Consider the following 57,671-nt stretch of genomic DNA (forward strand, 5'->3'; position numbering starts at 1 on the left):
TAGAACAGATATAGATTTACCATGGGAAAGAACAGATAAAGCAGAGCTATTAAGAAAAGAAGCATTAGGACAATAATAAATAAAGAGGTAATCTTTTAAAAGATTACCTCTTTATTTATTATTGATTCCAATGATTTCATCATAAAAATAGGCTAAATAATATAAACCTTAATATTATTTAGACAAGTAGTTAATATTTATATAGTAAACAAGCATATATATGTAATGAGATTTAATATCTATAAGGAGGAATTACTATGGGAAGTAAAAGTAGTATTAGTGAGATAATTAAATTTGCAGGAACATATATATCTGTATGTATAGGGTCTGGATTTGCTACCGGACAAGAAATAATGCAATTTTTTTCAGCACATGGGATAGTTAGTATATTGTCAAATTTAATATGTATGGGTTTACTAGCATATTGTGGATCTAGTTTATTAGAAATCGGGAAAACTCAAAAACTAAGAAGTAGCAATGATATATTTACATATTTATGTGGAAATTATATAGGTGGATTTTTTAAATTATTTATGCCTATATTTTTCTTTTGTAGCTTTATGGTTATGATATCAGGGGCAGGAGCATCTATAAATCAATATTATGGGATAGATAAACAAATAGGTTCCATAATAATAGGATCACTAGCATTAGTATCTGTACTTATGGGAATGAATAAGGTTATAGATATCTTGGGTAATATAGGTCCAATTATAGCTATAATGTCAGTAGGAGTTGGAGTAGTAACTATTGCAAGAAATTATGAATCTCTTTGTGCTGTTAATCAAATATTAACAACGATAGATGTTACTAAACCAGTAGATCACTGGTTAACTACAAGCATAATATACACAGGGCTAAACCTAATAATAGCTACACCATTTTTAGTTGGAGTAGGTTCTACAGCAAAAAAGAAAAGTAGTTGTATATGGGGAGGCATTATTGGTGGAGTATTATTTATGGCAGCTGCTATAGCTCTTAATTTAGGGATAATGTCTGATATAGAAAATATATACATAACTGAAATACCTACTTTATATATGGCTGATAAAATTGGCCCAATCGTAGGGGCTATGTTCTCACTTATGTTAATTGCGGGAATATATACAACTGCAGTTCCGTTACTATGGACTGTATGCACAAGTTATTTTAAGGAAAAGAGTAGTAAGTTCACAGGCATAGCAATATTTTGTACTGTATTAGGAATAATCGGAGGAAGATTACCTTTTGCAACACTAGTAAAACTTATATATCCACTATCAGGTATGTTTGGAGTTATAATACTAATATCCATATTTGTAAATAAGATAAAAAATAATGTATTTGGTATTAATATTAAATATAAAGGTTTATAATATTTGATATAATAAATACATAACTAAAATACTAAGGAGAAAAATATGACAAAACAGCTAGAAATAGATTATGCATTTGGATATGTTTACGACAAAAGCAAGTTAGTAGTAATGTATCCAGTAGGAAGTAATATAATAGATGAAAATGAATATGAGATGGAAGTTGAAGTTGCTTTCTTAGAAGATGGAATAGAGGTTGCATTTGAAGAAAGTGACATAAAAGAAGCAAATGATACTATAAAACCATTAGAAATGTTCTTAATGAAACCAAGCAAAATAATACCATTTGTAACAAGTATAAAAGACTATGAAAGTAAAGAAGAAAATAAAAAATTATTAAAAGAATTTGATGAAGAATATAAAGTAAAGGAAAGTTACATAAATAAAGGATATGAGATAAGAGATGTATATCATGTATTTGAGAATGTGGTAAAATATATACCTCAAGAAAATTTAGATACTTTAAACATATTAAAAATAGAAAAAGAAAAATTTGATATGGACAAATTCATAGAAACTACTAAAAATAATTTAGATGAGGCTATAAACAGTGAATTAATACCTGTTAATATGGAAAAAAGTAACCTAACAAATAGATTATTCCTTAAAACATCAAAAGATACAAGTGCTAAATATGTAGTATTTGGAACAGATATAAGCACATATTCAGAAGGAATACTTTGTGCAAATAAAGAAATAATAAAAGATATGGATGTAGATATGGGAGATCTTGAATTATCAAATACAAAAGATGTTGGATATCTTATTGAAGAAGTTGATGGATACCTAACATTTAAAATATCAAATTATAATAGTCAAACACCTAATGGGAATCAATTAGCACAAATAGTAGATTATAGCGGCGTATTTAAGAAAATGATGATTGATTTTATAGGTCAATTTATAAAATAAAGAATATATTTACATAAATAAAAAATAGAAAAAGTGTCTAGATTTATAGATACTTTTTCTATTTTTAATAAAAAAATTAAACATTATTAAAATATAAAGTAAGTTAAATAATAATTTTTCAAAAGTTTATCTATTATCATGTATTAATAATAAATAAGCTCCACCAGCTAGTTGATTATTGCAATCTATTCTTCCAACTAAATCATTTCCTTTAGATATATAACCATCAGAGTTAACTTTACCAATAGGCGAATTATTTATATGGTGAGAATGAATAGTACCATCTTCTTCTACTCTCCCAATTGGATTATCACTAAGATCATACATAACATTATCACAAACTTTGCCAATAGGACAGTCATGATATAAATGATTATGGACAATGTTATTAGCATCTAATCTTGCAACAGGTCTAGCATTATAAGGAAATTTAACCATTTCAAACATACTTATCACACCTCTCAAAATAAATGTAAAAATTTTGAAAATTAATACAATAATAAAATTCTATATTTATTAACTTACACCTTTTAAATAAAACAAAAATATATAATACATGAATTGAGGTATAAACAACAATATATATAAAATATATTTCTTAAAAAGTATTTTAATACATATATTTTTATGTAAATTATTTTTATAAAGGAGACTTTATGTATACTGAAAATATTAAAAGAAAGGTAGAAGATATAGAGAATTGGTTAATAGAGGTGAGAAGAGAGTTTCACAAGTACCCAGAATTATCATTAAATGAATACAACACTAAAAATAGAATATTAAATTACTTAAAGGAAATGAACATAGAGTATACAGAATTTGAAAAACACAACGGAGTTATGGCTTACATTATAAAACCAAAAAATAATATAACTATAGGAATTAGAGCTGACATGGATGCATTGCCCATAAATGAAGAAAACGAAATTAATTATAAATCAAAAAATAAAGGTGTAATGCATGCTTGCGGACATGATGCTCATATAGCTATGCTACTTGGAGCATGTAAGATTTTAAATGATATGAAAGATAAGTTACATGTAAATGTAAAATTTCTATTTCAACCAGCAGAGGAAACAGTAGGAGGAGCAAAATTTTTAGTAGAAGATAGATGTATGAAAAATCCAGATGTAAATTATATGTTTGGATTACATGTAATGCCATATTTAGAGACTGGATATATAGAGACAAAATATAATATATTAAATGCAAGCACTGATAGTTTAAAAATTATTATAAAAGGTAAAAAATCTCATGGAGCATACCCAGAATCAGGAAAGGATGCTATACTAGTAGCTTCTAGTATAATTTTAGCCCTACAAAGCATAGTAAGTAGAAATATATCACCATTAGATAGTGCAGTTTTGACAATTGGCAAAATTATGGGAGGAGAAGCTCAAAATATTATATGTGAAGAGGTTTCAATGAATGGAATATTAAGAACAATAAACAAAAATACAAGAAAAGAAATGATAAAAAGGATAGAAAATATAGTATCAGATATATGTAGAGCATTTGATTGTAAAGGAGAAGTATTATGGGGAAGCGATGGGTATCCTCCTGTAGTAAATGATGATTATCTAGTAGATATAGTAGCTGAAAGTACAGAAAAATTATTTGGAAAAGATAGATTTATACTAAAGGAGAAGCCATCTTTAGGAGGAGAAGATTTTTCTTATTATTTAGAAGAATGTAAAGGTGTTTTTTATCATATCGGTTGCAGGAATAGTAATCAAGAGGTTACTCAGCTTCATACTTCTACATTTAATATAGATGAAAGATGCTTAGCAGTAGGAACTCTAATGCATATAGCAAATGTTTTATATTTTAATAAAAATTAATTATAAAATTTTGTATATAGAAAAATTAAATAGTTAAACTTAAAAAATAAAATTTAAATTTATTTGTTGTTTTATATATTGACAACTATGTATAAAAATGTAATAATAAATAAAAATGAAAACAAAATAATACTAAATCAGCTTTAAAATAGTCCAGAGAGACTAAAAAGATATTAATGTTTACACTAGTAGTATAGAAATTACTATCCTTTTATCATGCTGATAAAAGGATTTTTTTATGAAATAAAAAAGTTTTATCTTTGGACAACTTAAAAAGGCGGGGTTTTGAATAAAACTAGGAGGATTTATCATGACATTTAAAAAGTTAGTATCATTAGCAACTGTAACTGCATTATCAGCATCATTATTAGTAGGATGTTCAGGCGGAGAAAGTGAAAAGAAAGATGATGGTAAATTAAAAATAGCTATGGTAACAGATGTAGCAGGAGTAAATGATCAATCATTTAATCAATCTGCATGGGAAGGTCTAGAGAAGGCAAAAAAAGATTTAGGAGTAGATGTTACATACTTAGAATCAAAGCAAGATTCAGACTATGCAAGTAACATAGAAACTTTAGTAGACCAAGATACAGATTTAATACTAGGGGTAGGTATGAAATTAGCACCAGCTATAGAAGAAGCAGCTAAAATGTATCCAGACCAAAAGTTTGCTTTAATAGATGAAACATATAAAGAAGTACCTAAAAATGTAGAAGCAGTGCAATTTAACTCAGAACAATCTGCATATTTAGCAGGTATAGTTGCTGGTAAAATGACTAAGACTAATAATGTAGGATTTATAGGTGGTATGGAGTTACCAGTTATAGAAGCATTCCAATATGGATATATGGCAGGGGTAAAAGCCACAAATCCAGAAGCTAAAATACAAGTTCAATATGCAAACTCATTTACAGACCAAGCAAAAGGTAAGGCTATAGCTAAGCAAATGTATTCTCAAGGTGCTGATATAATATTCACTGCAGGTGGAGATGTTGGTACTGGGGCTATAGAAGCTGCCAAGGAAGAAGGTAAATATGCTATAGGTGTTGATAGAGATCAAAGTTCTCTAGCGCCTAAAAATGTATTAACTTCAGCTATAAAAAGGGTTGACGTTGGTGTATATGATGTAGTCGAGAAGTTAAAAGAAGATAAGTTTGAAGGTGGAACAACAACAATATATGGCCTAAAAGAAGGTGCTGTTGGATTACCTGAAAGTACTAAAAACTTAGTACCACAAGATGTAATGGATTATGTAAATCAACAAATTGAAAAGTTTGAAAAAGGTGAATTAAAAGCACCTAAAAATGAAAAAGAATATAATGAAATGGTAAATCAATAGAATAATTTTTAATCTACTATAACTATAAAAATAGAGCTATCTTATAAGATAGCTCTATTTTTTATTTATTAATATTAAGCTAAGCCTAAAATGTTAAATAAGCAAGTTGTCATAAAGCAAATTGTAAATGCTATTACAGTAGGTAGTAAAAATCCGATTAAAGTCCATTTAGCACTACCTGTTTCCTTTTTTATAGTGATTAAGGTAGTAGCACAAGGCCAATGAAGTAAGCTAAATAACATAACATTAAGTGCTGTTAGATAAGTCCATCCATTATCTCTTAAAACTGTTCCTAAAGCTGAAAGTTCATCTAATTCAATCATTGAACCTGTAGCCAAATAAGACATTAGTAAAACTGGTATGACTATTTCATTTGCAGGTAAACCAAGTATAAAGGCCAAAAGAATAAATCCATCAAGACCTATAAATTTAGCTATTGGATCAAGGAAATTTGCTACATGAACTAGAATACTCATGTCTCCTATATAAATATTAGCAAATACCCATGTCACAATACCAGCAGGTATGGCAACTATAATTGCCCTGTATAAGACAAATAAAGTTCTATCAATAATAGATGTATATAAAACTCTTCCTACTTGAGGAGTTCTGTATGGTGGAAGCTCTAGTGTAAAAGTAGAAGGAACTCCTTTTAATAGTGTCTTTGACAACCCATAAGAGACTAAAAGTGTTATTAATACACCAAATACTACTATCAAAGCAATGCAAAGAGCAGTTACTATACTTGTAGAAGTGGAACTTGCAATGGCTGAAGAGAAAAATATTGTAGCTACAGCAATCAAAGTTGGAAATCTACCATTACAAGGAACAAAGTTATTGGTAAGTATTGCAATTAGTCTTTCTCTTGGAGAATCAATTATTCTACAACCTATAACACCAGCAGCATTACAACCAAATCCCATACACATAGTAAGACATTGTTTACCATGACAACATGCTTTTTTAAATAAATGATCTAAGTTAAATGCAACTCTAGGAAGATACCCAAAATCCTCAAGTAAAGTAAATAGTGGGAAAAATATTGCCATAGGTGGCAACATTACAGAAACAACCCAAGCCAGAGTTCTATACATACCAAAAGTAAGCATTTCATTTAACCAAACAGGTAGATGTATAGTTTCTAAAAAATTATATATATGTGGTTCTATACCAAAAAGTACATTAGATATCATCTGTGAAGGATAGTTTGCACCTTGTATAGTTAACCAAAGTATAAAAGCAAGACACAATAGCATTAAAGGAATTCCAAATACTTTAGATGTAATAATCTTATCTATTTTATCATCTCTCTTGTACTTTATATCACTTTTTATATTTATAGATAAATTATATAGTTCAGAAGCATATTCATAATTAGTCTTACTTATACTATCTCTTATTGATTTTTTATCTATATTTAGTGGAAGTTTTGATTTAATTAAATCAATTGATTTGTTACAGTCACCATCTACATAGTCATTCATAGATTTATAAATACTATTATCTCCATCAATAAGCCTTAAAGCAAGCCATCTAGATTTTATAAAAGGAATATATTCTTTTAAGTCTTTTTCTATAATACTTACATAACTCTCAATTTCTTTATTATATTTTATAATTTTATTATTATACTCGTATTGATTTAATACTACTTTATCTAAAGTACATAAAAGTTCATCAATTCCTTTTTTATTTCTAGCTGATGTCAAAACAACAGGTATTCCTAGATATTTTTCTATTTTGTCCTTATTAATAGAAATACCTTTTTTCTCAGCTTCATCAATTAGATTTATGCAAAGTATAACTTTATCAGTTAATTCCATAATTTGAAAAACTAGATTGAAATTTCTTTCTAAAGATGTAGCATCAGCAACAACAATAACTGCGTCTGGATTTCCAAAACAAGCAAAATCCCTAGCCACCATTTCTTCCTGTGATGCAGCAAATAGAGAGTAAGTACCTGGTAAATCTACTAAAGCATATTCTTTATTATTGTATTTAAAATCCCCACGAGCAGTGCAAACTGTTTTACCAGGCCAATTGCCAGTATGTTGCTTTAAGCCGGTTAAAGTATTAAAAACAGTACTTTTACCAGTGTTAGGGTTACCAGCTAAGGCAATGACATACTGGTTGGGCTTTCTTTCAATGTCAAACATATCTTTTAAGGATTTTGCTTTTGTAGAGTCATGAGTTAAACCCATAATAAATCCCCCCTTTATAAAACTAAAAATTAAATTCTAGAAACAATAATGTTATCTCCCTCTTCTTTTCTAAGGGCTATTTTTGCTCCTCTTATATCGTATACTGTTAAATTATTTTTAGGTCCTTTTCTTATAACATGAACTAATGCACCATCTGTAAGACCTAGAGCAAGCATTCTTTCTCTTATATATCCATCAGTTAAAAGTTGTTTAACTATAACTGTAGAGTTTATATCTATATCACTGAGCTTAGTCATAATGCACCTCCATAAAATTCAAACTTAGTCTAAGCTAACTTTCACACTAAATACTATGAAAAAATTATAAGAAATGTTACATAAAAGTACTATTAAAAATAGGCATTTAATATATTTAATATAAGACACATAGGAGGTTAAAACAATGAATAATGAGTATTACACATTTAATGAATATATAAAAAATAATAAACTTAGTCCTAGCGAAGAAGACTATATTGAGATGATATATAGATTATATCTAGAAAATAAGAAAATTAAAGTTGCTGAAGTTGCATTAGCGCTAAATGTAAAAATACCATCAGCAAGTAAAATGGTAAAAAGGCTGAGCGGTAAAAATTTATTGGAACATGAAAGATATGGATGTATAAATTTAAGTCGTGAAGGCAAGAAAATTGGAGAAAAATTATTAAAAAGGCATGACACTATAGAATCGTTTTTAAAAATTATAGGTGTTCAAAATAATCTTCATGAAGAAACTGAAAAAATTGAACATACTATTAGGGAAGAAACATTAGAAAAAATAAGTTTATTAGTAGGATTTTTAGGTGAAAATAAATCTATATTGAAAGAGTTTAAAGACTATATATTAGAAAAAGGCGATGCATATTAATAAAAATAACTAATAATTAAATATATATTGTTAAAAATAACTTATAGAATGATTGAATACAAAATATTAAATTTAACATAAATTGAACAAAAGAAAAGGAGACATACTTTATGAATAAGGATAGCATAAAAGTTATTCCACTTGGAGGTCTTGGAGAAATAGGAAAAAATATAACTGCGATAGAGTATAATAATGAAATAATCATTATTGATTGTGGGATATCTTTTCCGGATGAAGATATGTATGGAGTAGATTTAGTTATACCAGATATACGATATCTGTTAGATAAAAAAGATAAAGTAAAGGGAATGTTTTTAACACATGGACACGAAGACCATATAGGAGCTATACCATATATATTAAAACAGTTAAATATACCAGTATACGGAACGAAACTTACAATAGGACTAGTAGAGAATAAGTTAAAGGAACATGATTTGTTAAATCATGTAGATTTAAACCCTGTAAAAGCTGGTCAAAGTATAAAATTAGAAAATATGAAAATAGAATTTATCAGGGTGACTCATAGTATAGCCGATGCGTGTGGATTAGCCATACACACACCTTTAGGTATAATACTTCATACAGGAGACTTTAAGATAGATTACACTCCTATAGATGGGCGAATGACAGATTTAAACAGAATAGCTACACTGGGCAAAAAAGGTGTACTACTTTTAATGGCAGATAGCACAAATGTTGAAAGAAGTGGACATTCTATATCTGAAAAAACTATAGGAGAAACATTAAATAGAATTTTTACAAATGCTAAAGGAAGAATAATTGTAGCTACATTTGCTTCTAATATTCATAGAATGCAACAGATAGTAAATGCATCTGTAATGCAAAATCGTAAAGTAGTATTTAGTGGGAGAAGTATGGAAAATATATCTCAAGTAGCTATGGAACTAGGATATTTGCATATACCTACAGAATACATAGTAGATATAGATGATATAAGTAAGTATCCAAATAATGAAATAACTATAATAACAACAGGAAGCCAGGGAGAATCAATGGCGGGTCTTTCTAGAATAGCTTATGGATCACATAGAAAGATAATTATAGAACCAGACGACTTTTTTATAATATCTGCATCACCTATACCTGGTAATGATAAGTTAGTTTCTAGGGTTATAAACCAATTATTTAAAAAAGGTGTAGATGTTATATATGAGGATTTAGAAGAAATCCATGTGTCAGGACATGCCTATCAAGAGGAGTTAAAGCTTATTCATAGCTTAGTTAAGCCTAAGTACTTTATGCCAGTACACGGAGAATATAGACACTTAAAACATCATAAAGATTTGGCTATAAAGTTAGGAATGAAGCCTCAAAATGTATTTACCTTAGAAACTGGACAAGTGTTAGAAATAACTAATGAAGGGGTAAATGCAAATAAAAGAGTTCATACAGGGGTTATATTTGTAGATGGTTTAGGAGTTGGTGATGTAGGAAATATTGTACTTAGAGATAGAAGAGATTTAGCTAAAGATGGAATGGTAACTATTGTAGTTGCTATAAATAGAGATAGTTATAGTATAGTAGCAGGTCCAGACGTAATAACTAGAGGATTTATATACGCTAGAGAAGCAGAGGATTTAATAAATAAAATAAAGGAGGTATCAAAAGAAGAGATAGAAAAATGCCTAGAACAAGAAATATTGGAGTGGCAAATACTAAAAACAAATATTAAAAGATCCATAGAACAATTGCTATACCATAAAACTAAAAGAAGACCTATTGTTTTCCCTATAATAATGGAAGTATAGTATATAAAGATATATTAAATAATATAACAAAAAATTAAAAAGCCTTCTATTTGTTTATTTTAAACTAATAGAAGACTTTTTAATTTTTTACTACTTATTAGAGTTAGAAAGTGCTTTTGAGTACCACTTTAAAGATTTAGTATAGTCTTTTTCAATACCAAGTCCATCTTTATACATATTAGCTACTTTTATCTGTGCATATCCGTTCCCACCTTCAGCTAATTTAAGGTATATATCAAATGCTTTAGTATAGTCGATTTTACCTAAAGTCCCATTATAGTAGTTATCAGCATCTATTAGTCTTTTATCCTCAATATCATCGCTAAAATTAGAATTTTCAATAACTAACTCTTCAAAGTTGCCAAAATCTTCAATAGTGTAAGGAATATTAATATCATTATTCATATTTATATTAGAAAAATCTAAGATATCATTATTAATCCAATAATTTAATGCTTTATTATAGTCTTTATTTTCTCCATAGCCATTATAGTATAAATAGTCCAAAACATCTTTGGCTAATATATAGCCTAAATCGACAAGTTTCTCTAAATAGGCATGAGCTTTACAATAGTCTTTTTTATCTTCAGAGAAAACATAGATTAATGCTAGGTTAAACATAGCAGTTAAATTTCCTAAATCCTTAGCCTTTTCAAAGTAATATACACTATCTTCTAAATTTTTATTTACCCCTTCTCCATTAAAAGATAAAACACCGAGCATGTTAAAAGCTTCAGCTATATTAAAAGTGGAAGCTTTTAAATATAAACCAAATGCTTTTTTAAAATTTTTTTCTACATCTAGACCATAATAGTATATATTTCCTAAATTAAAAAATCGAATCCCATTATTTATATATTTATTTTCTGTATTTATAAAACTCAAATATATCTCCTCCAATAAAGTTACATAAGACTTTAACACTTATTATATTACTAAATATAATATGAATGAAATTTATAAAGGGTGAATTAAAATATACTATATGTAGGACTATAGTGGAATTGTTTACGATATAGAAATTACCATATAAAATGAAAAAGGTTAAGGTTATAGGCATAGCTGAGAATTATGTATCTCATTATGTTTAGATGTTTAACAAATACTATATAAAGTTTAAATTATGTAGTTATTATAATGACAGTATCAATAGGAGCTTTAGCCTTTATGCTTCTTTATAAACTGGCAAATGTAAATATTTCAGAAATAATGAGAAAAGTAATTACGATAAAAGTCTTGGGATTTTATGATAATGAGGTAAGTATTTATATACAGAGAAAGTATAATGTTTGGTAGAATAGCAGGTTACAAAAGTTATATAATTGCATTTATATTTAAAATAGTATTATGATTAATTATCAATATATCCATGTATCATAATTAAAAAATGTAGAAATAGTGGAATTTCTCAAATCTGTCGATTAATGATGTAAATTGCAAATATAAAATTATATCAAAAATAAACCGTCCTACATAATATATCTTAAGAGTATAAAAACTCTAGAATATAAATGACAACAGGAGGTAAATATATGAGTAATATGTTAGACAGATTCTTTGGAGGCTGTGAAGGTGGATTTGGAGCATGGTGGATAATAGTACTATTTTTCTTATTCCTAGCATTTGGAGATGTATGGTGTGAAATAGATATATGTTCATGGATACCATTTTTAATATTATTATTAATAATATGTGGACAAGAAGGATTCTTTGATTGTTAAATTAAACTAAATATAATTAAATTAAAAGCTAAGAGTAAAATCTTAGCTTTTTAAATTATTTTAAAACAAAACTTAAAAAAATAAGTATTTTTGCTGATTTACTTGTATATTTTAATATATTTGTGAATACTTAATATATATAAATATATATATTAAAAATACAAAAAATAATCTTGAAATATTGAAAAGTTGAATGTATAATATAACCTTAAAGTGAAAATAAGAGAAAAAATATTACATTTTTAAACAAATTTCACTAATACGAATAAAAATATATATAAAAATACGGTTATCAAAAATTAAATAATTTAGTGAGGTGCAAAGATGAAGATAGGATTCGATCACAAGAAATATCTAGAAGAGCAATCAAAATATATCTTAGAAAGAGTTAATAATTTTGACAAACTTTATTTAGAATTTGGTGGTAAGCTAATAGGAGATTTACATGCTAAAAGAGTATTACCAGGTTTTGATGAAAATGCCAAAATAAAAGTACTTCAACACATAAAAGAAAAAGTAGAAGTTGTGATATGTGTTTATGCAGGAGATATAGAAAGAAATAAGATAAGAGGAGACTTCGGTATAACTTATGATATGGAAGTTCTAAGACTTATCGATGATTTAAGAAGTTACGAATTAGATGTAAACAGCGTTGTTATAACAAGATATGAAGGACAACCTGCTACAACAGTTTTCATAAATAAATTAGAGCGTAGAGGAATAAAAGTATATAAGCATGCCCCAACAAAAGGTTACCCAACAGATGTTGATACAATAGTAAGTGATGAAGGATATGGAGCAAATCCATACATAGAAACTACTAAGCCTATAGTTGTTGTTACAGCTCCAGGTCCAAATAGTGGTAAGCTTGGTACTTGTTTAAGTCAGTTATACCATGAAAATAAAAGAGGAAATGCTGTTGGATATTCTAAATTTGAAACATTCCCAGTATGGAATGTACCTTTAAAGCATCCTTTAAATATAGCTTATGAAGCAGCTACAGTAGATTTAAAAGACGTAAATATGATAGACTCGTTCCATCTTGAAAAATACGGTGAAATGTCTGTAAACTACAATAGAGATTTAGAATTATTCCCAGTTCTTAAAAAAATAATCGAAAAAATAACAGGAAAAGAATCTATATATCAATCACCAACAGACATGGGTGTTAATAGAGTTGGATTTGGTATAGTAGATGATGAAGTTGTACAAGAAGCATCTAGACAAGAAATAATAAGAAGATATTTCAAGACTGCTTGTGAATACAAAAAAGGACAAGTTGATAAAGGTGCTTTTGAAAGAATACAAGTTATAATGCAAGGACTTAACTTAAAGCCAGAAGATAGAACAGTTGTTATGCCAGCAAGAGAGTACAGCAACAAATTAAAAGAAGCTGCAAATAAAAATGATATGTGCCCAGTTGTTGCAATAGAATTAAATGATGGGGTAATACTTACAGGTAAAGGTTCAGAATTAATGGATGCAACTGCAGCAGCAACATTAAATGCTATAAAACATTTAGCAAATATAGATGATGAATTACATCTAATATCACCAGCTATACTTGAGCCAATTGTAAACTTAAAAACTAAAACTTTAGGAAGTAGAAATCCAGAGTTAAGTTGTGAAGAAGTTTTAACTGCACTTAGCATATGCGCTGTTACAAACCCAACTGCACAAGTTGTACTTGACAAATTACCTTTATTAAAAGGAGCTCAAGCACACTCAACAACTATATTAAGTAAAAGTGATGAACAAACATTTAGAGAACTTGGAATAGATGTAACATCTGATCCAGAGTATCCATCGCAAAATCTTTACTACGCAAATTAGAAATTGATATAAAAAATCAGACCATATTACAAATAGTAGTATGGTCTTTTTGTATACAATTACAAAATAAAAATAAATATAAAAATACGGTCATCAAGAACTAAAAATAACTTAGTTCCTTGGAATAACTATTTTAAAGGTTTTTTCAAAAATTTGCAAGTTATTTTTTAAAAAACTTTAAATAATATATAAAAAGCAGAATTGAGGCAAATAAAATATAAAAATAAACCAAAATTAATGTAAGATATATATATAAATCAAGATTTAAAAGGTGATTAAATTGGTAGATAATAGAAAAATAATTCATATAGATATGGATGCCTTTTATGCATCTATAGAGCAAAGAGATAACCCAAGTTTAAGAGGGAAACCTGTGATAGTTGGAGGGAGACCAGAAAGTAGAGGAGTTGTAGCTACTTGTTCATATGAAGCTAGAAAATATGGGATTCACTCAGCTATGCCATCAAAAACTGCATATAAGAGGTGCCCATATGCATATTTCATAAGGCCTAGATTTGAAGAATATCATAAAGTATCACAAAAGATAAGAAATATATTTTATAGATATACAGATTTAGTAGAGCCTTTATCTTTAGATGAGGCATACTTAGATGTTACTAAAAATAAAAAAGGAATAAAATATGCAACACAAATAGCTAAGATGATAAAGAAAGATATTTTAAGAGAAGTTGGATTAACTTCTTCTGCAGGGGTATCTTATAATAAATTTTTGGCTAAGCTAGCATCAGACTACAAAAAGCCTAATGGATTAACGGTAATAACACCAGAAAATAAACAAGAATTTTTAGACAAGCTCCCAATAAACAAATTTTTTGGAGTTGGCAAGGTAACAGCAAAAACACTAAATAATTTAGGAATAAAAAATGGATATGATTTAAGGCAATTAGATATTAGTGAATTAGAATCAATATTTAAAAATAGAGGTTATGTATTTTATCAATTTGCAAGAGGTATTGATTATAGAGAAGTTAAACCGCATAGAGAAAGAAAATCAGTTGGTTCAGAAACTACTTTAAAAAATAACTTAAGTATAGATGATGAGGAAGTTTTAGAGATACTTTCACAAATATGTGAAGATGTATCACATAGACTATCATATTCTAATAATTTAGGAAAAACTATAACTTTAAAAATAAAGTATGATGATTTTAGTCAAATAACAAGGAGCTTAAGTTTAAGAAATCCAATATATAAAAAAGAGGATATTAGAACTAATGTATATGAATTATTAAAAAATGTGGATACTAAAAATAAACAGATAAGATTACTAGGAGTAACCGTATCTAATTTAGTAGATTCTAAAAAAGAATGCACAAATGTAACTATATTTGAATATATAAATAATATGAATAACAATACTAATTTAAATTAAAATCCATGAAAAGCATAAATATGCTTTTCATGGATTTTTTAGTTTAAAGGTAAATGATAGTTATTACCAGATTTTAAGAGATTTCATATAATTTTATTTATTACTAAAAGGAGGCACTATGAATAGTAATCTAAGAGAAGTAAAAAAAATATTATGGATAATTTTATTTGCAAATTTAATCGTAGCTTTGTTGAAGATAATAATAGGAGGTTTTATTAAAAGTGCTAGTATGATGGCTGATGGATTTCACTCCTTATCAGATGGAGCGTCAAATGTGGTAGGAATAGTAGGCATAAGTATAGCCATAAAGCCTAAAGATAGAGAGCATCCTTATGGACATAGGAAGTTTGAAATTCTTGCAAGTATGTTTATAGGAGCTATGTTAACTCTGGTAGGAATAAATATAATCATAGAGTCTATAGATAGATTTAAAAATATTGTAGAACCATCAATTACAATTGAAAGTCTACTTATATTAATTTTCACATTATTTATAAATATATTGGTGAGTAAATATGAGTATAAAATGGGAAAAAAATTAAATAGTCATATCCTAATAGCAGACTCAATGCATACAAAAAGTGACGTGTTTGTATCGATAGGAGTTTTAATAACTTTATTTGGTATAAACATGGGTCTTCCTCCAATTATTGACCCGATAGTATCAGTAGTAGTAGCTTTATTTATACTTCATTCCGCATATGAAATACTAATATCGTCTATAGGCGTATTAGTAGATAAAGCTATTATAGATGAAAAAGTTATAAATGATATTGTAATTAGATTTGATGAAGTTAAAGATGTGCATAAAATTAGAAGTAGAGGAAGTCAAAATGATATTCATATTGATATGCATGTATTAGTAAATCCAAATTTAAGCACAGAAGAGGCACATATATTAGGTCATAAGATAGAAGATGTTATAAGAAAAGAAATAAATGAAAATTGTCAAGTTATAGTTCATACAGAACCTTATTATAACGATAGAATTAATGTATAATAGTTATAAATTATACTTAAAAAGGGAGAGAATATGTTAGAAATAATAGGGATGTCAGTTGAAGACGCTAAAACTATAGAAGCTTGTGGAGGTGATAGAATAGAACTTATTAGTGCGCTAACAGAAGGAGGTTTAACTCCAAGTTTTGCTACTATAGAAAAGGTAGTAAATAACGTAAATATACCTGTTAACGTTATGATAAGAAATCATGAAAATAGTTTTGTATATAGTGAGTATGATATAGAAATAATGGAAAAAGATATAGAGATAGCTAAAAGTTTAGGTGTAAATGGAGTAGTGTTGGGGCTTTTAGACAAAGAAAATAATATAGATGAAGTAAATCTACAAAGATTGCTTAAAAAATGTAAAGGAATTGATGTAACTTTCCATAAGGCTATAGATTTTACAAATGTGATTAAAAGTACTGAGATATTAAATAAATATAATATAACAAATATATTAACAGCAGGTGGTACTAAACGTATAGATTATAATATAGAAAAAATAAAGTCTATGATAGAAGTATCAAAAGATATAAATATACTACTAGGTGGGGGACTCAACTTTGAAAATATAAACACAATAAAAGAATCAACAAATGCCACGGATTACCACTTTGGGACAGCTATAAGAATTGATAATAGTCCTTTTGGTAGAATAGATGAAAATAAATTAAAAGAATTAATTAAAATAATAAAATAGACAATAAAATATAAAAGAGCAAAGAAGACATAATTGTTAAGTCTTACTTTGCTCTTTTTTTACTCCATTAATAACTCTTCTAAAGTTTCTATATCCAATATTTTAATTGTATCTTTTGAATAATCTATAAGTCCATCAGATTTCATTTTCATAAGCTCTCTAGATAAAGAAGGTCTAGGGATACCAAGCATTTCAGAAAGCTTTTGTTTTGTTATGCCAAGTTTTATAAATTTACTTTTCTGAATAGTATGTTGTGTAATTAGATAGTTACTTAGTTTTTGACGTATACTTGAAAAAGATAAATTTTTTATAGAATTATTAAGTTGTATAATCTTATTACTTAAGTCATTTAAAAACATATCTAAAAAATCTGGATTTTTAGTACAAAAGATTATAAATGAAGTTTTATGTATAAACATTATTTCACAATTACTAGATGCCATTATAGTAGCAGGGTACGCATTAGTATCTGAGAACGCTATAATTTCTCCAAAAAAGTTACCTACAGATAAAGAAGACATATGTATAACATTATTACTGGTTAATATACGTTTTACATCAATACTACCTTGTAATATTAATCCTACTTTGTCGCAAGGAGAACCTTCAATAGCTATAATATCATTTTTATTATATTTAGATATGGTATAAGTTGAATCTTTAAAAAAATGTAATGCTTCCTCTCTAGTTTTAAACAAAAAATCACCTACTTTTATAATTTTTTTATTAGTGTAACGTATGTTACAGAAATATATACTATTATAACATATAATTATCACATAAAATAAAGAGGAGGACATGAAATGGAAAATAAAATGTTTTGTTTTCAGTGTCAAGAAACAGCAGGATGTACAGGATGTACAAAATTTGGAGTATGTGGAAAATCACCAGATCTAGCAAGAATGCAAGATCTATTAATATATACAACTAAAGGATTATCAGAGGTTACTACTAGACTAAGAAATGAAGGAAAAAAAATAGATAGTACTGTTAACCATCTAATAACTATAAACTTATTTACAACAATAACTAATGCAAATTTTGATGATGAAATATTCTATGAAAGAGTAAAACAAACTTTAAAAACTAAAGAAGAATTATTATCAAAATTAAAGAACAAAGAAAATTTATCAGAAGCAGCGTTATGGAATGCATCAAATAATGAAGAATTAGATGCTAAAGTATCTGTATTATCTAAACTAAAAAACACGATACTAGGAAGTGGTAAGAAAGAAGTAGAAATAGATACAATACTAGACGAAAAATCAACTAAAGTTGGTGTATTAGCTACAAAAGATGAAGATATAAGAAGTTTAAGAGAACTTATAATATATGGATTAAAAGGCTTATCAGCATATATGAAGCATGCTAATGCTTTAGGGTATGACAATGAAGAAGTTAATGCATTTTTACAAAGCACTTTAGCTAAAACATTAGATGATAGCCTAACTATTGACGAATTAATAGCATTAACATTAGAAACAGGTAAGGTTGGGGTAGACGGAATGGCTTTACTTGATAGTGCAAATACTGGAACTTATGGACATCCAGAAATAACTAAAGTTAATATAGGTGTTAGAAATAATCCAGGTATATTAGTATCAGGACATGATTTAAAAGATTTAGAATTATTACTTAAACAAACAGAAGGAACAGGAGTAGATGTATATACTCATTCTGAAATGTTACCAGCTCATTATTATCCAGCGTTTAAAAAGTATCCACACTTTGTAGGTAACTATGGAAATGCTTGGTGGAAGCAAAAAGAAGAATTTGAAAGCTTCAATGGTCCAATATTAATGACTACAAACTGTATAGTTCCGCCAAAAGATAGCTATAAAGATAGATTGTATACTACTGGAGCAGCAGGATTTGCTGGATGTACACATATAAAAGGAAATGCAGAAGATGATAAAGATTTCTCTGTTATAATAGAACATGCTAAAAAGTGTAAAGCTCCTATAGAGATAGAAACTGGAGAAATAATAGGTGGATTTGCACATAATCAAGTTTTCGCTCTTGCAGATAAAGTAGTAGAAGCAGTTAAAACTGGTGCTATTAAGAGATTCTTTGTAATGGGTGGATGTGACGGAAGAGCTAAGTCAAGAAACTACTACACAGAATTTGCTAAGGCTTTACCACAAGATACAGTTATATTAACAGCAGGATGTGCTAAGTATAAATACAACAAGCTACCTTTAGGAGATATAAATGGTATACCTAGAGTATTAGATGCAGGACAATGTAACGACTCTTACTCATTAGCACTTATCGCATTAAAACTTAAAGAAGTATTTGAATTAGAAGATATAAATGATTTACCAATATCATTTAATATAGCTTGGTATGAACAAAAAGCTGTAATAGTATTATTATCATTATTATATCTTGGAGTTAAAAATATACATTTAGGACCAACATTACCAGCATTCTTATCACCAAATGTTGCTAAGGTTTTAGTTGAAAACTTTGGAATAGGTGGGATAACAAATGTTGAAGATGATTTAAATATGTTCTTAGGAAACTAATTTTAATAAAGAAGATACCATATAAAATGGTGTCTTTTTTATATAAAATATTTTATGCTAAGCTAAAACTATTTATAACTCATACAGACGATACAATACACTTTAAAATATTAATGAAAAAAATTTCATATTTACAGTAATAATTTGAGTTTTATGTAACATATGTTACACAAGTTTTACGAAAAATAGGATATAATAAGGTTAAATAAAATTTAAATAGATGTAACTTAACTTTATAAGAAAGGTAAAGTGTAGATATAGATGAGTAATCATGGGAATTTACAAAAAATAAGGGATGGTAAAAGAACATATGGAATAACTCCTCATATACCAGGAGGGTTTGTATTACCAGATACTCTTATAAAAATAGCTAATGTAGCTAAAAAATATAATGGAGTATTAAAAATAACATCAGGTCAAAGAATATTAATAACTAATTTAAAAGAAGAAGATCTAGATGATATATGGAAAGAACTTGATATGAAACCAGCAGTTACAAATCAATATTCTGTAAAAAATGTAGAGATGTGTCCAGCAAATTTTTGTAAAAGGTCAAAGTATCCAACGATAGGTATAGCTATGAGAATAAGTAAAAACTTTCATGGAATGCCACTTCCAAACAGAACAAAAATAGGAGTTGCGGGATGTAGAAATGCATGTACAAGTGTATATTCTAAAGACATTGGAGTTTTAGTAGATATTGATGGAACTTTCTTTGTATGTGCAGGAGGAAGTGCAGGTTTTTATCCAAGAATAGCTGATATAATAACTAAAAAATTATCAGAGAAAGAAGCATATACCTTAGTTGAAACTTTACTTAACTACTATAATGAGCATGGTCAAATGGGCGAAAAGTTAGGTGAATTCATAGATAGAATAGGTATAGAAAGTTTTAGAAAAGATGTATTAGAAATAGCAAATTTAAAGGAGGAATTATAATGATAACTAAAGATTCTATAATAGGAGATATAATAAAAGAAAAACCAGAGGCAGTAAAAATACTTATGGACTATGGTATGGGATGCTTAGGTTGCCCTTCAGCTGCAATGGAGAGATTAGAACAAGCTTGTGAAATACATGGAATAGATTTAGATGAGGTTTTAGCTAAGATAAATAGCCTTTAATATTAAAATAATAAATATATCAGTAAGAAATGTACATATATTTCTTACTGATATATGAAATTACCACACATATTATAAAGCTCTAAAATAGTCGAAAAAAGTATAAAAATTTAATTAAAAAAATAATGAAAACAGTTGCAAAAAAATGTTTAAAATAATATAATAGTATTGTGTTGATAAGGCGACATAGCCAAGTGGTAAGGCAGTGGACTGCAACTCCTTGATCCCCAGTTCGAATCTGGGTGTCGCCTCCAATTTAATATATGGGAATATGGCTCAGTTGGTAGAGCAATTGACTGTTAATCAATGGGTCACAGGTTCGAGTCCTGTTATTCCCGCCAATATGCTGGTGTGGCTCAACGGTAGAGCAGCTGACTTGTAATCAGCAGGTTGTAGGTTCGATTCCTATCACCAGCTCCAATTTGAATAACTCTAATCATATGATTAGAGTTATTTTTTTATAAAATAAAAAATATTTTAAAATTAAATAATTATGTATTATAATTAAAAGTATTAGTAAAATAGTATATATTTAAATTTGAAATAGTTGACAATGTAAACTTAAAATATAATAAATCTAGGAGGGAATTTGGATGAGTAATAATGTCACGGACTTGGGAAAGGGAAGCATTCCTAAATTAATATTTAAGCTAGCAACACCTGCAATAATAGCTCAACTAGTAAATGTACTATACAATATAGTTGATAGAATATTTATAGGGAGAATGCAAGGTGGAGATATAGCAATGGCTGGTGTTGGAGTTGCATTCCCAATAACATTAATAGTAGCAGCTTTTGCGGCTTTAGTAGGGATGGGGGGAGCTCCATTAGCTGCAATAAAAATGGGTGAAAAGGATAATGATGGCGCAGAAAAAATAATGAGCAATAGTTTTTCTACACTTGTACTGTTAGCAATATTACTAACTCTAGTATTTTTAGTATTTAAAGAACCATTACTTTGGGCGTTTGGAGCAAGTGAAGCTACTATAGGTTATGCAATGGATTATTTAAGTATATATCTAATAGGAACTATATTTGTTCTTGTTGCACTTGGTATGAATCCATTTATAAATACACAAGGTTTCGCAAAAATAGGTATGATGACAGTATCTATAGGTGCGGCTATGAATATAATACTTGATCCAATATTAATATTTGGATTAGATATGGGCGTTAGAGGTGCTGCTACAGCTACAATTATATCTCAAGCAATATCAGCAATGTGGGTACTAAGATTTTTACTAAGCGGTAAGACAACATTAAAAATAAGAAAAAAATACTTAAAAATAGATTTTAGAATAATGGGAAGAGTAATGGGGCTTGGAGTTGCACCATTTATAATGCAAGCTACGGAGAGTTTAGTTTTAATAACATTAAATACAAAGCTTCAAATGTATGGTGGAGATTTAGCTGTAGGTGCAATGACTATAATGAGTAGTATAATGCAGATAATAATGCTTCCGACAATGGGAGTTACTCAAGGTTCTCAACCTATAATGAGTTACAACTATGGAGCAAAACAAATTGGTAGAGTTAAAAAGGCTTTTAAATTAACAATATTAATTACTTTAGGATATACGGCAACAATGTGTACAGCGCTTATGATAATGCCGGAGATGTTTGTTAGGATATTTAATAGTGATCCAAAATTAGTTGAAATAACAGTTTGGAGTATAAGGATTTATTTTGTTGGAATAACTATATTTGGAATACAAGTAGCATGTCAAAATACACTACTTGCGCTAGGGCAAGCTAAAATTTCTCTGTTTTTAGCATTACTTAGAAAAGTAATTTTATTAATACCATTAATATATATACTACCAACATTTATGGAAAATAAGTTATTTGCAGTGCTTTTAGCACAACCTATAGCAGATATAACGGCAGTTATAACAACAGCAATATGCTTTATGGTGTTTTATAAGAGAAATTTAAGCAATATAGAAAGTAAAAGCATAAACACTAATGATAAAGAAAGCTTAAATACAAATTAATAGAGTTAAAAAATCTCTTATGGATATATATATTTATAAGAGATTTTTTATTGTAAATAATTATTGTAATAAAATTGAATTTTCATTAAGGAGAGATATATGAAGTATAATAAAATCGTAAAGGGAAAATTTATAGAAAGGCCAAATAGATTTATAGCTTATTGTGATATAGATGGAAAAGTAGAAAAAGTACATGTTAAAAATACAGGGAGATGTAAAGAGTTATTAATAGAAGGTTGTACTGTATATTTAGAAGAAAGTGATAATCCAAATAGAAAGACAAAATATTCACTAGTTTCAGTTGAAAAAGGAAAACGTCTAATAAATATGGATTCTCAGATACCAAATAAAGTAGTATATGAAGCATTAGAGAAGGGTTTAATACAACTTCCTGGCCTTAATGAAGAAATAACCTATATTAAGCCTGAACAGAAATACCATGATTCAAGATTTGATATATATTTAGAAACTAAAAATAAAAAGGTGTTTATAGAGATAAAGGGAGTAACACTAGAAGAGAATAGTGTGGTGATGTTTCCCGACGCAAAAACTGAAAGAGGAGTAAAACATATAAATGAATTAATAAAAGCAAAAGATGATGGATATGAGTGCTATATATTTTTTTTAGTTCAGATGGATAATGTAAAATATTTTACTCCTAATAAAAAAATGCACTTTGAATTATGGGAAGCATTAAAAAGAGCAAGAGAAAAAGGTGTAAATATAGTATCCTATGATTGTAATGTAGATAAAGAAAGTATAGTCATAAAAGAAGCTGTAGAAGTTATTTTATAAAATAACATATTTTTAAAATTTAGCATATAACTTTAAAATGTTGTAAGAAAAATATAAGTATTTGAAATATTAATGGTATAATATTTGTATATGATATTTATTATGAAAGGAAGTTTATAACTATGACGAATAATTTATCAATGCAAGAACTTTTAGAACAACAAGAAAAAGAACTAAACAACATAAAAGTTGGGGAAACTATAAACGGTAAAATATCTAAGGTAAGTAATGACGGTGTTAGCTTAGAACTTAACTTTGGATTTGATGGGATAATACCTACAAACGAATTAAATCTTCCTAAAGGAAAATATACTAGTGATGTATATAATGTAGGAGATGAAATAAGTGCTGTTATAACAAAGGTTAACCATAAAGATGGAACGATACAATTATCAAAATTAAGATTAGATAAAGAAGCAGATATAAAAGAATTAGAAAAAATACATAATGAACATAGAATAATAACTGTTAATGTAAATAAAAACATAGAAAGAGGAGTATTTGCTACTTACAAAACGCAAACGTTATTTATACCAATATCTCAATTAGATACTAAGTTTGTAAATGATACAAAAGAGTATGTTGGACGTAATTTAGAAGTATATATAAAAGAGCTAGATTTAAAGAAAAATAGATTAGTAGCTAGTCATAGAGAAGTATTACAAGAAAGAATTGATAAAGAAAGAGAAGAAAGAAGAGCAAGAATAAAGGCGGAAAAAGAAGCTGAAAGAGCTAGAATTAAAGCTGAAAGAGAAGCTCATATAGCAAAAGTTAAAGCGGATAAAGAAGCTTTATTTGAATCTTTAGAAGTTGGACAAAAAAGAGACGGTAAAGTTGTTAAAATGATGCCTTATGGAGCTTTCGTTGATATCGGTGGAATAGAAGGTTTACTTCACCAAAACAATTTATCTTGGGAAAGAGTAGAGTCTGTAGAAGATGTAATTCAAGAAGGACAAGAAGTACAAGTTTATGTATTAGATATAGATAAAGAAAACAAAAAGTTTGCATTAGCGTTAAAAGATATAAACAATGATCCATGGGAATTAATAAAGCAAGAAGTGCAATTAGATGATATAATAACTGGAACTGTAGTTAGAACTATAGAAAAAGGTGCTATTGTTAAGATAAGAGAAGGTGTAGAGGCATTCTTACCAATATCTGAATTAAGTGAAGAAAGAGTTATGAGAGTTAATAATGTAGTAAATGTTGGCGATGAAGTTAGCGCTATGGTTATAGAATTTAAGCCAAAGAATAGAAAAATGATATTATCTATAAAAGAAGCTAATAAAGAACCAGAAGAAGATTACTCAGAATTTTTAGAAGTTGAAGAATCATTAGGTTCATTAGGCGAATTATTTAAAGATAAATTTAAAAATTTACAAAAATAACATTATATGAAGAGCCATGTTGTGAAACAATATGGCTTTAACTGTATATTATTAGGGGGATATAATATTTACACCGAGTAGTTCTAAGTTTGAAACGATGTTATTTATAGTATTTGATTTTTTGGGAATAATGAGTTTAGTAGTATTAGGATTAATTTTATTAATATTATTATGGTCTTTATTTAAGAAAATAACACAGTAAAAATTATAATTTATAGGGAGAATTTAAATGAAAGCATTAATAGATTTACATACACATACAATAGTAAGTGGACATGCATATAGTACAGTACAAGAAAATATACAATCGGCTATTGATAATGGATTAAAGTATTTAGGGTTATCAGAACATGCACCAAATATGCCAGGTGGACCACACCCATATTACTTCCATAATATTCATTGTATACCAAGAGAAGTTAATGGACTTAAGGTACTTAGAGGAATAGAAGTAAATATTGTAGATTTTGAAGGAAATACAGATGTAGATGATGACATGCTTACACATATAGATTATGTTATAGCTAGCTTACACACACCATGTATAGATGCTGGAAGTGTAGAAGAAAATACACAAGCTGTACTTAATGTAATGGATAAATCAAAAGTTAAGATAATAGGACATTTAGATGATAGTAGATATCCAGTTAATTATGAAAAAGTAGTAAAAAAGGCAAAGGAGAGAAACATAGCATTAGAAATAAATAATTCATCTCTAAAGCCGACGACTTTTAGACAAGGGGCTTGGGATAATGTAACTACACTACTTGAATGTTGTAAAAAATACAATGCAAAAGTAATACTTGGAAGTGATGCACATATATCTTATGATGTAGGTAAATTCCCATATTCTGAAAAGGTAATAAATGATGTGAAGTTTCCTAAAGAGTTAGTTATAAATTATAGTGAAGAAAGTATAATAGAGTTTTTAAATTTATAAATATATGATAGATTAAAGTTAAGTAAATTTAGGAAATAAAGAGTATAAAAGAAGGACAAACTATATTTAAAATATAGTATAATATAAGAGTAACACTTATTGATAAGTGTTACTTTTATTATGCTTTAATTTAAAGGAGAGAGTTGACATGGAGTATATTGCGAGGGTAGTGTCTAATGTTGTTTGGCCTATGTTTATACCTTTTTTGCTTTTACTTGGGACATATATATGTTTGCAAGTTTTTTTTAACATAAGGCAACGCATTACGACAAAGGGGAAAATAAATTACAAGTACATAATTCCACAGAGTACCGTAGCCTTGGGGACTATGATGGGAACAGGAACAGTCGTTGGTTTTTTAACTGGACTTAGTAAGCTTTCTATAAGTGGGCAAATATATGTTGAATCAATTGCTATATGGGCATTACTTGGATCGATAATATTAATACCTATATCATATTGTGAAACTTTAATATCTAAAGTTGTGAGAATGCAACCCAAAGAATATATAAAAGTATTTATATCAACTAAAGCATCAAAATTGTATGTTACATCTTTAGTTTTATTATATATATTTGCTATAGGGGGAATACAGTTAAGTGGGATAGATGCAGTAGTAACTACTAGTATAAATAAAATAGTAAGTTTAGAATTTAATGAACTACAAAGATATATGTATATCGTTATTCCAGTAATAATTATATTAATAACCATTATACTTAAAAACAGACAGAGTATATTTTTAAGAATTTTAGTGACTATGGTAATATTATCATTTTCAACTTATTTATTATCATTTTTCATATTTCTTTATAAAACACAAGAGTATATACCTATATTTGTAGAGCGTATTATTATAGGATTTAAAAATCCTGTATCTGTGTTGTTTGGAATACCACTAGGTCTTATATTTGGACTTCAGAGAGTTATACAAATAGCAGAACCAGGTCTTGGAACACTTGCATTAGCATCTATGAAATCAAATGCTAAACCAAGGGAAGCTGCTTTAATATCTTCTATACTAACAACAGTACTTATTGTTATATCGGTATTAGTTACTTCATATATAGCATCTTATGGACTTAGTGAAGGAATAATAAATTTTTCAGTTAATGGATACGAGAAGCTAGTGTCATACTTTGATACTATAATTAGTGTAACGGGTAAATTTGGGATATTAATACTATTTACATTTATAGCTTTATCTGCATTAACCACCTTATTAGGAGGGTATCTTGTACTTATAAATGTAGCCAATTTTAATGTTAAAAATAATTATCTTGTTTATGTAGGTTTATTGATATTAGGAGGTGCATTATCTGTATTTAATGTAGAATTAGTATTTTTACTATTAGAGATATTATTATTTATATCAACATCTATTAATATTATGGCACTTGCTATGTTCACAGAGTTTGAATGGAAAAAATATAAAATAAGAAATTTAGAAATTAGGAAAGCTGCATAAAAATATGCATTAAATCATAATTAAATATAAAATAAAAATTAAAAAGGAGTGTATTTTATACACTCCTTAATTATTATTAAGCAACTCCTTGAGAAGAAGCATCTTTTTGTAATTTAGCTATTCTTTCTTTGTTTAACTTAGACATACCTATAGAAGCAGTTATTAAAGATACATAACATACAACTATAAATGTTAAAACGAATATCCAAGCTACGCTGTATCCCATTTTATCAACTAATAATCCAAATATTGATGAACCAGCAGCAAATCCTACTGCGAAGAATATTTGAACTACACCAAGTATAGCACCAAATTCTTTTTTACCGAAGAATGATCCTGCAAGTAAAGAAGGTCCCATCATGTAAGCGAATACTGATAATCCTTTTAAAGCCGCAAATATTGGAGCTAACATAGGTATTAAACCTGCATTCATTAGAGCTAAACAAGAAGTAGCAGCTAATGCAAAGGCAACCATAAGCCCTTTAGTTATACCTAATTTATCAAATATTACTCCACCAAATAAGTTTCCTCCAAGAGAGAATATAGCGAATGTAGAACCTACCATACCAACTATCATAGGATCAACTTTTAAGAAGTTCTTTAAGTAAGCAGGATATTGTACAGCAAGTACAGAAACATACATACCTAAGAAGAATAATCCTAAAGCAAATAACCAGAAGAATTTAACATTTTTAACTTCTTTTAAAGAGTATCCCCAATCAACTGAAACAGTACTTTGCTCTTTTTCTTCTTTTCCATTGTCTTTTTTCTTACCTCTAACTATTTCGCTATCATTCTTTGGCATTCTTAAGAATAATAAAGTTATAGGTATACCCACGATTAATGATAAAGCACCAAACATAAAGTATGATTTAGATATACCGAAATTAGTTAATGAATAAGCAGTCATACTTTGAAGGAATATATTACCTATAGATCCTCCAGCGAAAGCAAGTCCCATTGCCTTACCTTTTGATAGTTCATCGAACCATCCATTTATTAATAACGGAACCCCGATTGAAGATATAGCAGCTGTACCAACTTGAACTATACCAGCAACAAGGTAAAATTGCCATAATTCTTTACACATAGAGAATGCTAAGAATCCTCCACCTGAAAGTATAGAACCCATTAAGTACATTGTTTTAACACTAACTTTATTAAACATTGCTCCTATAAATGGAGATGCTATAGCAGATACAACTGTACCTAATGTAAATATTAATGAGAATCCAGCTTGTGTAAATCCATATCCTGAATCAGGAGATAGGATGTAAGCCATAAATTGTGGTTGGATATTTGCAGCAACTCCAAATGGTATAGCTTGTATAAGCATACATGCAACTACTATTAACCAACCAGTTGCGAATTTTTTACTTTTAGTGTTCATTGTATGATTTCTCCTTTGTTGTTGTTTTTTGTAAATAGACACATTAAAATGGATATAAATGTAAAATTTAAGGTTAAAATGAAATATATCCTAGAAAAAGGATATCATAAGTGATATATTAAAAACAAAGGAAGGTTGATGAACAAAATTGAAACTTGATTCAAGAATATTCAACAACTTCAATTAAAAATCAACTTTGATTAATTTATACTTAGTATGTTATTGTCAGATATACTATAAAATGGAGTCATAGTAATAAATAAAATATATAATAATATTAAGAAATCATAAAAGAATGAGCGAAAAAAAGGATGGTGAATAGGTTGAAAAATATTGCATTTGGTCAACTACTAGAAAAGTTACTTTATTTATCAAATCAAAAAAAGAGTACATTAGCAAAAGAGTTAGGATACGATATATCTTATATAAGTAAATGGATTAATGGGAGAAACCTACCAACTCAAAAAAGTATATCTAGTATATGTAAAATTACATCAGAGTTTATAGTTAAATCTTTAAATTCTACATCAAAGCAAGAACTTAAACACTACTTTGAAATAGAGGTAGAAGTAAAAGACGATACTGTATTAGCTCAATATATAGAAAGAAGTTTAAAAGAATCATATATGGTTACGGCACAAAAAAGTTCTTCTAATATATATAAGAATACACATTCTGAAGATAATTATAATAGTATGATGCATATAAACCCAAGGCTTAGAAAACAGTATTTAGCAAAGGATGCAATACTTCATATAAGTAAATCGAGTAAGCTAGATCTAATATTATCTGCAAACCTATATAGACTTAATGGAAATGATAAAGTTTCTATATCAGAAATGAAAACAGCGTTATATAGCATACAAAAAGACAAAGAAGTAAAAGCAAGGGTATTAACTGGGTTTGAAGGGAATCAAAATGATAAGGTACTAAATACACTACTTATAATTGACATGATAACAACATATCCTAATTTAGATTTTGAAGTATATAACTGTAATGTAGATAATAGTAACATTTTAGCTGTTATAAAGGATAGAATTTTCCATAGTGCCATATTTGCAAGTAATGGACAATGCTTATTTACAAATATGTCTAAAGAAAAGGCTATCATAGATGAAGTTTATTATAGTTTAGAAGAAATATTAAAAAATCAAGGTAAATTGCTTGTAGAGAAAGAAACTCCACTAGATTTATTAAAGAATAAAACTTATATACAATATATAATGGGGCAAGACTTAAAGTGGGTATTAGGAGTTATGAATGAATTCTTTATGCCATCTGATTTATTTATAGAAATTGCAGAAGATGTATTTGGAAATGACAAAGAGTTATTACAAGAGTTGCGTCAAATAAATGCATTTTTACAAAATGTAACATATCAATCTAACATAAAGGTATTAATTTATGAAGCAAAACTAATGAAGTATATATCGACAGGAGAAATAACATTCTTTAATAAACCAGTAAAATTGACTTTAGAACAAATGGAGAGACATATTAAAAATATAGAAAAAATAATAAAAGAACATGAAAATATAGAAATTAAACTTATTGAAAATAGCTCCATAGAAGAATTTGATACAGGTTTAAGTCCATCTATGTATTTATCTAAGAATCTAAAGTTAATAAAAACACATCCTATGGATGGGGTAAATGATTATGCAATAATTAAAGATAATGAATTCAAAAAAATATGCGATGAAGTATTTGATATTGTATGGAGTGAAAAAGAAAATATGCTAGTAAGTGAAAAAGAAGAAATTTTAGAAAAAATATCAAAAGCATTAGTTTACACTAGAATAATAAATGGTGAAATCAATTAATAATTTACTAGAAATTATGTTGACGAATTTCGAAAATATTTGAATTTGTTGAAAAAAGAAAATAAGGGTCAAAATAATTTATTGACTTAAATAATAAAAAATTGATATTGTAGTAACTGTAAATAGGCACTAACAAAATCATTAATGATCCAATAATTTTATATAGTTAATCTTAAAAGTTTTATAATTTTTATTTAAATCTTAAAACTGCTATAGATATACCGTTATTATTTAATTAATAAAATACGTAAGAATAGTCAGTTTTTTGATGGAAAAATACAATGGATAAGATTAACTTTTATAAATTGTTGTATTTCTTAATGAATGTGAAGCCTATTTTTTTTGTATATTTTAAAGGGGGAGATATACAAAAAACAAATAAAAATCAAAATAAATATTTACAAGGAGAACATAAAAGATGCTACATCAGTTAGAAGTTGCAATAACAAAAGTATCTGAAGCTATATGGCCAGTATTCTTACCATTTATATTAGTTGTTGGCGCTACAATGGCTATAAGAACAATCTTCATGATACAAAAACAAGCTACAAAGCCTGCTAAATTACAAATGAAAAATGTAATCGGGCCAGCTTCTATATCTTTAGGGGCAATGATAGGTACAGGAGCAATAATAGGTGTTCTTGGTGCATTATCAAAATTATCAGCAAGTGGGCAAGCAAATATAGAAGCTATGGCTATATGGGCGTTAATAGGTTCATTAATAATGCTTCCTGTTTCATATTCTGAAACATTAAACTCAAAAATAATGGGGAAAACTCCAAAGGAGTATATATCTACTCTAATAAGCCCTAAATTAGGAATAACATATGCTGTATGTTTCGTTGCATTAGCAGTATTCGGATTTGGTGGATTCCAATTTAGTGGTATAGATTCAGTTTTTGCTACAGTATTAAATGATAAGTTTGGAATCGAATTATCATTAGTTCAAAGATATTTATTTATAGTTATACCAGTAATAGCGGTAGTTGCTGCATTAGTATTATCTAAAAAGCATGAGTTATTCATGGGAGCAATGACTTATATGATAGGAACAGCAGTTGCTGGATACTTCATATTCTTTACAATGTTTGTTCTTAAGACTTCTGATTACATACCTACTTTCTTTGGAAGTATGATAAAAGGTATGATGAATCCAGTTAATGCAATGATGGGTGTGCCATTAGGATTTATATTAGGTATGCAAAAGGTTATACAAACAGCAGAAACTGGTCTTGGAGCATTAGCAATGGCTGCTCAAGAATCTGACTCACAACCAAGAGAAGCAGCTATGATATCGTTATTACCAACAGCTGTAACAGTATTCGTTTCTATAGTTGTTACTTCATATATAGCTTCTTATGGAGTTGAGGTAGGAACTTTAGCATTAGTTGATGCTAATGGAAATGCAGCAGGTACTGTTGCAAGATTAGGTGGATACTTTGCTACTGCTGAGCATGTAGTTGGTATATTTGGATTAATTGTATTAGCAGCATTCACAGTATTATCAGCATTAACTACAATACTTGGATCTTACTACTACATGACAAAGTTATTTAAGCAAAATCCAGTTAACAAAAATATAGCAATATATTTAGTATTAATAATAGCTGCTGGTACTTTAGCAGTATTTGGAGCTAACGTGGTATTTGAAGCTGTTGACTTATTATTATTTGTACTTTCAGGAATAAACGTAACAGCACTAGCTATATTTACATTCAAACATTGGGAAGCTTACAAGTTAAGTGGATCAGTTAAAAAAGACAAAGTAGCTTAATGATATACTAATTATTTAAATAAGCTAAAAAGCTACTTGCTATATTAGTAAGTAGCTTTATATATATACATTAAAACTTGCCTGGTGAAGGGAGAAATACAATGACTAAAAAGATTTACTTCAATGGAACAGTGGTAACTGTTGATAAAAATGAATCAATAGCACAAGCTATATTAGTTGAAGAAGGAAAAATAAAAGCAGTAGGAAGTAATGAAGAAGTTCTTGCGTTAGCAGATGAAACTACTGAAAAAATAGACCTAGATGGGAAAACAATTCTTCCAGGGTTTATAGATCCTCATGGACATGTAGTTGCTGTAGCTCAAACTTTAATGATAGTAACATTAGGAGATGTAACTTCTAAGGAAGAACTATTATCTAGACTAAAAGAAGCCTTCGAAAGTGATCCTCCAACAGATGGAAACTGGTTAATAGGATTTGGATATGATAACACTAAATTTGAAGGTGGAGAACATCCAACTAAGTTTGACTTAGACCAAATAAGTACAGAAGTACCGATAACTGTTTCTCATGCATCAGGGCATTTATCAGCTGTAAACTCTAAAGCATTAGAATTATATGGATATGTAGGTGATGACTATATAGTTCCAGAAGGTGGAGTTGTAAGAACTGTATCACCTGACTCAAAAGAACCAAATGGAGTATTAGAAGAAAATGCTATATTAGATAGTGAAAAGAAAAAAGTTATAAAAGCTCCAGGATTCGAAGAAGTTTTAAAGGCTGTTGTTAAAGCTCAAAAGATATATGCATCATTAGGTATTACAACAACTCAAGATGCTTCAGTAGAAGAAGCTAATCATTATAATCATATATTAGGAGCATGTGCTCAAAATAATATGTTAATGATAGATATAGTTGGACTTGCTACTCAGCCATCAACAATGAATTTAATGAAAAATGAAGGAACTCCAAAGAGAGAATACTTCAATCATTATAAGTTAGCAGGAGCTAAGACTTGGTTAGATGGATCTCCACAAGGATTTACTGCTTGGTTAAGTAAGCCTTATCACGTTGTGCCAGAAGGTCAACCAGCTGATTACTGTGGATATGGAACTCAAACTGATGAAGTTGTAACTAATTACTTTGTTGATTGTATAAACTTAAATGTACAAGTTCATACTCATGTAAATGGTGATGAGGCTTGTGCTCAATTCTTAAGATGTTACAAAAAAGCTTTAGAAATAACAGGAAGTAAAGCAGATTTAAGACCTGTTATGGTTCACTGTCAAGCATTAAGAGAAGACCAATTAGATGATGTTAAAGAAATAGGTGCAATACCAACATTCTTCAATGATCATGTAAGATTCTGGGGAGATTTACACCATGATCAAGTATTTGGACCAGAAAGAGCTCAAAATATATCTCCAATAGGATGGGCGTTAGAGAAGGGTATAAAGTTTACGCTACACCAAGATCCACCAGTAAAAATGCCAAACCAAATAATAGCTATGCATACAGCTGTTAATAGAACTACAGAATCAGGAAGAGTATTAGGAGCGCATCAAAGAATATCAGTTATGGAAGCTATAAAAGCTGTAACTATAAATGGTGCATATCAATACTTCGAAGAAGATGTAAAAGGTAGTATAGAAGTTGGTAAATTAGCTGACTTAGTTATATTAGATAAAAACCCTCTTGAAGTTGATACTATGGAAATAGAAAACATAAAAGTATTAGAAACTATAAAAGAAGGTAAAACTATATTTGTTAAAGAAGCTGAATTACAAAACGCATAATATAAAAAATAGCGATGAGATATCTCATCGCTATTTTAAATTTTAAGCAAATTAAAAATTTTTTATAGCCTAAAAACTAATAAATAAACATTTTAACTAATACTTTTGTTTGATATTTATATTAAGTGGTTAATAATAATTAAGAGTATCTATTTTGTGTAGTAAAATATAAAATGAGACAGTAAGCATAAATATTTTCCAGGAAATTATATAAAATTACCATACTTATTTTAATTTTGATAAAAATAAACAAATAATGATTAAAAATAAAGTAAATTAATGATATAATTAAATCTTAAGACCTAAAGACAGAAAATGAATTTTTAATATGTTAAAATAGACAAATATAGATTAAGCAGGTGATAAAATGGAAAACAAATTTTTACCTATATGCAAGCAAGATATGATAGATAGAGGATGGGAACAACTAGATTTTGTTATAGTTACAGGAGATGCTTATGTTGACCACCATAGCTTTGGTACAGCTATAATATCTAGAGTATTAGAAAATGCAGGGTATAAAGTAGGAATAATAGCACAACCAGATTGGAAAAGTACTGATGATTTTATGAAGTTAGGAGAACCAAGGCTAGGTTTCTTAGTTAATTCAGGAAATATGGACTCGATGGTTAATCACTATTCAGTAAGTAAAAAGCGTAGAGACAAAGATATGTACTCTCCAGGTGGCAAAATGGGACTTAGACCTGATAGGGCAGTAATAGTTTATTGTAATAAAATTAGAGAAGCTTACAAAGATGCTAACATAGCAATTGGAGGGCTTGAAGCAAGTTTAAGAAGATTTGCCCATTATGATTATTGGGGAGATAAAGTAAGAAAGTCTATACTAATAGATAGTGGTGCAGATTTATTAGTTTATGGTATGAGTGAAAGACAAATAGTAGAAGTAGCTAATGCTTTAAATGATGGATTTGATCCTAAATATATAAGACATATAAATGGAACTTGTTATATAGCAGATAGTAAAGAAGAAATATATGATGATTATGTAGAGATACCATCATATAAAGATGTATGTTCAAGTAAAGAAGAATATGCAAAAGCATTTAAAATTCAATATGATGAGCAAGATCCATATAGAGGAAAAGTTATAATACAAAGACATGGTGATAAGTACTTAGTTCAAAATAAACCAGAACCACCATTAAATAGAGAAGAGCTAGATAAAGTTTATGCACTACCTTATGCTAAAGATTATCATCCTATATACAAAGAAATGGGTGGGATACCTGCTATAGAAGAAGTTAAATTTGGCATAGTAAGTTCAAGAGGTTGCTTTGGAAGCTGTTCATTCTGTGCGATAACATTCCATCAAGGTAGAGCAGTACAAAGTAGAAGCCATGAGTCTATACTAGATGAAGCTAAATATATAACAGAACTTCCAGATTTTAAAGGATATATACATGATGTTGGAGGACCTACAGCAAACTTTAGACATGAAGCATGTAAAAAGCAAATAACTAAAGGGGCGTGTAAGCATAGACAATGTTTACACCCAGATCCATGTAAGAACTTAAAAGTTGACCATACAGATTTCTTAGAATTATTGAGAAAAGTTAGAAATTTACCTAAGGTTAAGAAGGTATTCGTACGTTCAGGAATAAGATATGACTATGTAATGGCTGATAAAAACGATAAGTTCTTTAAAGAGCTTGTTGAACATCATGTTAGTGGGCAATTAAAAGTTGCTCCAGAGCATATAGCAGAAGAAGTTTTAGAACATATGCAAAAGCCAGCAGGAAATACTTATGATAAATTTAGAGAAAAATTCTTTAGATTAAGTGAAAGAGCTGGCAAAAAACAATATATTATACCTTATTTAATGTCGTCTCATCCAGGTTCAACATTAAATTCAGCTATAGAGCTTGCAGAGTACTTAAGAGACATTAAATATCAACCAGAGCAGGTACAAGATTTCTATCCAACTCCAGGGACATTATCAACTACGATGTTCTATACAGGAATAGATCCGTTAACTATGAAACCAGTATATGTTCCTAAGTCTAAACAAGAAAAGGCTATGCAAAGAGCATTACTTCAATATAGTGCTCCAAGAAACTATGATTTAGTGCATGCAGCATTAGTTGAAGCTGGAAGAGAAGATTTAATAGGATTTAATCCAAGATGTTTAATAAAACCAAGAGAAGCTAGAGGGTATTCAAATAGAAGCATGAATTCTAAAAATTCAAATAATAAGGTTTCAAGAGGAAGAAATTCTTCAAGAAATAATGAATCAAAATCTAGAGGTAAAAACGATAGAAATAATCAGTCAAGTAAAAAGTTTTCTAAAAGTTCTAAGCCTATGAAAAAGAAAAGAAGATAAATATATAAAGGATATGACATAAGTTCATATCCTTTTATTATCTTTATAGTATTTTATATAAATTAATGATAAAAGTTTATTGAAATATTGGAAATTTAAATTAATAGCAAAAAATGTAAAAAAAGTCGATTAGTGTAACGAAATTTTATCTAAAACATATTATATTAAAGGACAAGCAAATAAGCTGTCCTAATTAAAAGGAGGTTAATATAATATGTGCAGAAATAATAATTGTGAATATTTCCAAAGAGACGATTTTGAGGATATAAGAGATGAAGTATGTGATATAGAAAGTAGATGCTGTGAAGGATTTGTTAAGGAACAATTTACTATAAGATCAACTGCTACACCTGCTGGAGTAGTTGTTTATGACTCATCTGATCCAGCTACTACACGTGCTACAATAAAGATTAGAAACTTATCAAGAACTGTAAGTATTAGAGTTCAAGCAAGTCCTATTGACATTGTCATAGCACCAAATCAAGAAGCGGTAATTTCAGTAGCTCAATTAAATGCTGTTGTAATTACAGCATTATCAACAACTATGACTGCAAGAGTATTACTATGCTTTGATTTACAATTTGACTCACTTGGAAATTAATGCTGTTATTTATTATCTAATAAAATAAATAAGTTACCTTAAGAATAAAATCAATAATTTCTTAAAGGCAGAGATTTTTCTCTGCCTTTTTTGTTTTTGTTATAAGCATAAAATATATTAATTATTTAATTAAAAGATTAAGTATTTATAAAAAATAACGTAAATAATAAAGGTATAAATATGGTTAAAAAATCGACTAACATTGACATTTTTTTTAGTAAGGGTTATACTAAAATTTGTGTTTAATTTAAATAAATATAAATGTATACATCTAAAATAGAGAGGTATAAGTATGAATAAAAGTAAACTTTCAATAAAAACTATAGTTGCTATAGGAATTGGAGCTGCTGTATTTATGATATTGGGAAGATTTGGTTCTATACCAAGTGGTATACCAAACACTAACATAGAAACAGCATATGCTTATCTAGCGTTAATGGCAGTAATTTATGGTCCTATAGCAGGATTTTTAATAGGGCTTATAGGACATGGATTAAAAGATTTAGTGTTTTATGGAATGCCTTGGTTTAGTTGGGTAATATCATCGGCTATAGTGGGTCTTATAATAGGTATAATGTATAAAAGAATAAAAGTAGATGAAGGAGATTTCTCCATTAAACAAATTATAATTTTTAATATAACTCAAATTGTAGCAAATATAATAGCTTGGTTTGTTGTAGCACCTACTTTAGATATAGTTATATATGCAGAACCTGCAAATAAGGTATACATACAAGGAGCTATAGGTGGAATATCAAACATGGTTACAATAGGTATATTAGGAACATTAATATTAAAAACATACTCTAAAACAAAAATAAAGAGCGGGAGTTTAAGAGTAGAAGAATAATAGGCGAAAGGAGGCATTTATGAAAAAGAAAATAATTGAGTTTAAAGACTTCAATTTTAAATACAGAGTTCAAGCTGAGCCAACATTAAAAAATATAAACTTGACTATTTATGAAGGTGAAAAAGTATTAATAGTAGGACCATCAGGTTCAGGTAAAAGTACTTTAGCACATTGCCTTAATGGGCTAGTACCATTTTTCTATAGTGGAGAGATGAGTGGAGAATTAAGAATAAATAATGAGGATATAAAAAATAAAAATATATTTGAATTATCTAAAGTAGTTGGGACTGTTCTTCAAGATCCAGACAGCCAGTTTATAGGTCTTACAGTAGGAGAAGATATAGCATTTAAACTAGAAAACTATTGTGTAGAGCAAAATGAAATGATAGATAGAGTTAACAAAGCTGCTAAGTTAGTTGATATAGATAAGGAATTAGAAGCATCACCATACAAATTATCTGGGGGTCAAAAACAAAGAGTAACTTTAGCTGGAGTAACAGTAGATGAAGTTAAAGTATTACTATTTGATGAGCCTTTAGCAAGCTTAGATCCTGCGACAGGGAAAAGTGCTATGGAACTTATAGATAGTATACAACAAAAAGAAAATAAAACAATGGTAATAATAGAGCATAGATTAGAAGATGTTCTTCATTGTAAAGTAGATAGAATAGTAGTTATGGACAAAGGATGTATAGTAGCAGATACTACTCCAAATGAACTCTTATCAACTAATATCTTAGAAGAAGTTGGGGTAAGAGAGCCTTTATATATAACTGCTTTAAAATACTCAGGTTGTGAGATAAGTAAAGACTTAAAACCTGAAAGTATAAATACATTAGATATAGAAAAGTGTAAAGATAAAGTCAATGACTGGTATGAGAATACTAAAAAAGAAGAATTTAAAACTAAAAACGACTATATATTAGAACTAGATAACATAAACTTCTCATATTCTCCTGAAAAACAAATACTTAAAGATGTATCTTTTAAGATAAGAAAAGGTGATATAGCAAGTATAGTAGGTAAAAATGGTGCAGGTAAATCTACTATATCAAAATTAATATGTGGTTTTTACAAACCTACTAGTGGAAGAATATTATTTGATGGGAAAGATATAAAAGATGAATCTATAAAAGAGCGTTCGGAAAAAATAGGATTTGTTATGCAAAATCCTAATCAAATGATATCTAAGACTATGGTATTTGATGAAGTAGCTTTTGGTTTAAAGATAAGAGGATATAATAAAGAAGAAATAAAAGAAAAAGTAGAAAATGTACTTAAAACTTGTGGACTTTATGGTTACAGAAATTGGCCCATATCAGCACTTAGTTTTGGTCAAAAGAAAAGAGTTACAATAGCATCTATATTAGTATTAAATCCAGAGGTAATAATACTAGATGAGCCTACAGCAGGACAAGACTTCAAGCATTATACAGAAATAATGGAATTTTTAGTAGAGTTAAATAAAAAGGGTGTTACTATAATTATGGTAACTCATGATATGCATCTTATGCTAGAATATACAAGTAATGTAGTAGTTTTATCAAATGGTCAAAAAATAGGTGATGATAAATCAACTAAGATATTAACAAATAAAGAGATAATAGAAAAAGCAAATTTAAAAGAAACATCACTACAAGAACTAGCTATAAAATGTAAAATAAAAGATTCTGTAGAATTTGTAAATAGATTTATTGATTATGATAGGAGGGTTAGAAACATATGAATACAGAAATGTTGTCATATATAAAGAAAGACTCACCTATTCATAGGTTAACTGGAGCTACAAAGTTAATATGTTTTTTACTTTGGACAATAGCGGCAATGATAACATATGATACAAGAGTTTTACTTGGACTTTTTATTGTTGGAATAGTAGTATTTAAAATGTCAAAAATTGAATTTAAAGAAGTATCTTTTGTGCTTTATTTTATATTATTTTTCTTACTACTAAACGCACTTTTAATATTTATATTTGCTCCATATCAAGGTGTAGAAATATATGGAAGTAGGACGGATTTACTTCACTTAATAGGCCCATATACAATAACAAAAGAACAACTATTTTATGAGTTAAATGTAGTATTGAAATACTTTGCAACAATACCTATGGCGCTTTTATTTATACTTACAACGGATCCAAGTGAATTTGCAGCATCATTAAATAAGATTGGTGTAAGTTATAAAGCTGCATATACAGTATCAATCGCTCTTAGATATATACCAGATGTTCAAAGGGACTATAAGGATATATCTTTTGCTCAGCAAGCAAGAGGAATTGATTTATCAAAAAAAGAAAAGTTATCTAAAAGAATAAAAAATTCGGCAGCAATACTTATGCCTTTGATATTCTCTAGTTTAGAAAGAATAGATAAAATAAGTTTAGCTATGGAGCTAAGAGCTTTTGGAAATAACAAAAAACGTACTTGGTTTAATAGAAGAAAATTTGAAAAAAGAGATTATATATCTATACTAGTGTTAATAATAATTTTATTAATATCTATAGTTATGATTAAGGTCGATGGTTCGAGATTTTATAATCCTTTTATATAATATAAAATTGCCAGATATATACTATTTAAAATCCATAGATGATAGCCTATATGAAATTTCATATAGGCTATTTTATATTTGATAAATTATAATATAAATTAATTAGTTAAAATTACTAAATAGTGTTAAAATAGTACATAAGATAATCAAAATTGAAAGGAGTAAGACTATGATAAAAGAAAGAATCAATAAATTAAGAGCGTTAATGAACGACAAAGGGATATATGCTTACCTAATACCATCTTCAGATTATCACCAAAGTGAATATGTAGGTGATTACTTTAAATCAAGAGAATATATATCAGGATTTACAGGTTCAGCAGGTACAATAGTAATTACTCAAGATGAAGCAGGTTTATGGACAGATGGAAGATATTTCATACAAGCTGAAAATGAACTTAAAAATAGTACTATAAAGTTATTTAAAATGGGAGAAGAAGGTGTCCCTACTATAGAAAAATATCTAATAGATAATATGAAAAAAGATTCAAAACTAGGTTTTGATGGTAAAGTAGTATGTGCAAAAGAAGGAAAAAATTTAAAAGATAAATTAGAATTTAAAAATATTGATATAGAATATAACTATGATTTAGTAGGTCAAATATGGGAAAATAGAACGGAATTACCAAAGGAAAAAGCTTTTTTATTAGATGTTAAATACACAGGAGAAAGTTTTTCAGAAAGATTAAAAAGAGTAAGAAACGCTATGAAAGAAAAAGAAGCAAGTGTGCATATCATAACAACATTAGATGATATAGCGTGGTTATTTAATATAAGAGGTGGAGATATAAAACACAATCCAGTAGTATTATCTTATACAGTTATAACTTTAGATGAAGTTTATTTATTTATAGATGAAGACAAATTAGATGAAACTATAAAAAATGAATTAAATAAAGAGAAAGTACAAGTTAAACCATACGACTCTATATATGAATTTGTTAAAACTATAGATGAAAAAGAAGTTGTGTTACTTGATTCAAATAAAGTAAATTATGCTATTTATAACAATATATCAAAATCTATTAGAAAGATAGATACACAAAATCCTACTATTATGTTTAAAGCAATAAAAAATGAAATAGAGCTAAAGAATATAAGAAATAGCCATATAAAAGATGGTGTAGCTTTCACTAAATTTATGTATTGGCTTAAAACTAATGTAGATAAAGAAGAAATAACTGAAATAAGTGCGGCTCAAAAACTAGAAGACTTAAGAAGAGAACAAGATAAATTTATAGAACCAAGTTTTAATACTATAGCTGCATATAGAGAACATGCTGCTATGATGCATTATAGCGCATCAGAAGAAAGCAACTATAAACTAGAACCAAGAGATTTATTCTTAATAGATTCAGGTGGGCAATATTATGATGGTACTACAGATATAACAAGAACTATAGCATTAGGTGAAATAACAAGAGATGCTAAGACTCATTTTACAAATGTGGTTAGAGGTATGATTAGATTATCTAAAGCTAAATTTTTATATGGATGCAGAGGGTATAATCTTGACATATTAGCTAGAGGTCCACTTTGGAATTTAGGAATAGATTATAAATGTGGAACAGGTCATGGTATAGGATTTGTACTAAATGTTCATGAAGCTCCAAATGGATTTAGATGGAGAGTAGTACCAGAAAGAGATGATAGTTGTGTGCTTGAAGAAGGTATGGTAACTACTAATGAACCAGGGGTATATATAGAAGGTTCTCATGGTATAAGAATAGAAAATGAAGTAGTTACAAGAAAAGCTGAGAAAAATGAATATGGTCAATTCATGGACTTTGAGGTTATAACTTTTGCGCCAATTGATTTAGATGCAGTAGATGCAAGTTTAATGTTAGAAGATGAAAAGAAATACTTAAACAATTATCACAAAGAAGTATTTGATAAAATATCACCATTCTTAAGTAAAGATGAGTGTGAGTGGTTAAGAAATTATACAAGGGAGATATAATAAGTGAGTAAGGTAAAAACTAATGTATGTAGAATACTAGACTCTAAAAAAATAAAATATAATATGTACTCTTATGAATTCAAAAAAGGAGAACATGTAGATGGAGTTGAAGTAGCTCAGAAGATAGGTAAAGATGTTAGCATAGTATATAAAACATTAGTAGCTATATCTCAAAGTAAAAACATATATGTATATGTTATACCTGTAAATGAACATTTAGACTTAAAAAAAGCAGCAAAAGTAGCTAACGAAAAAAGTATAGAGATGATTAATGTAAATGATATAAATAAGTTTACTGGATATATAAGGGGGGGATGTTCACCTATAGGTATGAAAAAACTTTATAAAACTTTTGTAAATGAAAGTGCAAAAGAACTTGATAACATTATAGTTAGCGCTGGTAAAATAGGTTACCAAGTAGAGATTTCACCAAAAGATTTAAAAGATATAATTAATTTAGAGTTTAGAGATATTATAAAATAAAAAAGAGGGTAAATACCCTCTTTTTTATTTTATATAAAAAATTATGTTTTTATAAAGTTAGGTAAATATAAATTTTACATCATAGCCATAAAGTAATCTATTGCTATATAAATCCCTGAAAGTCCTACTAAGCCGTATACTATTTTGCTTAAAGTATTTATATTACCAAATCTTCCTCCACCAGCACAAATTGCTGCAACTAAATCAAAATTAGCGATACTTACTAGACCCCAATTTATAGCACCAATAATAACTAGTATAAGAGCTATATCATATAACATATCCATAGTTATACCTCCAAAAAAATTATTTGTATATTATATGATTAACAAATAATTACATTTTATACATAATATTAAAATAATTAAAATATAAGCAATATATTGTTAAAATTTGTAAAAAATGATAAAGTCTAATTGTGTTACGAATATTAAAAATAAAAATGGGGTGTATGTTCGAGTGAGAGAAATTAAATCTCATAAAATTACAGAAGTAGTAAAAAAAATGTGTATAGACGCTAACATAAATTTAGGAGAGGATGTTGTATGCGCTATACATAATAATTTAGAAAAAGAGGAAAGTGAATTAGGGAAGAATATATTACATGTACTTTTAGAAAACATACAAGTAGCAAATGAAAAAAAAATACCAATCTGTCAAGATACTGGTATGGCAGTGTTTTTTGTAAAAGTAGGTCAAGAAGTATTAGTAAGAGGAAGTACAATAGAAGTTGCTATAAACGAAGGTGTTAGACAAGGATATGAAGAAGGATACCTTAGAAAATCTGTAGTAGATCCTATAAATAGAATTAACACGAAAGATAATACTCCAGCTATAATACACTATGAAATGGTAAAGGGAGATAAGATAGAGATAGAATTTGCTCCTAAAGGTTTTGGTAGTGAAAATATGAGTAAAATGAAGATGCTAAAACCATCTGATGGGGTAAAGGGGATAAAAGAATTTATAATAAATACAGTATCAGAAGCTGGTCCTAATCCATGTCCACCTATAGTTGTAGGTGTTGGTGTAGGTGGTACTATAGATAAGTGTGCTCAAATATCAAAAAAAGCTTTACTTAGAAACATTGGAGAACATAGTAAAGATAGATTTATAGCAGAATTAGAGAGGGAATTATTAACAGAAATCAATAAATTGGGAATAGGACCACAAGGTTTAGGTGGAAATACGACAGCTCTTTCTGTAAATATAGAAACATTTCCAACTCATATAGCAGGTCTTCCTGTTGTAGTAAATATAAACTGTCATGCTTCAAGACACAAAAAAGTTATAATATAGGGGTGGTTTATGATTAAATTAAATATGTCGTTATCCAATGAAGAAATAATCAAGTTGAGATGTGGAGATGTAGTAAGTTTAAGTGGAACTATATATACTGCAAGGGATGCTGCTCATAAAAGACTTATTGAAACTATAGAAAGAAAAGAAAAAATGCCTTTTGATATATGCGGACAGGCTATATATTATGTTGGACCAACTCCAAATAAGCCAAATGAGGTGATAGGTTCAGCAGGGCCAACTACAAGTTATAGAATGGATGACTTAACTATTCCTCTATTAGAAAGGGGTCTTAAGGTTATGATTGGAAAAGGCAAAAGAAGTGAAGCTGTAATAGAAGGTATCAAAAAACATAAGGCTGTATACTTTGCGGCGATAGGTGGTGCAGGTGCTTATATATCAAATTCTATAAAATCTTGTGAAGTTATAGCTTATGATGATTTAGGTGCAGAGGCAATAAGAAGATTAGAAATAGAAGATTTGCAATTAATTGTAGCTATAGATAGTTATGGTGAAAATATATACGAAAAAGGTAGGAGACTTTATTGTAAAAGATAAAACACGGAGGTAGAATATGTCTAAAGATTATGCACAATTAGCTTTAAAAATGCACGAAGAAAACAAAGGGAAAATAAGTGTAGTAAGTAAGGTAAAAGTAGAGAATAGAGATGAATTAGCAGTAGCATACACTCCAGGTGTTGCCAGACCTTGTCAAGAAATACATAAAAATAAAGATGATGTTTATAGATATACATCAAAAGGGAATATTGTTGCGGTAGTTAGTGATGGAAGTGCTGTTTTAGGACTTGGGAATATAGGTGCAGAAGCATCTATACCTGTTATGGAGGGAAAAGCAATATTATTTAAAGAGTTTGCGAATGTAGATTCATTCCCTATATGTCTTAAAACAAATGATGTAGATGAAATAGTAAATACCGTAAAATTAATGGAGCCAGTATTTGGAGGAATAAACTTAGAGGATATAAGTTCTCCTAGATGTTTTGAAATAGAATCTAGATTAAAAAAAGAAATGGATATACCTGTATTTCATGATGATCAACATGGTACGGCTATAGTTGTTGCATCAGCTATAATAAACTATTCAAAATTATCTGGTAAAAATATCGAGGATTTAGAAATAGTAATAAACGGACCGGGAGCTGCAGGATTAGCTATAGGAAAGATACTATTAAGTATGAAGGTTAAGAATGTAATATTCTGTAATGAATATGGTGCTATAAATGAAGAAATGGACAATCTAAACTGGGCACAGAAAGATATGTTAGATATAACGAACATTAGAAATGAAAGAGGAACTTTAAAAGAAGTAATAAAAGGTAAAGACGTGTTTATAGGTGTATCTGCGCCAAACTTATTAGATAGAGAAGATATAAAAACTATGGCAGATAAGTCTATGGTTTTAGCTATGGCAAATCCAATACCTGAAATAATGCCAGATGAAGCTAAAGCAGGAGGGGCTCTTGTAGTTGGAACAGGAAGGTCAGATTTTCCTAATCAAGTAAATAATGTATTGGCATTTCCAGGTGTATTTAGAGGGGCATTAGATGTTAGGGCTAGTGATATAAACGAAGAAATGAAAATTGCGGCAGCTTATGCAATAGCAAATACAATAGGAAAAGAAGAAATATCTTCAGAAAATATAATACCAGATCCGTTCAATAAAGATGTTACTAATAATGTAGCAAATGCTGTTAAAAAAGCTGCTATAAAAACTAAAGTTAATAGAATCTAATAAAAAATGGAGTTTACAATTAAGTAAACTCCATTTTTTATATTTTTATTTTAAATATGTTCCATTTTCATTTTGATATATATAATCTTTTTTCATTAGTACTCCAAGAGCACGTTTAAAGTTTTTCTTACTGCTTTTAAATTCTTTTGATATATCTTCTGGAGAACTTTTATCATTAAAATTCATATGACCATCATTACTCTTTAAATAATCTATTATTTGAGACTCAAGAGAATCTAGTTCATTTTTTCTTTCTTGTCTAGGAGTAAGTCCTAACTTTCCATCTTCATAAATCTTTATAACTCTTAGATTTTCAAGTTTATCTCCATGTTTTAAATCTGTAAAGTATTCATTAGCAAGTATAACTGCAGCATATTTATTATCTACACATACCATAGCGCTATTATTAGTTTGGAATCCATAAACTATACCAGAAACTGTATCTCCTATATTATAACTGTGGTCTGTTGTTAATAAACTATCTATATCTGTCGTAGCAGCAAGCCTACCTGTTTTATCAAGATATATATTGAATAAATATCTATTCCCCTTTTCTAAATCGTAAGTTTTAGCTTTAAAAGGAACTAATATATCTTTTGGAAGTCCAATATCTATAAAGCTACCTATTTTAGTGTGAGCAACAACTTTTAAGTAGCATATTTCATCTACTTTACCTTTAGGAGGTATAAGTGTAGCTGTACGTCTACCTTCTGAATCTATATAGATAAATGCATTTACTACATCTCCAAGTTCTATTTTGTTATGTCCTATAAATCTTTTATGAAGTAAAATATCATCCTTTGAATTAGATGTTTTTCCATCTAAAAAATAACCAAAGCTTGTTTCTCTCTTAACTTCAAGTTTATTGAAATCACCTATTTTTATCAAGTTTTATCATCTCCTTAAATTTTGATTTAATATATACGATTAAAATAATTAAATACTATGCTTTTATTAAAATTAAAATATGTAAGTTTAATAGTGTATCTTAATATAATACCATAGAAAGCACACATGTTAAATAAAATATTACATATAACATATAAAGAACATGATGCAAAAACATTATTTTTATCGTATAATGAATTATTTAAAATTTGTCATTGTATATACTTAAAAATATTTTATGCAAATTTTAAATAAACTATTGAATAGATAGATAGAAATAAAGTACAATTGGTATATACCAAAATAAATATTACAACATAAAAAGAGTGGTGAAAAATATGGAAATAGTAGATAAAAATATTACCACTCCACTTCACATACAATTAAGTTCTATAATTAGAAAAATGATAGAAGATGGAGAATTAAAAGAAGGAGACGCTATAATACCTGAAAGAGAGCTTTGTTCTAGACAAAATGTAAGTCGCATGACTGTCAATAAGGCGATTATGGGTCTTGTAAGTGAAGGAATATTATATAGAGTACAAGGTAAAGGTACATTTGTTGCTAAGGAAAAGAAAAAATATGAGTTCTCAAATGTAAAAGGATTTACAGATGTAATGAAAGAAAAGGGTATAAACATAAGGACTGATATACTATCTTTTGAAATGGAAGTACCAAGTGACTTAATAAAAAATAAATTAAACATAAAAGATGAAAAGACTAATGTATATAAGGTAGTTAGACTAAGGTATACAGATGGAGAGCCATTTGGTATAGAAACTGTCTATCTGTCGGAGCAAATGTGCAAAGGTTTTACTAAAGGGATGTTAGATAATAATTCGTTATATAAAATGCTAAGTGAAAACTATAACTATAAGATAACAAAAGCTAGGCAGACTATGGAGCCAGTGATTTTATCAGAAGAAGAATCTAATATATTAGATACAGAAGAAGGATCATTAGCACTTAAGCTTCAAAGAAATTCATATAATACTGAAGGTAAGCCAATAGAATATACAATATCTATATTTAGAAGTGATAAGTATCAATATGAGTTAATATTAAGTGAGTAGGGGTGATAAGTATGAAATGTATAGTTAATGGAAAAATAGTTTTAGAAAATCAAATATTAGAAAATAAAGTACTAGTATTTAATGAGAAGATAATCAATATAGTTAATGAAGCACCAAAAGATTGTGAAATAATAGATGCCAATGGAAATTATGTATGTCCTGGATTAATAGATATACATATACATGGCAACATGGGAAAAGATACAATGGATGGCACTGATGATGCTATTTGTACGATAGCTAAATCCATAGCAAGACATGGTGTAAGTTCATTTTTACCAACAACAATGACTATGGATGAAAAGAGTATAACAAATGCCATAGACACTATAAAGAAATATATGGATAAAGATACTAAAGGGGCCCAAATTATAGGGACTCATTTGGAAGGGCCATTTATAAATAAAGATTATAAAGGAGCTCAAAATGAAAAATTTATAGTTGCTCCAACTTATGAATTTATAGAAAAATACAAGGATGTAATAAAGATAATAACTTATGCGCCAGAAAAAGATGTAGATATGGAATTTACAAAAAAAATTAAAGCTAACACAGACATAGTTTTATCAATAGGTCATAGTAAAGCTACGTATGATGAAGCAAAAGAAGCTATAAATATGGGAGCGAGTAATATAACACATACATTTAATGGAATGAGCGGACTAAATCATAGAAATCCTGGGGTTGTTGGAGCTGCTCTTACAACTAATGTATATTGTGAGGTAATAGCTGATGAGATACATATAATGAAGGATTTATTCCAATTTATCTTGAATAATAAAGGTGAAGATAAGATAATTCTTATAACGGATTCAATAGAAGCTGGTGGATTAGAAGATGGAGAATATTCTTTAGGTGGTCAAAAGGTCATTGTTAAAAGTAATCAAGCAAGGTTAGAAAGTGGAAGTTTGGCAGGAAGTGTTATGCCTCTTAATAAGATGGTTTACAATTTTATGAATAATACTAATTTAGATATGAGAAAAGTTATAAAATTAGCATCAATAAACCCTGCCAAGTCAATAGGCATAGATAACAAAAAGGGTAGTATAGAAATAGGAAAGGATGCAGATATAGCTATATTTGATAAGGATATAAACTGTCATATGACTATAAACTGTGGAAAAGTAATATACAAAAAATAGATGAGGGGATAATTTATCATGAGAATATTAGTATGTAAAGATTACAATGAAATGAGTAAAAAAGCTGCACAAATGATAGCGAGTCAATTAACACTAAAGCCAGATTCTGTTTTAGGATTAGCTACAGGAAGTACTCCAATAGGAATGTATAAAGAATTAGTAAGTATGTATGAAGAAGGTCTTATAGACTTTTCTGAAGTTAAAACATTTAATTTAGATGAATACTTTGAACTTCCAAAATCTAATGAGCAAAGTTATGACTATTTTATGAGAGAAAATTTATTTAATCATATAAATATAAAAGAAGAAAATATACATATACCAAATGGTATGACTGATAATATAGAAAAAGAATGCAAAAACTATGATGAGGCTATTAAGGAAGCTGGAGGAGTAGATATACAAGTGTTAGGTATAGGTCACAATGCCCATATAGGATTTAATGAACCTACAATAAACTTTGAAAGAGGAACTCATCTAGTTAATTTAAAGGAAAGTACAATAGAAGCTAATGCAAGATTTTTTGATAGCATAGATGAGGTACCTAAAAAGGCTATAACTATGGGGACTGGTTCAATATTTAAGTCTAAAAAAATAATGCTTTTAGCATCAGGGGAAGGAAAAGCAGAAGCTATATACAATACAGTTTACGGAAAAGTTTTACCAGAAGTACCAGCATCAATATTACAATTTCATAATGATATAGTATTAATCTTAGATAAAGACTCAGCAAGTAAGTTAGATCCAAAAGATTATAAGTTAGTATAAAAAATAACACCTCATATGAGGTGTTATTTTTTATTAATTAAAATTATATTTTAAGTATTTATATTTCATTAAATGGTATAAAAAATTGTACAACTGGGTTTTAGATGATTATTTAACCAATAGAGAAATTTTTTAAACCTATACTAATTTTCATATGAATTTAAGTATTATAAATCTATATATGAATATTAGGTATCAATAATTTTATTTTTTGAAATTTGATTTTAAAAAGTTTTTAGGGGTAAGAATGGTAAGTAGCAATAATTTCCATTATTTTATAATGTTCTATTTAATAAAACTTTTATTTGAATCTTAATTAAATAAAGGGGGGAAAAATCTAATGAGCAAAAAAAATAATATTAAAAAGACATTTGTATTAGTAATTACAACAACAGTAACTATACAATCAATGATGGTAAATGTACTAGCAGATGAAATAGAGTCTAGTAATAAAGATACAACTGGAATTGGTTTGAATAAAGAAGAACATTTAGATCCAATTTCTATAGATAAAAAAAATGAGCCATCTACAGAAATTTCTAACACAGAAAGTATAGATACTAAAAATGAAATTAAAGATAATAATTTAAAAATTGAAAATAAACCTATAGTAAATAGCGATGCTAAATCTGTAGATGAAAAGTTTAAAGAAAGTAAAATAATTGATATTAAAGATATAAATTTAAAAAGAGCAATAAATAAACAGTTAAGAAAGAAAGATTTGGATGCAGATATAAGTAAGTCTGAATTAGAGTCATTAAAAAGATTAACTGTAATTGATTCAAAAATATCAGATTTAGAAGGGCTGCAATATTGTGTGAATTTGACTTACTTATACTTAGATGGAGATCAAATAAATGATATAAGTCCTATAAAAAACTTATCTAAATTAACTATTTTGCACTTAACCAATAATCAAATAAGTGATATAAGTCCTATATCAAAATTAACTAATTTAGTTACTTTGAACTTAGCTAGAAATCAAATAAGTGATATAAGTCCTGTATTAAATTTAATTAATTTAGCTGATTTGGATTTAGCTAATAATCGAATAAGTGATATAAGTTATGTATCAAATTTAACTAAATTAACTAATTTATCTACTTTTGACTTAACTAATAACCAAATAAGCGATATAAGTCCTATATCAAATCTAACTAATTTAGTTACGTTGCGCTTAACTGAAAATCAAATAAGTGATATAAGCCCTTTATCAAAATTAACTAATTTAAATTATTTATATTTAAATCACAATCAAATAAGTGATATAGCTCCTTTGTCAAACTTAACTAAATTACATGGCTTGCATTTGTCTTACAATCACATAAGTGATATAAGTTCTATAGGAGGATTGACTAAATTAGCAGGATTATATTTAAGTGATAATGAGATAAATGACATAAACTCTTTAGAAAATTTGACTAATTTAGATTTTTTAAATTTAAATAATAATCAAATAAGTGATATAACTCCTTTATCAAATTTAACTAAATTAACTATCTTGCACTTAGCTAATAACCAAATAAGTGATATAAACATCTTAGAGAGATTATCTAAGTTAATTATTTTAGATTTAGCAGATAATAAGATAAGTGATATAAGTCCTATAGCTAATCTAAATAAACTGATTTTTTTAAAATTAAACAATGATCAAATAAGCAATATAACTCCTTTAGCTAGTTTGAACCATTTAAATTACTTACAATTAGATAACCAAAATATAAAATTAAAATCAAAAAAAGTAAAGCAATTGGGGTCAATAGAAATTGATGACATAATAGTAGATGAAAAAGGAAATAAAATAGAACCATCAAATATTTCTGAAAATGGATTATATAATAAAGATACTAACAAAATCTTATGGAAAGATATAAATGTTAATAGTGAAAATTACTCTTTTTCAAAGAATGTAAATATTGGTAAATGTAATGCTGAATTTTCAGGTAATGTAATTCAACCAATCGAACTTATAGTAAATAAAGCACCAACGATAAATGCAGAGAATAAAACAATAAAGGTTGGAGAAAAGTTTAATCCATTAACAGGAGTAACTGCTAATGATAAAGAAGATGGAAATATTACTGACAAAATTAAAGTAGTGGAAGATACAGTTAACACAAATAAGGTAGGTACTTACACAGTTAAATATGAAGTAACAGATAATGAAGGAGCAACAGCTACTAAAACAATTACAGTCACAGTAAAAAGTAATGATAAACCAGTAATAACTGGAGTTGATAATATAAGTATAAGAGAAGGAACGGAATTTGATCCAATGGCTGGAGTAACTGCTACAGATACTGAAGATGGTAATATAACTAAAGATATTAAAATAACAGGAAATGTAGATGTTAATAAGCCAGGTAAATATGAATTAATATATACGGTAACAGACAGTGATAGAAATACTACTACTGTAAAAAGAGTGATTATAGTTAATCCTAAAATGGTAGAAATAAATGCAGTGCCAACGATAAATGCAGAGAACAGGATAATAAATGTTGGAGAAAAGTTTAATCCATTAACAGGGGTAACTGCTAATGATAAAGAGGATGGCAATATTACTGATAAAATTAAAGTAGTGGAAGATACAGTTAACACAAATAAGATAGGTACTTACACAGTTAAATATGAAGTAACAGATAGTAAAGGAGCGACAGCTACTAAGACAATTACAGTTACAGTAAAAAGTAATTATAAACCAGTAATAACTGGAGCTGATAATGTAAGTATAAGAGAAGGAACGGAATTTGATCCAATGGCTGGAGTAACTGCTACAGATACTGAGGATGGTAATATAACTAAGGATATTAAGATAACAGGAAATGTAGATGTCAATAAGCCAGGTAAATATGAATTAATATATACGGTAACAGACAGTGATGGAAATACTACTACTGTAAAAAGGATAGTTACCGTTTTACTAGATTCTATTAAAAATGATACAAATAACAATCAGACTGAAAATAAATCAGGGTCAAATGAAAGTAGTGTAAGCTCAAATAGTATTGTAAGCGCGAATAAACCAAGTAGTTTACATCAACCTAATAAAATCGAGATAAACGATAATTTTAATCCTCAAACAGGAGATACAGGTAGTTTAGGATATATTGCTTTAGTACTAGTAGCATTATTAGGACTAGTTGTAAATAAAATAAAAAAAAATAAGGCTTAGTTAAGCCTTATTTTTTTGTTTTTATTTTAATCTAAATTATTTATGCGATTTTATTTTACATTAGTATAGGGTTTACAAATTTAAGGAAAATAGATGATATATATACTTTAAGAAAAATAAAAAATATAAAAGAGTTAAAATTTTTTAGATTATAAAAGTGAGTTAGAGATACTAAACTTTATGAATATTAATATAAACAAATGTAGAGGTATTTTACATATAAAACCAGTAAAATACTTGATTTATATGTAATGCTTTAAAAATGAAAAAATTAAAAAAACTATTGAATTATATATAGAAGTTTTATATAATAAACTTTGATGTTTAGGTATTTTAAACAATATGTTTACTAAAAATATGAAAATTAGGAGGTGGAAAGATGGATATAGGTGAGAAAATAAAGAGAATGAGAATTGAAAAGCAATTGACTCAAGAAGAATTAGCTAATAGATGTGAATTATCAAAAGGATTTATATCTCAATTAGAAAATAATTTAACTTCACCATCCATAGCTACACTTATAGATATATTAGAAATATTAGGAACAAACTTGAGAGAATTTTTTAATGAAATAGATGATGAAAGAATTTGTTTTACAAAGGATGATATGTTTGAGACAGAAGATGAAGATCTTAAATATACATTTAAATGGTTAGTTCCAAATTCACAAAAAAATGAAATGGAGCCTGTAATAGTAACTCTAGAACCAGGCGGTAGGTATAAGGAAGAAAAGCCACATGAAGGTGAAGAGTTTGGCTATGTTCTTTCAGGAGCCATATACCTTCATATAGGAGATAAATATAATAAAGTAAGAAAAGGAGAGAGTTTTTACTTTAAGCCAAGAGCTAATCACTACATATCAAATGCAGGAAAAACTACTGCAAAAGTGATTTGGGTATCAACTCCTCCATCATTCTAGGAAAGAGGTGTTAATAATTGGGTGAAAATATAATTGAATTAAGAAATCTATCAAAACAATATGATGATTTAAAAGTTTTGGATGATTTATCTTTAGATATAAAGAAAAATGAATTTTTAACGTTACTAGGTCCAAGTGGATGTGGTAAGACTACAACGCTTAAAATAATAGCAGGGTTTGAGCAGGCAGATGAAGGTAGTGTATTATTTGAAGGAAAAGAGATTAATGAAATACCTCCATACCAAAGACCTGTAAATACAGTTTTCCAAAAATATGCATTGTTTCCTCATATGAATGTATATGAAAATATAGCATTTGGACTTAAGATAAAGAAAATGCCTAAAGATAAAATAGATGAAAAAGTAAAAGAAATGTTAAAATTAGTGGCATTAGAAGGAAAAGAAAATAGAAAGGTTGATTCACTAAGTGGAGGGCAACAACAAAGAATTGCTATTGCTAGAGCATTAGTAAATGAACCTAAATTATTATTATTAGATGAACCTTTAGGGGCATTAGATTTAAAGCTAAGACAAGAGATGCAAATAGAATTAAAGAGAATGCAAAAGAAGTTGGGAATAACTTTTATATTTGTAACTCATGACCAAGAAGAAGCTCTTAGTATGTCAGATACTATAGTTGTAATGAACAAAGGTAAGATACAACAAATGGGAACACCAGAAGATATATATAATGAACCTAAAAATTCATTTGTTGCAAGATTTATAGGAGAAAGTAATATATTTGATGGAATTATGTTAGAAGATTATAAAGTTGAATTTTGCGGTAAAGTATTTGAATGCGTAGACAAAGGGTTTGAAAAAAATGAAAATATAGAAGTAGTAATAAGACCAGAAGATATAAAAATGGTAAATCCAGAGGATTCAATGTTAAAAGGGACAGTTACATCTAGTATATTTAAGGGTGTTCATTATGAAATAGAAGTTAAAGAAAATGATAGAAAATGGATTCTTCATAATACTAAAAATGCACAAGTTGGATCAGAATTAGGAATGGATATATATCCAGAAGATATCCATATAATGAGAAAAGAGCAAAATTAATTATGAAAAATAAAAAATCTATACTAGCATATCCATATATAGTATGGAGTGCAATATTTATTGTAATCCCTTTAATACTAGTATTTGTTTTTAGTTTTACTATAGAAACAGATAATGGTCGAGTGTTTTCTTTAGCTAACTACAAAGAATTGATGGACCCTATTTATTTTAAAGTATTTTTTAGATCGATAACATTAGCTGGAATATCTACAATTATATGTCTTTTAGTAGGATACCCAGTAGCATATTTAATATCAAAAGCAAATGTAAATAGAAGAGGAACATTAATATTATTATTTATACTTCCTATGTGGATGAACTTTTTATTAAGAACTTATGCATGGGTTGCTATACTTGGTAAAAATGGACTTTTAAACTATTTATTAGGAATATTTGGAATAGAACCTGTTAGCATATTATATACTAATGTAGCAATATTACTTGGAATGGTTTATAATTTCTTACCATTTATGGTTTTACCTATATATACATCTTTATCTAAGATGGATAATGATTTAATAAATGCTGCAAGAGATTTAGGAGCAAATAGTTTCCAAGTATTTACCAAAGTGATATTCCCATTAAGTTTGCCAGGCGTAGTTTCTGGAATAACAATGGTATTTATGCCATCTGTAACAACATTTGCTATATCAAGATTACTTGGTGGTGGTAAATTTATGTTAATAGGTGATTTAATAGAACAACAATTTACTGTTGTAGGAGATTGGAACTTTGGTTCAGCAGTCTCTATATTTATGATGATAGTAATACTTATATCAATGGCAGTAATGTCTAAAGTTGATGATGAATCAGATAAAGAAGGCGGTGGGTTATTATTTTAAAGTTAAAGAAAGTAATATCTAATGTATATTTGTTTTTGGTATTCTTATTCTTATATGCACCAATATTTGCACTAGTTGTATTTTCATTTAATGATTCTAAATCAATGGCTCACTGGAGTGGATTTACGTTTAAGTGGTACCAAAGATTAATACATGATGAGAATATAATGAGTGCACTATACTACACTATAATAGTTGCTTTAATTTCATCTATAATAGCAACTATAGTAGGAACTATAAGTGCAATAGGAATACAAAAGATGAGAACAAGAGGAAGAAAGGTAATGTTAAATGTAAACTATCTTCCTATGCTAAACCCAGATATAGTAACAGCAGTAGCTCTAATGAGTTTATTTGCTTTTTTAAACATAGAGTTTGGTTTTACAACTATGTTATTAGCTCATATAATGTTTAGTATACCATATGTAATATTGTCGGTTCTTCCTAAGGTTAGGTCGATGCCACAAAACATAGAAGAAGCAGCAATGGACCTAGGTGCTACACCTATGTATGCACTTAGGAAAGTAATACTTCCTCAAATAAAACCAGGAATAATATCAGGATTTTTAATTGCATTTACGATGTCAATAGATGACTTTATAATTAGTTTCTTTAATACAGGAAATGGAGTTAGTAATCTTTCTATAGAAATATATGGTATGGCAAGAAGAGGTATAAAACCAGAAATAAATGCTTTATCTACTATAATGTTTACAGTAGTATTAATATTGCTTTTAATATCAAATAAAAAACAATCTATAGTAGCAGGGAGTGACAAATAGTGAAAATAAGAAAAAAGATAATATCGCTTTTAACTATAGGTATAATAAGTTCAGTAGCATTAACTGGATGTAAAAGTTCTACAGATTCTACAAAAGTACTTAATGTATACAATGTTGGGGATTATATAGACGAAGATCTTATAGCTAAGTTTGAAAAAGAAACTGGAATAGATGTATTATATGAGACTTATGATACAAATGAGATGATGTATCAGAAAGTTAAAAGTGGAAGTACTAATTATGACTTAGTTTTCCCTTCAGATTATATGGTTGAGAAAATGAGAAATGAGGACTTACTTCAAAAGATAGACTTTAAAAATATACCAAATATGAAATATATAGATAAGAGTTTTTTAAATCCAGTATATGATCCAGATAATGAGTACAGCGTACCATATATGTGGGGAACATTTGGAATATTATATAATAAGAAAATGGTAAAAGAGCCTGTTGATAGCTGGGACATATTATGGGATCCAAAATATAAAGGAAACATAATGATGTTTGACTCAGTTAGGGATACTATGGCAATAGCATTAAAAAAACTTGGATACAGTATGAATACTACAAATCCAAAAGAAATAGAAGAAGCAAAAGAACTTCTTATGAAGCAAAAAGATTTAGTTTTAGCATATGTTAATGATGAAGGTAAAGATAGATTATTAGGCGAAGAAGTTGCTATGGGAATAATTTATTCTGGAGATGCAGTTACCTTAATGGAACAAAATCCTAACTTAGCTTATGCAATACCAAAAGAGGGAACTAATAAATGGGTAGATGCTATGTGCATACCCAAAACAGCACAAAATAAGAAAGAAGCTGAAATGTTTATTAACTTTTTATTAGAACCTGAAAATGCTAAGCAAAATGCTGAATATATTGGATATTCTATACCTAATACGGGAGCAATAGAGCTATTAGATGAACAAACAACTGAAAATCCAGTTGCATATCCACCTAAAAAGTTACTGGATAAATGCGAGACATTTATAGATTTAGATGACAAAATAAAATTATATGATAGAGCTTGGATTGAGTTAAAATCAAAGTAAAAGAGTAGAGTATTCTACTCTTTTTTTGAAAAGAAATTATACTTTATGTTAATTTATAAATAGATAAAACTTAATACATAATGATTATTATTTATATATTAAAATAGTTTGTTTTGTAGTTTGTTTTATAAACCCTTCCAGATCATTATTTATTATATCTCTTGATTCATAGAAGGCTCTATCTCCACCTTCTTCCCTTCCTCTAAAGG

At 28.2% G+C, this 57,671-nt stretch carries 49 protein-coding genes and 3 tRNA genes; 44 read left to right on the top strand and 8 right to left on the bottom strand.

Annotated features, from left to right (window positions below; translation table 11 throughout):
• Positions 1 to 257: 257 nt before the first annotated feature.
• Entirely contained in the window at positions 258 to 1,355 is a 1,098-nt protein-coding gene (locus ABHC41_RS12625) for a hypothetical protein (RefSeq protein ID WP_195929267.1), read from the top strand.
• A 45-nt stretch (positions 1,356 to 1,400) separates the two neighbouring features.
• The gene (locus ABHC41_RS12630; protein WP_092923105.1) at positions 1,401 to 2,267 is read left to right on the top strand and encodes a hypothetical protein; all 867 of its coding nucleotides are present in this window, start codon (positions 1,401 to 1,403) and stop codon (positions 2,265 to 2,267) included.
• 126 nt (positions 2,268 to 2,393) lie between these two features.
• Here ABHC41_RS12630 and ABHC41_RS12635 read toward each other — a convergent pair whose 3' ends face one another.
• Positions 2,394 to 2,714, bottom strand: coding sequence for a hypothetical protein (locus ABHC41_RS12635; protein WP_195581718.1), 321 nt, complete (start codon positions 2,712 to 2,714; stop codon positions 2,394 to 2,396).
• A gap of 209 nt (positions 2,715 to 2,923) precedes the next feature.
• Between ABHC41_RS12635 and ABHC41_RS12640 the strand changes: the two genes are divergently transcribed.
• Together ABHC41_RS12640 and ABHC41_RS12645 are read left to right on the top strand one after the other, a co-directional pair.
• On the top strand, positions 2,924 to 4,108 hold the full coding sequence (locus tag ABHC41_RS12640) for a M20 family metallopeptidase (RefSeq protein ID WP_195929264.1): 1,185 nt from the start codon (positions 2,924 to 2,926) through the stop codon (positions 4,106 to 4,108).
• Positions 4,109 to 4,418: 310 nt separating this feature from the next.
• Complete coding sequence (locus ABHC41_RS12645; protein ID WP_195929263.1) at positions 4,419 to 5,447, top strand: BMP family ABC transporter substrate-binding protein; 1,029 nt, start codon at positions 4,419 to 4,421, stop codon at positions 5,445 to 5,447.
• A 74-nt stretch (positions 5,448 to 5,521) separates the two neighbouring features.
• On the opposite strand, the gene feoB is transcribed toward ABHC41_RS12645, so the two are convergent.
• Together feoB and ABHC41_RS12655 are read right to left on the bottom strand one after the other, a co-directional pair.
• Complete coding sequence (gene feoB / locus ABHC41_RS12650) at positions 5,522 to 7,648, bottom strand: ferrous iron transport protein B (RefSeq protein WP_195581719.1); 2,127 nt, start codon at positions 7,646 to 7,648, stop codon at positions 5,522 to 5,524.
• A gap of 29 nt (positions 7,649 to 7,677) precedes the next feature.
• Positions 7,678 to 7,905 carry a FeoA family protein gene (locus ABHC41_RS12655; protein ID WP_092923120.1) on the bottom strand — a complete coding sequence of 76 codons (228 nt, stop codon included), beginning with the start codon at positions 7,903 to 7,905 and terminating at the stop codon, positions 7,678 to 7,680.
• Positions 7,906 to 8,050: 145 nt separating this feature from the next.
• Here ABHC41_RS12655 and ABHC41_RS12660 point away from each other — a divergent pair, with 145 nt between their 5' ends.
• Entirely contained in the window at positions 8,051 to 8,518 is a 468-nt protein-coding gene (locus ABHC41_RS12660; RefSeq protein ID WP_092923123.1) for an iron dependent repressor, metal binding and dimerization domain protein, read from the top strand.
• A gap of 110 nt (positions 8,519 to 8,628) precedes the next feature.
• Entirely contained in the window at positions 8,629 to 10,290 is a 1,662-nt protein-coding gene (locus ABHC41_RS12665) for a ribonuclease J (RefSeq protein ID WP_195238552.1), read from the top strand.
• A 90-nt stretch (positions 10,291 to 10,380) separates the two neighbouring features.
• On the opposite strand, the gene ABHC41_RS12670 is transcribed toward ABHC41_RS12665, so the two are convergent.
• A complete protein-coding gene (locus tag ABHC41_RS12670; protein ID WP_166504857.1) occupies positions 10,381 to 11,175 on the bottom strand; it encodes a tetratricopeptide repeat protein in 795 nt (264 codons plus the stop codon).
• A gap of 656 nt (positions 11,176 to 11,831) precedes the next feature.
• Here ABHC41_RS12670 and ABHC41_RS12675 point away from each other — a divergent pair.
• The 5 genes from ABHC41_RS12675 to ABHC41_RS12695 all read left to right on the top strand — a co-directional run bounded on the left by ABHC41_RS12675 (position 11,832) and on the right by ABHC41_RS12695 (position 16,939).
• The gene (locus ABHC41_RS12675) at positions 11,832 to 12,011 is read left to right on the top strand and encodes a hypothetical protein (RefSeq protein WP_092923302.1); all 180 of its coding nucleotides are present in this window, start codon (positions 11,832 to 11,834) and stop codon (positions 12,009 to 12,011) included.
• A gap of 324 nt (positions 12,012 to 12,335) precedes the next feature.
• Positions 12,336 to 13,844 carry a DUF1846 domain-containing protein gene (locus tag ABHC41_RS12680; protein ID WP_092923132.1) on the top strand — a complete coding sequence of 503 codons (1,509 nt, stop codon included), beginning with the start codon at positions 12,336 to 12,338 and terminating at the stop codon, positions 13,842 to 13,844.
• Positions 13,845 to 14,124: 280 nt separating this feature from the next.
• Complete coding sequence (dinB, locus tag ABHC41_RS12685; protein WP_166504858.1) at positions 14,125 to 15,237, top strand: DNA polymerase IV; 1,113 nt, start codon at positions 14,125 to 14,127, stop codon at positions 15,235 to 15,237.
• Positions 15,238 to 15,355: 118 nt separating this feature from the next.
• Positions 15,356 to 16,237, top strand: coding sequence for a cation diffusion facilitator family transporter (locus ABHC41_RS12690; RefSeq protein WP_092923138.1), 882 nt, complete (start codon positions 15,356 to 15,358; stop codon positions 16,235 to 16,237).
• Positions 16,238 to 16,270: 33 nt separating this feature from the next.
• Entirely contained in the window at positions 16,271 to 16,939 is a 669-nt protein-coding gene (locus ABHC41_RS12695) for a copper homeostasis protein CutC (protein ID WP_271894441.1), read from the top strand.
• Between the two features lie 59 nt (positions 16,940 to 16,998).
• Here the strand turns inward: ABHC41_RS12695 and ABHC41_RS12700 are convergent, their stop codons facing one another.
• Complete coding sequence (locus ABHC41_RS12700) at positions 16,999 to 17,637, bottom strand: Crp/Fnr family transcriptional regulator (RefSeq protein WP_240276161.1); 639 nt, start codon at positions 17,635 to 17,637, stop codon at positions 16,999 to 17,001.
• Positions 17,638 to 17,742: 105 nt separating this feature from the next.
• Between ABHC41_RS12700 and hcp the strand changes: the two genes are divergently transcribed.
• From hcp to ABHC41_RS12755, 11 genes are all read left to right on the top strand, one after another.
• Positions 17,743 to 19,467, top strand: a complete 1,725-nt coding sequence (gene hcp / locus ABHC41_RS12705) for a hydroxylamine reductase (protein ID WP_195238555.1) — start codon at positions 17,743 to 17,745, stop codon at positions 19,465 to 19,467.
• A gap of 261 nt (positions 19,468 to 19,728) precedes the next feature.
• Positions 19,729 to 20,406: an NAD(P)/FAD-dependent oxidoreductase gene (locus ABHC41_RS12710; RefSeq protein WP_195238556.1), complete on the top strand. Its 678-nt coding sequence runs from the start codon at positions 19,729 to 19,731 to the stop codon at positions 20,404 to 20,406.
• Positions 20,406 to 20,591, top strand: a complete 186-nt coding sequence (locus tag ABHC41_RS12715) for a DUF1858 domain-containing protein (RefSeq protein WP_092923153.1) — start codon at positions 20,406 to 20,408, stop codon at positions 20,589 to 20,591. The genes ABHC41_RS12710 and ABHC41_RS12715 overlap by 1 nt, the downstream gene beginning before the upstream one ends.
• Before the next feature lie 180 nt (positions 20,592 to 20,771).
• Positions 20,772 to 20,845, top strand: a tRNA-Cys gene (locus ABHC41_RS12720).
• Positions 20,846 to 20,856: 11 nt separating this feature from the next.
• A tRNA-Asn gene (locus ABHC41_RS12725) sits at positions 20,857 to 20,932 on the top strand.
• A gap of 4 nt (positions 20,933 to 20,936) precedes the next feature.
• Positions 20,937 to 21,011, top strand: a tRNA-Thr gene (locus ABHC41_RS12730).
• 173 nt (positions 21,012 to 21,184) lie between these two features.
• Entirely contained in the window at positions 21,185 to 22,585 is a 1,401-nt protein-coding gene (locus ABHC41_RS12735; RefSeq protein ID WP_195238557.1) for an MATE family efflux transporter, read from the top strand.
• Positions 22,586 to 22,684: 99 nt separating this feature from the next.
• A complete protein-coding gene (gene sfsA, locus ABHC41_RS12740; RefSeq protein ID WP_166504863.1) occupies positions 22,685 to 23,380 on the top strand; it encodes a DNA/RNA nuclease SfsA in 696 nt (231 codons plus the stop codon).
• 122 nt (positions 23,381 to 23,502) lie between these two features.
• On the top strand, positions 23,503 to 24,768 hold the full coding sequence (locus ABHC41_RS12745) for a S1 RNA-binding domain-containing protein (RefSeq protein ID WP_166504864.1): 1,266 nt from the start codon (positions 23,503 to 23,505) through the stop codon (positions 24,766 to 24,768).
• A 229-nt stretch (positions 24,769 to 24,997) separates the two neighbouring features.
• Positions 24,998 to 25,708, top strand: a complete 711-nt coding sequence (locus ABHC41_RS12750; RefSeq protein ID WP_271894360.1) for a phosphatase — start codon at positions 24,998 to 25,000, stop codon at positions 25,706 to 25,708.
• 148 nt (positions 25,709 to 25,856) lie between these two features.
• Positions 25,857 to 27,176 (top strand): hypothetical protein, encoded by a 1,320-nt coding sequence (locus tag ABHC41_RS12755; RefSeq protein WP_195238561.1) that lies wholly within the window; start codon positions 25,857 to 25,859, stop codon positions 27,174 to 27,176.
• 76 nt (positions 27,177 to 27,252) lie between these two features.
• Here the strand turns inward: ABHC41_RS12755 and ABHC41_RS12760 are convergent, their stop codons facing one another.
• Positions 27,253 to 28,566 (bottom strand): conjugated bile salt MFS transporter, encoded by a 1,314-nt coding sequence (locus ABHC41_RS12760; protein WP_166504866.1) that lies wholly within the window; start codon positions 28,564 to 28,566, stop codon positions 27,253 to 27,255.
• Between the two features lie 323 nt (positions 28,567 to 28,889).
• Here ABHC41_RS12760 and ABHC41_RS12765 point away from each other — a divergent pair, with 323 nt between their 5' ends.
• From ABHC41_RS12765 to ybaK, 10 genes are all read left to right on the top strand, one after another.
• Positions 28,890 to 30,392, top strand: coding sequence for a helix-turn-helix transcriptional regulator (locus tag ABHC41_RS12765; RefSeq protein WP_195238565.1), 1,503 nt, complete (start codon positions 28,890 to 28,892; stop codon positions 30,390 to 30,392).
• Positions 30,393 to 30,810: 418 nt separating this feature from the next.
• The gene (locus ABHC41_RS12770; RefSeq protein ID WP_092923177.1) at positions 30,811 to 32,166 is read left to right on the top strand and encodes an alanine:cation symporter family protein; all 1,356 of its coding nucleotides are present in this window, start codon (positions 30,811 to 30,813) and stop codon (positions 32,164 to 32,166) included.
• A 101-nt stretch (positions 32,167 to 32,267) separates the two neighbouring features.
• Positions 32,268 to 33,920, top strand: coding sequence for an amidohydrolase (locus tag ABHC41_RS12775; RefSeq protein ID WP_092923180.1), 1,653 nt, complete (start codon positions 32,268 to 32,270; stop codon positions 33,918 to 33,920).
• 367 nt (positions 33,921 to 34,287) lie between these two features.
• Positions 34,288 to 36,261 carry a YgiQ family radical SAM protein gene (locus tag ABHC41_RS12780; RefSeq protein ID WP_195238567.1) on the top strand — a complete coding sequence of 658 codons (1,974 nt, stop codon included), beginning with the start codon at positions 34,288 to 34,290 and terminating at the stop codon, positions 36,259 to 36,261.
• Between the two features lie 214 nt (positions 36,262 to 36,475).
• A complete protein-coding gene (locus tag ABHC41_RS12785) occupies positions 36,476 to 36,862 on the top strand; it encodes a hypothetical protein (RefSeq protein ID WP_092923186.1) in 387 nt (128 codons plus the stop codon).
• Between the two features lie 292 nt (positions 36,863 to 37,154).
• A complete protein-coding gene (locus tag ABHC41_RS12790) occupies positions 37,155 to 37,712 on the top strand; it encodes an ECF-type riboflavin transporter substrate-binding protein (protein ID WP_092923189.1) in 558 nt (185 codons plus the stop codon).
• Positions 37,713 to 37,731: 19 nt separating this feature from the next.
• Complete coding sequence (locus ABHC41_RS12795) at positions 37,732 to 39,438, top strand: ABC transporter ATP-binding protein (RefSeq protein ID WP_195238569.1); 1,707 nt, start codon at positions 37,732 to 37,734, stop codon at positions 39,436 to 39,438.
• Entirely contained in the window at positions 39,435 to 40,265 is an 831-nt protein-coding gene (locus ABHC41_RS12800; RefSeq protein WP_195238571.1) for an energy-coupling factor transporter transmembrane component T, read from the top strand. Before ABHC41_RS12795 ends, ABHC41_RS12800 begins: the two co-directional genes overlap by 4 nt.
• 169 nt (positions 40,266 to 40,434) lie before the next feature.
• A complete protein-coding gene (locus ABHC41_RS12805; RefSeq protein WP_092923198.1) occupies positions 40,435 to 42,225 on the top strand; it encodes an aminopeptidase P family protein in 1,791 nt (596 codons plus the stop codon).
• 3 nt (positions 42,226 to 42,228) lie between these two features.
• Positions 42,229 to 42,708 (top strand): Cys-tRNA(Pro) deacylase, encoded by a 480-nt coding sequence (gene ybaK, locus ABHC41_RS12810; RefSeq protein WP_092923201.1) that lies wholly within the window; start codon positions 42,229 to 42,231, stop codon positions 42,706 to 42,708.
• Between the two features lie 74 nt (positions 42,709 to 42,782).
• Here ybaK and ABHC41_RS12815 read toward each other — a convergent pair whose 3' ends face one another.
• The gene (locus ABHC41_RS12815) at positions 42,783 to 42,995 is read right to left on the bottom strand and encodes a DUF378 domain-containing protein (protein WP_092923204.1); all 213 of its coding nucleotides are present in this window, start codon (positions 42,993 to 42,995) and stop codon (positions 42,783 to 42,785) included.
• 172 nt (positions 42,996 to 43,167) lie between these two features.
• Here ABHC41_RS12815 and ABHC41_RS12820 point away from each other — a divergent pair, with 172 nt between their 5' ends.
• Genes ABHC41_RS12820 through ABHC41_RS12830 form a run of 3 tightly spaced genes read left to right on the top strand, consistent with a single transcriptional unit; the run spans position 43,168 to position 45,760 of the window.
• Positions 43,168 to 44,007, top strand: a complete 840-nt coding sequence (locus ABHC41_RS12820; protein ID WP_195238573.1) for a fumarate hydratase — start codon at positions 43,168 to 43,170, stop codon at positions 44,005 to 44,007.
• A gap of 9 nt (positions 44,008 to 44,016) precedes the next feature.
• Positions 44,017 to 44,565 carry a Fe-S-containing hydro-lyase gene (locus ABHC41_RS12825; RefSeq protein ID WP_166504870.1) on the top strand — a complete coding sequence of 183 codons (549 nt, stop codon included), beginning with the start codon at positions 44,017 to 44,019 and terminating at the stop codon, positions 44,563 to 44,565.
• A gap of 16 nt (positions 44,566 to 44,581) precedes the next feature.
• The gene (locus ABHC41_RS12830) at positions 44,582 to 45,760 is read left to right on the top strand and encodes an NADP-dependent malic enzyme (protein ID WP_092923210.1); all 1,179 of its coding nucleotides are present in this window, start codon (positions 44,582 to 44,584) and stop codon (positions 45,758 to 45,760) included.
• Positions 45,761 to 45,805: 45 nt separating this feature from the next.
• On the opposite strand, the gene ABHC41_RS12835 is transcribed toward ABHC41_RS12830, so the two are convergent.
• Entirely contained in the window at positions 45,806 to 46,648 is an 843-nt protein-coding gene (locus ABHC41_RS12835; RefSeq protein ID WP_092923214.1) for a S1-like domain-containing RNA-binding protein, read from the bottom strand.
• A 338-nt stretch (positions 46,649 to 46,986) separates the two neighbouring features.
• On the opposite strand from ABHC41_RS12835, the gene ABHC41_RS12840 reads away from it, so the two are divergent.
• The 9 genes from ABHC41_RS12840 (at position 46,987) to ABHC41_RS12880 (ending at position 57,462) form a co-directional block, all read left to right on the top strand.
• Positions 46,987 to 47,721 (top strand): GntR family transcriptional regulator, encoded by a 735-nt coding sequence (locus tag ABHC41_RS12840; protein ID WP_092923217.1) that lies wholly within the window; start codon positions 46,987 to 46,989, stop codon positions 47,719 to 47,721.
• 11 nt (positions 47,722 to 47,732) lie between these two features.
• Positions 47,733 to 48,863 carry an N-acetylglucosamine-6-phosphate deacetylase gene (gene nagA / locus ABHC41_RS12845; RefSeq protein WP_092923220.1) on the top strand — a complete coding sequence of 377 codons (1,131 nt, stop codon included), beginning with the start codon at positions 47,733 to 47,735 and terminating at the stop codon, positions 48,861 to 48,863.
• 18 nt (positions 48,864 to 48,881) lie between these two features.
• The gene (gene nagB, locus ABHC41_RS12850; RefSeq protein ID WP_166504871.1) at positions 48,882 to 49,631 is read left to right on the top strand and encodes a glucosamine-6-phosphate deaminase; all 750 of its coding nucleotides are present in this window, start codon (positions 48,882 to 48,884) and stop codon (positions 49,629 to 49,631) included.
• A 340-nt stretch (positions 49,632 to 49,971) separates the two neighbouring features.
• Positions 49,972 to 52,806 carry an immunoglobulin-like domain-containing protein gene (locus tag ABHC41_RS12855; RefSeq protein ID WP_195238576.1) on the top strand — a complete coding sequence of 945 codons (2,835 nt, stop codon included), beginning with the start codon at positions 49,972 to 49,974 and terminating at the stop codon, positions 52,804 to 52,806.
• A 379-nt stretch (positions 52,807 to 53,185) separates the two neighbouring features.
• The gene (locus ABHC41_RS12860; RefSeq protein WP_092923256.1) at positions 53,186 to 53,725 is read left to right on the top strand and encodes an XRE family transcriptional regulator; all 540 of its coding nucleotides are present in this window, start codon (positions 53,186 to 53,188) and stop codon (positions 53,723 to 53,725) included.
• 17 nt (positions 53,726 to 53,742) lie between these two features.
• Positions 53,743 to 54,786, top strand: a complete 1,044-nt coding sequence (gene potA / locus ABHC41_RS12865; protein WP_092923259.1) for a spermidine/putrescine ABC transporter ATP-binding protein — start codon at positions 53,743 to 53,745, stop codon at positions 54,784 to 54,786.
• Between the two features lie 2 nt (positions 54,787 to 54,788).
• Entirely contained in the window at positions 54,789 to 55,628 is an 840-nt protein-coding gene (locus ABHC41_RS12870; protein WP_092923262.1) for an ABC transporter permease, read from the top strand.
• Between the two features lie 104 nt (positions 55,629 to 55,732).
• Positions 55,733 to 56,410 carry an ABC transporter permease gene (locus ABHC41_RS12875; RefSeq protein WP_092923305.1) on the top strand — a complete coding sequence of 226 codons (678 nt, stop codon included), beginning with the start codon at positions 55,733 to 55,735 and terminating at the stop codon, positions 56,408 to 56,410.
• Positions 56,407 to 57,462 carry a spermidine/putrescine ABC transporter substrate-binding protein gene (locus ABHC41_RS12880; protein WP_092923265.1) on the top strand — a complete coding sequence of 352 codons (1,056 nt, stop codon included), beginning with the start codon at positions 56,407 to 56,409 and terminating at the stop codon, positions 57,460 to 57,462. Before ABHC41_RS12875 ends, ABHC41_RS12880 begins: the two co-directional genes overlap by 4 nt.
• Positions 57,463 to 57,671 lie beyond the last annotated feature (209 nt).

The sequence above is a fragment of the Romboutsia sp. 1001216sp1 genome (genome assembly GCF_039841805.1).
Classification (GTDB): domain Bacteria; phylum Bacillota; class Clostridia; order Peptostreptococcales; family Peptostreptococcaceae; genus Romboutsia_C; species Romboutsia_C hominis.

Excerpts from the sequence above, each read along its gene's own strand:
- ABHC41_RS12625 (WP_195929267.1), top strand. The coding sequence starts at position 258 with ATGGGAAGTAAAAGTAGTATTAGTGAGATAATTAAATTTGCAGGAACA.
- ABHC41_RS12630 (WP_092923105.1), top strand. The coding sequence starts at position 1,401 with ATGACAAAACAGCTAGAAATAGATTATGCATTTGGATATGTTTACGAC.
- ABHC41_RS12635 (WP_195581718.1), bottom strand. The coding sequence starts at position 2,714 with ATGTTTGAAATGGTTAAATTTCCTTATAATGCTAGACCTGTTGCAAGA.
- ABHC41_RS12640 (WP_195929264.1), top strand. The coding sequence starts at position 2,924 with ATGTATACTGAAAATATTAAAAGAAAGGTAGAAGATATAGAGAATTGG.
- ABHC41_RS12645 (WP_195929263.1), top strand. The coding sequence starts at position 4,419 with ATGACATTTAAAAAGTTAGTATCATTAGCAACTGTAACTGCATTATCA.
- feoB (WP_195581719.1), bottom strand. The coding sequence starts at position 7,648 with ATGGGTTTAACTCATGACTCTACAAAAGCAAAATCCTTAAAAGATATG.
- ABHC41_RS12655 (WP_092923120.1), bottom strand. The coding sequence starts at position 7,905 with ATGACTAAGCTCAGTGATATAGATATAAACTCTACAGTTATAGTTAAA.
- ABHC41_RS12660 (WP_092923123.1), top strand. The coding sequence starts at position 8,051 with ATGAATAATGAGTATTACACATTTAATGAATATATAAAAAATAATAAA.
- ABHC41_RS12665 (WP_195238552.1), top strand. The coding sequence starts at position 8,629 with ATGAATAAGGATAGCATAAAAGTTATTCCACTTGGAGGTCTTGGAGAA.
- ABHC41_RS12675 (WP_092923302.1), top strand. The coding sequence starts at position 11,832 with ATGTTAGACAGATTCTTTGGAGGCTGTGAAGGTGGATTTGGAGCATGG.
- ABHC41_RS12680 (WP_092923132.1), top strand. The coding sequence starts at position 12,336 with ATGAAGATAGGATTCGATCACAAGAAATATCTAGAAGAGCAATCAAAA.
- ABHC41_RS12690 (WP_092923138.1), top strand. The coding sequence starts at position 15,356 with ATGAATAGTAATCTAAGAGAAGTAAAAAAAATATTATGGATAATTTTA.
- ABHC41_RS12695 (WP_271894441.1), top strand. The coding sequence starts at position 16,271 with ATGTTAGAAATAATAGGGATGTCAGTTGAAGACGCTAAAACTATAGAA.
- hcp (WP_195238555.1), top strand. The coding sequence starts at position 17,743 with ATGGAAAATAAAATGTTTTGTTTTCAGTGTCAAGAAACAGCAGGATGT.
- ABHC41_RS12710 (WP_195238556.1), top strand. The coding sequence starts at position 19,729 with ATGAGTAATCATGGGAATTTACAAAAAATAAGGGATGGTAAAAGAACA.
- ABHC41_RS12715 (WP_092923153.1), top strand. The coding sequence starts at position 20,406 with ATGATAACTAAAGATTCTATAATAGGAGATATAATAAAAGAAAAACCA.
- ABHC41_RS12735 (WP_195238557.1), top strand. The coding sequence starts at position 21,185 with ATGAGTAATAATGTCACGGACTTGGGAAAGGGAAGCATTCCTAAATTA.
- sfsA (WP_166504863.1), top strand. The coding sequence starts at position 22,685 with ATGAAGTATAATAAAATCGTAAAGGGAAAATTTATAGAAAGGCCAAAT.
- ABHC41_RS12745 (WP_166504864.1), top strand. The coding sequence starts at position 23,503 with ATGACGAATAATTTATCAATGCAAGAACTTTTAGAACAACAAGAAAAA.
- ABHC41_RS12750 (WP_271894360.1), top strand. The coding sequence starts at position 24,998 with ATGAAAGCATTAATAGATTTACATACACATACAATAGTAAGTGGACAT.
- ABHC41_RS12755 (WP_195238561.1), top strand. The coding sequence starts at position 25,857 with ATGGAGTATATTGCGAGGGTAGTGTCTAATGTTGTTTGGCCTATGTTT.
- ABHC41_RS12760 (WP_166504866.1), bottom strand. The coding sequence starts at position 28,566 with ATGAACACTAAAAGTAAAAAATTCGCAACTGGTTGGTTAATAGTAGTT.
- ABHC41_RS12770 (WP_092923177.1), top strand. The coding sequence starts at position 30,811 with ATGCTACATCAGTTAGAAGTTGCAATAACAAAAGTATCTGAAGCTATA.
- ABHC41_RS12775 (WP_092923180.1), top strand. The coding sequence starts at position 32,268 with ATGACTAAAAAGATTTACTTCAATGGAACAGTGGTAACTGTTGATAAA.
- ABHC41_RS12780 (WP_195238567.1), top strand. The coding sequence starts at position 34,288 with ATGGAAAACAAATTTTTACCTATATGCAAGCAAGATATGATAGATAGA.
- ABHC41_RS12785 (WP_092923186.1), top strand. The coding sequence starts at position 36,476 with ATGTGCAGAAATAATAATTGTGAATATTTCCAAAGAGACGATTTTGAG.
- ABHC41_RS12790 (WP_092923189.1), top strand. The coding sequence starts at position 37,155 with ATGAATAAAAGTAAACTTTCAATAAAAACTATAGTTGCTATAGGAATT.
- ABHC41_RS12795 (WP_195238569.1), top strand. The coding sequence starts at position 37,732 with ATGAAAAAGAAAATAATTGAGTTTAAAGACTTCAATTTTAAATACAGA.
- ABHC41_RS12800 (WP_195238571.1), top strand. The coding sequence starts at position 39,435 with ATGAATACAGAAATGTTGTCATATATAAAGAAAGACTCACCTATTCAT.
- ABHC41_RS12805 (WP_092923198.1), top strand. The coding sequence starts at position 40,435 with ATGATAAAAGAAAGAATCAATAAATTAAGAGCGTTAATGAACGACAAA.
- ABHC41_RS12815 (WP_092923204.1), bottom strand. The coding sequence starts at position 42,995 with ATGGATATGTTATATGATATAGCTCTTATACTAGTTATTATTGGTGCT.
- ABHC41_RS12825 (WP_166504870.1), top strand. The coding sequence starts at position 44,017 with ATGATTAAATTAAATATGTCGTTATCCAATGAAGAAATAATCAAGTTG.
- ABHC41_RS12830 (WP_092923210.1), top strand. The coding sequence starts at position 44,582 with ATGTCTAAAGATTATGCACAATTAGCTTTAAAAATGCACGAAGAAAAC.
- ABHC41_RS12840 (WP_092923217.1), top strand. The coding sequence starts at position 46,987 with ATGGAAATAGTAGATAAAAATATTACCACTCCACTTCACATACAATTA.
- nagA (WP_092923220.1), top strand. The coding sequence starts at position 47,733 with ATGAAATGTATAGTTAATGGAAAAATAGTTTTAGAAAATCAAATATTA.
- nagB (WP_166504871.1), top strand. The coding sequence starts at position 48,882 with ATGAGAATATTAGTATGTAAAGATTACAATGAAATGAGTAAAAAAGCT.
- ABHC41_RS12855 (WP_195238576.1), top strand. The coding sequence starts at position 49,972 with ATGAGCAAAAAAAATAATATTAAAAAGACATTTGTATTAGTAATTACA.
- ABHC41_RS12860 (WP_092923256.1), top strand. The coding sequence starts at position 53,186 with ATGGATATAGGTGAGAAAATAAAGAGAATGAGAATTGAAAAGCAATTG.
- ABHC41_RS12870 (WP_092923262.1), top strand. The coding sequence starts at position 54,789 with ATGAAAAATAAAAAATCTATACTAGCATATCCATATATAGTATGGAGT.
- ABHC41_RS12875 (WP_092923305.1), top strand. The coding sequence starts at position 55,733 with ATGGCTCACTGGAGTGGATTTACGTTTAAGTGGTACCAAAGATTAATA.